At 64.9% G+C, this 55,432-nt stretch carries 57 protein-coding genes, 1 tRNA gene and 1 other RNA gene (1 of these 59 cut by a window edge); 33 read left to right on the top strand and 26 right to left on the bottom strand.

What is annotated here, in order from left to right; genetic code table 11:
* The 11 genes from AB4Y63_RS13195 to AB4Y63_RS13145 all read right to left on the bottom strand — a co-directional run.
* Positions 1 to 1,162: the 5' portion of an ABC transporter substrate-binding protein gene (locus tag AB4Y63_RS13195; RefSeq protein ID WP_441791517.1), read on the bottom strand. 50 nt of this gene lie to the left of the window's left edge; the window shows 1,162 of its 1,212 coding nt (coding positions 1–1,162); the start codon lies at positions 1,160 to 1,162; its stop codon lies off the left edge, out of view.
* Between the two features lie 53 nt (positions 1,163 to 1,215).
* Positions 1,216 to 2,325: an ABC transporter ATP-binding protein gene (locus AB4Y63_RS13190; RefSeq protein ID WP_441791516.1), complete on the bottom strand. Its 1,110-nt coding sequence runs from the start codon at positions 2,323 to 2,325 to the stop codon at positions 1,216 to 1,218.
* Between the two features lie 131 nt (positions 2,326 to 2,456).
* Entirely contained in the window at positions 2,457 to 3,599 is a 1,143-nt protein-coding gene (locus AB4Y63_RS13185; RefSeq protein ID WP_441791515.1) for a cysteine desulfurase family protein, read from the bottom strand.
* A 21-nt stretch (positions 3,600 to 3,620) separates the two neighbouring features.
* On the bottom strand, positions 3,621 to 4,505 hold the full coding sequence (gene nadC / locus AB4Y63_RS13180; protein WP_441791514.1) for a carboxylating nicotinate-nucleotide diphosphorylase: 885 nt from the start codon (positions 4,503 to 4,505) through the stop codon (positions 3,621 to 3,623).
* Positions 4,499 to 6,286 carry an L-aspartate oxidase gene (gene nadB / locus AB4Y63_RS13175; protein WP_441791513.1) on the bottom strand — a complete coding sequence of 596 codons (1,788 nt, stop codon included), beginning with the start codon at positions 6,284 to 6,286 and terminating at the stop codon, positions 4,499 to 4,501. The genes nadC and nadB overlap by 7 nt, the downstream gene beginning before the upstream one ends.
* A 3-nt stretch (positions 6,287 to 6,289) precedes the next feature.
* Positions 6,290 to 7,606: a quinolinate synthase NadA gene (gene nadA, locus AB4Y63_RS13170; protein WP_441791512.1), complete on the bottom strand. Its 1,317-nt coding sequence runs from the start codon at positions 7,604 to 7,606 to the stop codon at positions 6,290 to 6,292.
* Positions 7,607 to 7,676: 70 nt separating this feature from the next.
* Positions 7,677 to 8,342 carry an NUDIX hydrolase gene (locus tag AB4Y63_RS13165; protein ID WP_441791608.1) on the bottom strand — a complete coding sequence of 222 codons (666 nt, stop codon included), beginning with the start codon at positions 8,340 to 8,342 and terminating at the stop codon, positions 7,677 to 7,679.
* A 212-nt stretch (positions 8,343 to 8,554) separates the two neighbouring features.
* Positions 8,555 to 9,310 (bottom strand): polyprenol monophosphomannose synthase, encoded by a 756-nt coding sequence (locus tag AB4Y63_RS13160; protein ID WP_441791511.1) that lies wholly within the window; start codon positions 9,308 to 9,310, stop codon positions 8,555 to 8,557.
* 6 nt (positions 9,311 to 9,316) lie between these two features.
* Entirely contained in the window at positions 9,317 to 10,858 is a 1,542-nt protein-coding gene (locus tag AB4Y63_RS13155; protein ID WP_441791510.1) for a glycosyltransferase family 39 protein, read from the bottom strand.
* A gap of 85 nt (positions 10,859 to 10,943) precedes the next feature.
* Positions 10,944 to 12,308, bottom strand: coding sequence for an ATP-binding protein (locus AB4Y63_RS13150; protein WP_441791509.1), 1,365 nt, complete (start codon positions 12,306 to 12,308; stop codon positions 10,944 to 10,946).
* On the bottom strand, positions 12,305 to 12,979 hold the full coding sequence (locus tag AB4Y63_RS13145; protein WP_441791508.1) for a response regulator transcription factor: 675 nt from the start codon (positions 12,977 to 12,979) through the stop codon (positions 12,305 to 12,307). The genes AB4Y63_RS13150 and AB4Y63_RS13145 overlap by 4 nt, the downstream gene beginning before the upstream one ends.
* Positions 12,980 to 13,219: 240 nt before the next feature.
* Between AB4Y63_RS13145 and AB4Y63_RS13140 the strand changes: the two genes are divergently transcribed.
* A complete protein-coding gene (locus AB4Y63_RS13140) occupies positions 13,220 to 14,050 on the top strand; it encodes a carbon-nitrogen hydrolase family protein (RefSeq protein ID WP_441791507.1) in 831 nt (276 codons plus the stop codon).
* A gap of 134 nt (positions 14,051 to 14,184) precedes the next feature.
* Here AB4Y63_RS13140 and AB4Y63_RS13135 read toward each other — a convergent pair whose 3' ends face one another.
* Positions 14,185 to 15,384 (bottom strand): aminotransferase class I/II-fold pyridoxal phosphate-dependent enzyme, encoded by a 1,200-nt coding sequence (locus AB4Y63_RS13135; protein WP_441791506.1) that lies wholly within the window; start codon positions 15,382 to 15,384, stop codon positions 14,185 to 14,187.
* A 137-nt stretch (positions 15,385 to 15,521) separates the two neighbouring features.
* Between AB4Y63_RS13135 and AB4Y63_RS13130 the strand changes: the two genes are divergently transcribed.
* From AB4Y63_RS13130 to AB4Y63_RS13100, 7 genes are all read left to right on the top strand, one after another.
* Entirely contained in the window at positions 15,522 to 16,118 is a 597-nt protein-coding gene (locus AB4Y63_RS13130; RefSeq protein ID WP_441791505.1) for a hypothetical protein, read from the top strand.
* Positions 16,118 to 16,945, top strand: coding sequence for a PKD domain-containing protein (locus AB4Y63_RS13125; protein ID WP_441791504.1), 828 nt, complete (start codon positions 16,118 to 16,120; stop codon positions 16,943 to 16,945). The genes AB4Y63_RS13130 and AB4Y63_RS13125 overlap by 1 nt, the downstream gene beginning before the upstream one ends.
* A gap of 121 nt (positions 16,946 to 17,066) precedes the next feature.
* A complete protein-coding gene (locus AB4Y63_RS13120) occupies positions 17,067 to 18,944 on the top strand; it encodes a S1C family serine protease (protein WP_441791503.1) in 1,878 nt (625 codons plus the stop codon).
* 151 nt (positions 18,945 to 19,095) lie between these two features.
* A complete protein-coding gene (locus AB4Y63_RS13115; protein WP_441791502.1) occupies positions 19,096 to 20,151 on the top strand; it encodes a glycosyltransferase family 2 protein in 1,056 nt (351 codons plus the stop codon).
* A 2-nt stretch (positions 20,152 to 20,153) separates the two neighbouring features.
* Positions 20,154 to 20,966, top strand: a complete 813-nt coding sequence (locus tag AB4Y63_RS13110; protein WP_441791501.1) for a CDP-alcohol phosphatidyltransferase family protein — start codon at positions 20,154 to 20,156, stop codon at positions 20,964 to 20,966.
* Positions 20,953 to 21,861, top strand: coding sequence for a glycosyltransferase family 2 protein (locus tag AB4Y63_RS13105; RefSeq protein ID WP_441791500.1), 909 nt, complete (start codon positions 20,953 to 20,955; stop codon positions 21,859 to 21,861). The genes AB4Y63_RS13110 and AB4Y63_RS13105 overlap by 14 nt, the downstream gene beginning before the upstream one ends.
* Before the next feature lie 72 nt (positions 21,862 to 21,933).
* On the top strand, positions 21,934 to 23,211 hold the full coding sequence (locus AB4Y63_RS13100; protein WP_441791499.1) for a CDP-glycerol glycerophosphotransferase family protein: 1,278 nt from the start codon (positions 21,934 to 21,936) through the stop codon (positions 23,209 to 23,211).
* A gap of 12 nt (positions 23,212 to 23,223) precedes the next feature.
* Here AB4Y63_RS13100 and AB4Y63_RS13095 read toward each other — a convergent pair whose 3' ends face one another.
* On the bottom strand, positions 23,224 to 24,114 hold the full coding sequence (locus tag AB4Y63_RS13095) for a hypothetical protein (protein ID WP_441791498.1): 891 nt from the start codon (positions 24,112 to 24,114) through the stop codon (positions 23,224 to 23,226).
* 158 nt (positions 24,115 to 24,272) lie between these two features.
* Between AB4Y63_RS13095 and AB4Y63_RS13090 the strand changes: the two genes are divergently transcribed.
* From AB4Y63_RS13090 to AB4Y63_RS13080, 3 genes are read left to right on the top strand one after another with little or no spacing between them, the layout of a single operon-like run.
* Positions 24,273 to 24,473: a hypothetical protein gene (locus AB4Y63_RS13090; RefSeq protein ID WP_441791497.1), complete on the top strand. Its 201-nt coding sequence runs from the start codon at positions 24,273 to 24,275 to the stop codon at positions 24,471 to 24,473.
* A gap of 32 nt (positions 24,474 to 24,505) precedes the next feature.
* Complete coding sequence (locus AB4Y63_RS13085; protein ID WP_441791496.1) at positions 24,506 to 25,471, top strand: ATP-binding cassette domain-containing protein; 966 nt, start codon at positions 24,506 to 24,508, stop codon at positions 25,469 to 25,471.
* A 12-nt stretch (positions 25,472 to 25,483) separates the two neighbouring features.
* Positions 25,484 to 26,248: an ABC transporter permease gene (locus tag AB4Y63_RS13080; protein ID WP_441791495.1), complete on the top strand. Its 765-nt coding sequence runs from the start codon at positions 25,484 to 25,486 to the stop codon at positions 26,246 to 26,248.
* A gap of 47 nt (positions 26,249 to 26,295) precedes the next feature.
* Here the strand turns inward: AB4Y63_RS13080 and AB4Y63_RS13075 are convergent, their stop codons facing one another.
* Genes AB4Y63_RS13075 through AB4Y63_RS13065 form a run of 3 tightly spaced genes read right to left on the bottom strand, consistent with a single transcriptional unit; the run spans position 26,296 to position 28,576 of the window.
* Entirely contained in the window at positions 26,296 to 27,042 is a 747-nt protein-coding gene (locus AB4Y63_RS13075) for an ABC transporter ATP-binding protein (protein ID WP_441791494.1), read from the bottom strand.
* Entirely contained in the window at positions 27,042 to 27,842 is an 801-nt protein-coding gene (locus tag AB4Y63_RS13070; protein ID WP_441791493.1) for an ABC transporter permease, read from the bottom strand. Before AB4Y63_RS13070 ends, AB4Y63_RS13075 begins: the two co-directional genes overlap by 1 nt.
* Before the next feature lie 41 nt (positions 27,843 to 27,883).
* Positions 27,884 to 28,576, bottom strand: a complete 693-nt coding sequence (locus AB4Y63_RS13065) for an NTP transferase domain-containing protein (protein ID WP_441791492.1) — start codon at positions 28,574 to 28,576, stop codon at positions 27,884 to 27,886.
* A 735-nt stretch (positions 28,577 to 29,311) separates the two neighbouring features.
* Here AB4Y63_RS13065 and AB4Y63_RS13060 point away from each other — a divergent pair.
* The 3 genes from AB4Y63_RS13060 to AB4Y63_RS13050 all read left to right on the top strand — a co-directional run bounded on the left by AB4Y63_RS13060 (position 29,312) and on the right by AB4Y63_RS13050 (position 32,286).
* The gene (locus AB4Y63_RS13060) at positions 29,312 to 30,364 is read left to right on the top strand and encodes an ABC transporter ATP-binding protein (protein ID WP_441791491.1); all 1,053 of its coding nucleotides are present in this window, start codon (positions 29,312 to 29,314) and stop codon (positions 30,362 to 30,364) included.
* Positions 30,340 to 31,914, top strand: a complete 1,575-nt coding sequence (locus AB4Y63_RS13055; RefSeq protein WP_441791490.1) for a hypothetical protein — start codon at positions 30,340 to 30,342, stop codon at positions 31,912 to 31,914. The genes AB4Y63_RS13060 and AB4Y63_RS13055 overlap by 25 nt, the downstream gene beginning before the upstream one ends.
* Before the next feature lie 84 nt (positions 31,915 to 31,998).
* Positions 31,999 to 32,286: a DUF3039 domain-containing protein gene (locus AB4Y63_RS13050; RefSeq protein ID WP_441791489.1), complete on the top strand. Its 288-nt coding sequence runs from the start codon at positions 31,999 to 32,001 to the stop codon at positions 32,284 to 32,286.
* 126 nt (positions 32,287 to 32,412) lie between these two features.
* On the opposite strand, the gene AB4Y63_RS13045 is transcribed toward AB4Y63_RS13050, so the two are convergent.
* Positions 32,413 to 33,735, bottom strand: coding sequence for a nicotinate phosphoribosyltransferase (locus AB4Y63_RS13045; RefSeq protein WP_441791488.1), 1,323 nt, complete (start codon positions 33,733 to 33,735; stop codon positions 32,413 to 32,415).
* Between the two features lie 55 nt (positions 33,736 to 33,790).
* Here AB4Y63_RS13045 and murI point away from each other — a divergent pair, with 55 nt between their 5' ends.
* The 4 genes from murI (at position 33,791) to AB4Y63_RS13025 (ending at position 37,034) form a co-directional block, all read left to right on the top strand.
* Positions 33,791 to 34,660, top strand: coding sequence for a glutamate racemase (gene murI, locus AB4Y63_RS13040; protein WP_441791487.1), 870 nt, complete (start codon positions 33,791 to 33,793; stop codon positions 34,658 to 34,660).
* Positions 34,657 to 35,397 carry a ribonuclease PH gene (gene rph, locus AB4Y63_RS13035; protein ID WP_441791486.1) on the top strand — a complete coding sequence of 247 codons (741 nt, stop codon included), beginning with the start codon at positions 34,657 to 34,659 and terminating at the stop codon, positions 35,395 to 35,397. The genes murI and rph overlap by 4 nt, the downstream gene beginning before the upstream one ends.
* Entirely contained in the window at positions 35,394 to 35,987 is a 594-nt protein-coding gene (rdgB, locus tag AB4Y63_RS13030) for an RdgB/HAM1 family non-canonical purine NTP pyrophosphatase (RefSeq protein WP_441791485.1), read from the top strand. The genes rph and rdgB overlap by 4 nt, the downstream gene beginning before the upstream one ends.
* 135 nt (positions 35,988 to 36,122) lie before the next feature.
* Positions 36,123 to 37,034: a cation diffusion facilitator family transporter gene (locus tag AB4Y63_RS13025; RefSeq protein WP_441791484.1), complete on the top strand. Its 912-nt coding sequence runs from the start codon at positions 36,123 to 36,125 to the stop codon at positions 37,032 to 37,034.
* Between the two features lie 39 nt (positions 37,035 to 37,073).
* On the opposite strand, the gene AB4Y63_RS13020 is transcribed toward AB4Y63_RS13025, so the two are convergent.
* The 4 genes from AB4Y63_RS13020 to AB4Y63_RS13005 form a co-directional block, all read right to left on the bottom strand.
* Positions 37,074 to 37,805: a DedA family protein gene (locus AB4Y63_RS13020; protein ID WP_441791607.1), complete on the bottom strand. Its 732-nt coding sequence runs from the start codon at positions 37,803 to 37,805 to the stop codon at positions 37,074 to 37,076.
* Between the two features lie 99 nt (positions 37,806 to 37,904).
* Entirely contained in the window at positions 37,905 to 38,582 is a 678-nt protein-coding gene (locus AB4Y63_RS13015; RefSeq protein ID WP_441791483.1) for a DedA family protein, read from the bottom strand.
* 3 nt (positions 38,583 to 38,585) lie between these two features.
* Complete coding sequence (locus AB4Y63_RS13010) at positions 38,586 to 39,239, bottom strand: heme oxygenase (biliverdin-producing) (protein WP_441791482.1); 654 nt, start codon at positions 39,237 to 39,239, stop codon at positions 38,586 to 38,588.
* A 181-nt stretch (positions 39,240 to 39,420) separates the two neighbouring features.
* Positions 39,421 to 39,502 (bottom strand) — tRNA-Leu (locus tag AB4Y63_RS13005).
* 151 nt (positions 39,503 to 39,653) lie between these two features.
* On the opposite strand from AB4Y63_RS13005, the gene AB4Y63_RS13000 reads away from it, so the two are divergent.
* From AB4Y63_RS13000 to AB4Y63_RS12965, 8 genes are all read left to right on the top strand, one after another.
* Positions 39,654 to 40,880, top strand: coding sequence for a CpaF family protein (locus AB4Y63_RS13000; protein WP_441791481.1), 1,227 nt, complete (start codon positions 39,654 to 39,656; stop codon positions 40,878 to 40,880).
* Position 40,881: 1 nt separating this feature from the next.
* Positions 40,882 to 41,781 (top strand): type II secretion system F family protein, encoded by a 900-nt coding sequence (locus tag AB4Y63_RS12995; protein WP_441791480.1) that lies wholly within the window; start codon positions 40,882 to 40,884, stop codon positions 41,779 to 41,781.
* Positions 41,782 to 41,789: 8 nt separating this feature from the next.
* Complete coding sequence (locus tag AB4Y63_RS12990) at positions 41,790 to 42,716, top strand: type II secretion system F family protein (RefSeq protein ID WP_441791479.1); 927 nt, start codon at positions 41,790 to 41,792, stop codon at positions 42,714 to 42,716.
* A gap of 33 nt (positions 42,717 to 42,749) precedes the next feature.
* On the top strand, positions 42,750 to 42,926 hold the full coding sequence (locus AB4Y63_RS12985) for a hypothetical protein (protein WP_441791478.1): 177 nt from the start codon (positions 42,750 to 42,752) through the stop codon (positions 42,924 to 42,926).
* Between the two features lie 6 nt (positions 42,927 to 42,932).
* Entirely contained in the window at positions 42,933 to 43,355 is a 423-nt protein-coding gene (locus tag AB4Y63_RS12980) for a TadE/TadG family type IV pilus assembly protein (protein ID WP_441791477.1), read from the top strand.
* Positions 43,330 to 43,791, top strand: coding sequence for a hypothetical protein (locus AB4Y63_RS12975; RefSeq protein WP_441791476.1), 462 nt, complete (start codon positions 43,330 to 43,332; stop codon positions 43,789 to 43,791). Before AB4Y63_RS12980 ends, AB4Y63_RS12975 begins: the two co-directional genes overlap by 26 nt.
* Positions 43,788 to 44,306, top strand: coding sequence for a pilus assembly protein TadG-related protein (locus tag AB4Y63_RS12970; protein WP_441791475.1), 519 nt, complete (start codon positions 43,788 to 43,790; stop codon positions 44,304 to 44,306). The genes AB4Y63_RS12975 and AB4Y63_RS12970 overlap by 4 nt, the downstream gene beginning before the upstream one ends.
* Before the next feature lie 169 nt (positions 44,307 to 44,475).
* Positions 44,476 to 45,360 carry an EamA family transporter gene (locus AB4Y63_RS12965; protein WP_441791474.1) on the top strand — a complete coding sequence of 295 codons (885 nt, stop codon included), beginning with the start codon at positions 44,476 to 44,478 and terminating at the stop codon, positions 45,358 to 45,360.
* Positions 45,361 to 45,396: 36 nt separating this feature from the next.
* Here the strand turns inward: AB4Y63_RS12965 and AB4Y63_RS12960 are convergent, their stop codons facing one another.
* Genes AB4Y63_RS12960 through AB4Y63_RS12950 form a run of 3 tightly spaced genes read right to left on the bottom strand, consistent with a single transcriptional unit; the run spans position 45,397 to position 47,801 of the window.
* A complete protein-coding gene (locus AB4Y63_RS12960; protein ID WP_441791473.1) occupies positions 45,397 to 46,053 on the bottom strand; it encodes a pentapeptide repeat-containing protein in 657 nt (218 codons plus the stop codon).
* On the bottom strand, positions 46,050 to 46,499 hold the full coding sequence (locus AB4Y63_RS12955; protein WP_441791472.1) for a nitroreductase family deazaflavin-dependent oxidoreductase: 450 nt from the start codon (positions 46,497 to 46,499) through the stop codon (positions 46,050 to 46,052). Before AB4Y63_RS12955 ends, AB4Y63_RS12960 begins: the two co-directional genes overlap by 4 nt.
* A 24-nt stretch (positions 46,500 to 46,523) precedes the next feature.
* On the bottom strand, positions 46,524 to 47,801 hold the full coding sequence (locus AB4Y63_RS12950; RefSeq protein ID WP_441791471.1) for an MFS transporter: 1,278 nt from the start codon (positions 47,799 to 47,801) through the stop codon (positions 46,524 to 46,526).
* 62 nt (positions 47,802 to 47,863) lie between these two features.
* Between AB4Y63_RS12950 and prfB the strand changes: the two genes are divergently transcribed.
* From prfB to ftsX, 3 genes are all read left to right on the top strand, one after another.
* On the top strand, positions 47,864 to 48,976 hold the full coding sequence (prfB, locus tag AB4Y63_RS12945; protein ID WP_441791470.1) for a peptide chain release factor 2: 1,113 nt from the start codon (positions 47,864 to 47,866) through the stop codon (positions 48,974 to 48,976).
* A gap of 95 nt (positions 48,977 to 49,071) precedes the next feature.
* Positions 49,072 to 50,409 (top strand): cell division ATP-binding protein FtsE, encoded by a 1,338-nt coding sequence (gene ftsE, locus AB4Y63_RS12940; protein WP_441791469.1) that lies wholly within the window; start codon positions 49,072 to 49,074, stop codon positions 50,407 to 50,409.
* Positions 50,406 to 51,320: a permease-like cell division protein FtsX gene (gene ftsX, locus AB4Y63_RS12935; protein ID WP_441791468.1), complete on the top strand. Its 915-nt coding sequence runs from the start codon at positions 50,406 to 50,408 to the stop codon at positions 51,318 to 51,320. The genes ftsE and ftsX overlap by 4 nt, the downstream gene beginning before the upstream one ends.
* Before the next feature lie 87 nt (positions 51,321 to 51,407).
* Here ftsX and AB4Y63_RS12930 read toward each other — a convergent pair whose 3' ends face one another.
* Positions 51,408 to 51,806, bottom strand: coding sequence for an SHOCT domain-containing protein (locus tag AB4Y63_RS12930; protein WP_441791467.1), 399 nt, complete (start codon positions 51,804 to 51,806; stop codon positions 51,408 to 51,410).
* 189 nt (positions 51,807 to 51,995) lie between these two features.
* Here AB4Y63_RS12930 and smpB point away from each other — a divergent pair, with 189 nt between their 5' ends.
* The 4 genes from smpB (at position 51,996) to AB4Y63_RS12910 (ending at position 54,255) form a co-directional block, all read left to right on the top strand.
* A complete protein-coding gene (smpB, locus tag AB4Y63_RS12925) occupies positions 51,996 to 52,472 on the top strand; it encodes an SsrA-binding protein SmpB (RefSeq protein ID WP_441791466.1) in 477 nt (158 codons plus the stop codon).
* 29 nt (positions 52,473 to 52,501) lie between these two features.
* The gene (locus tag AB4Y63_RS12920) at positions 52,502 to 53,239 is read left to right on the top strand and encodes a tyrosine-protein phosphatase (RefSeq protein WP_441791465.1); all 738 of its coding nucleotides are present in this window, start codon (positions 52,502 to 52,504) and stop codon (positions 53,237 to 53,239) included.
* A gap of 129 nt (positions 53,240 to 53,368) precedes the next feature.
* Positions 53,369 to 53,744, top strand: a transfer-messenger RNA (tmRNA) gene (gene ssrA, locus AB4Y63_RS12915).
* A gap of 106 nt (positions 53,745 to 53,850) precedes the next feature.
* Positions 53,851 to 54,255 (top strand): cupin domain-containing protein, encoded by a 405-nt coding sequence (locus tag AB4Y63_RS12910; protein WP_441791464.1) that lies wholly within the window; start codon positions 53,851 to 53,853, stop codon positions 54,253 to 54,255.
* A gap of 157 nt (positions 54,256 to 54,412) precedes the next feature.
* Here the strand turns inward: AB4Y63_RS12910 and AB4Y63_RS12905 are convergent.
* Positions 54,413 to 55,432 (bottom strand): DUF222 domain-containing protein (locus tag AB4Y63_RS12905; RefSeq protein ID WP_441791463.1); only part of this gene is annotated, 1,020 nt, incomplete at its 5' end.

Raw genomic sequence — 55,432 nt, 5'->3', positions numbered from 1 at the left:
AGTTATCACCACTGCCGTCGAGGCACTGCGTGGTCGGCGTCGTCCAATAGTAGATTTTCGCCGCATAGTCAGCATCGGTGGCGTGGTAGGTCGTGCAGAAGTCGGGATCGCTCGTCTCCGTGCAGGCGAGCGTCTGGGCGGGGGCTTCACCGAACCACTCAGCGACCTGGGCGTTCACCGTGGGCGAGGTGATGTAATTCATCCACTCGTACATGCAGTTCGGGTGCTTGGCCTTGGTGGACACCATCCAGGTGTCCGACCAACCGGTCACGCCCTCCTTCGGCACGACGGTCTCGACCTTGACCTTGGCGTCGGCGTTGATCAGATTCGCGATGACTTGCCAGGTCGTGCCGACCACTGAGCTGCCGGACTCGAACGCCTGAACTTCTTTCGTGAAGTCTGACCAGTACTCACCGACGTTCGCGCTCTGCTTCTTCAACAGAGTGACCGCGGCGGCGAGCTGCTTGTCCGTCAGCGAGTAGGGGTCGGTGATGCCGAGATCCGGCTGAGTCGCCTTCAAGTAGAGAGCGGCGTCCGCGATATAGATGGGGGAATCGTAGGCGGTGACTTTGCCCTTGTAGGCGTCAGAGTCGGTGAAAACCGCCGACCAGGATGTCGGTGCCGGCGATACAGCAGAGGGCGTGTACATCAGCAGATTCRCGCCCCAGCCGTGCGGGATCCCGTAGGACTGGTCGTTCACGGAGTTCCATGAGCCGTTCTTGAGGAACGACGAGATCGTTTTGTAGTTGGGCACCAGTTTCGTGTTGACGGGAGCGACATCGCCGGCGTAGATCAGCCGAAGTGTTGCGTCGCCCGATGCTGAAACCCCGTCGTACTGGCCGGTGCGCATGAGCTGGATCATGTCGTCAGAGGTCGCGCCATAGGTGGTGTGTACTTTGCAGCCGGTCTGCGCCTCGAAGGGATGCACCCAGTCGACAGAAGGGTCGTTCGAGCCGTCCTCGGCGTAGCCTGCCCAGGCGATCAGGTTGAGCTGTCCCTCGCCCGCGCCGAGCGAGCTGGCCATCGGTTCTTTCGGCGGCTCCGCCCTCGTGCTTCCGGAGGAGCTGTTGGGGGTGCCGCCCGACGAACACCCGGACAGGAGCATCGCGGCCGCCACAATGACGGCCGCACCCGTCGTTGCCAGGCGAAACATCCTTTTCATGAGGGGAGCCTCTCTTCTTGTGACTGTCTTCGGTGCTCCGGGTGACAGCCCGGTCAGTCTGAGATTCTGCGGAAGGCCTCTTCCGGCCAACGAAGGGTGACCTCGGCACCGCGTCGGATACCCGTGTCGAGGCCGCCTTCGGCATTCAGCACGGTGGCGCTGAGGGTGAGCCCGACTGGCCCGTCGACGACGATGCGCGTGACCGAACCCGCATAAACAACGTCGCGAACGATCCCATCGATATGGGGCATATCCGTCGGCGTGGGTTCACCCCGTGGCACGATCGCGACCTTCTCCGGGCGCACCGCGAACGACCCGGTCTTACCGAAAAGTGCACGGGCGGAATCCGCCCCGATGAAATTCGACGAGCCGACGAAGGCCGCGACGAATGCGGTCGCCGGATACTCATACACCTCGTGCGCCGGGCCGAGCTGCTCGATCTGCCCATTGTTGAAGACGGCCAGACGGTCGCAGAGCGTCAACGCCTCGTCCTGGTCATGGGTCACGAAGACGAACGTGATGCCGACCTCCCGCTGGATGGCCTTGAGCTCAAGCTGCATCTGCTCGCGCAGCTTGAGGTCGAGCGCGCCGAGCGGCTCGTCGAGCAGCAGCACTTTGGGCCGCTTCACCAGGGCGCGAGCGAGCGCCACACGTTGGCGCTGGCCGCCGGAGAGTTGCGTCGGCCGACGGCTGTCGTATCCACCGAGACGCACCATCTCGAGCGCTTCACCAACCCGCCGGATGCGTTCGGCCTTCGGGACCTTGTCGACGAGGAGACCGTATTCGATGTTCTTCGCGACGGTCATGTGCGGAAAGAGCGCATAGTCCTGAAAAACCGTATTGACGTCGCGTCGGTACGAAGGAATCGCGGTCGCGTCGGTTCCGCCGAGAAAGACCGAACCGGAGGTCGGAGTCTCAAAGCCCGCAATCATCCGGAGCACCGTCGTCTTTCCCGAGCCAGACGGCCCGAGCATGGCGAAGAACTCGCCATCGAAGACATCGAGATCAATTCCGTCGACGGCTGTCACCGAGCCGAACGACTTGCGCAGCGCGCGCAGTGAGATTTGCGGGGTGGGAATCCGCTTTTCGCTGCTCCCCGCGCCCGACGAATCGAAGCCGGGTTGATCACCGGTCGCAGCTTCTGTGGTGCGGGTCTCTGTCATTTCCACCCTTTCGGGCGAACGGTTTCAGGTGTCAGTTGAGTGCAATGCAACCACTCCGGAATACCGCCGTCAACCATCCCGCATGCCGGTCGTGCCGGTGCACAGGAGTAGCCAACTGCTGGGTTGTTGGCTCAGCCTCCGAGACGCGCCACGGCGTTGACGGCCGAGCGAACGGATGCCACCGTCTCGGCCACCTCATCGGCTGTCGTCGACGCCGCGAGGGTGAACCGAACGGCGGTCTGAGCGACGGTCGCCTCGATTCCGAGTGCCGTCAACACATGCGAGGCCTCATCGCTTCCGGCGGCACAGGCCGACCCGCTCGAGCAGACGATCCCGCGACGTTCGAGCTCAAGCAGCACCGCCTCCCCACTTGTGCCCGGAAACACGAAGGAGGCAGTGCCGGGCAACCGGTCGGTGCGATGGCCGGTGAGGAGGGAGCCGGGAACACCGCCGAGCACGCCGTCGATGAGGGCGTCGCGCAGAATCGTGGTCTCGGCTGCCGCCGTGAGCCGCTCAGCCTCGGCCAAGCGCAGGGCCGTGGCCAGTGCGACAGCGCCGGCGACATTCTCGGTGCCGCTGCGTTTGCCGCGCTCCTGTCCGCCGCCGTGCAGCACCGGTTCGAGTGGGTGGCGTCCGCGCACGAGGAGCGCCCCGATTCCCGCCGGCGCGCCGACCTTGTGGCCCGAGATCCCGAGGGCATCAACACCCAGCGACGTGACGTCGAGCGGCAGCCAGCCGGCTGCTTGCACCGCGTCGGTATGAAACGGAACGCCCCGGGAACGTGTCACCGCGGCCAGCTCAGCGAGAGGTTGAATCGTGCCCACCTCGTTGTTGGCATATTGCACCGAGACGAGGGTCGTGTCGTCACGTATGGCAGCGGCGAGGTGGGCGGGATCAACGAGCCCCGTCGCATCCACCGGAAGAAACGTGATCTCAAAACCGTGAACGCGAGCCAGGTAATCAGCCGATGCCAGCACGGCTTCATGCTCGATCGGGGTGGTGATGAGGTGCTTGCCCCGCGGCGCGCCGAGCGCGATCCCCTTGACCGCGAGATTCGCGGCCTCGGTGCCGCCGCTCGTGAAGACGACCTCACCGGGCCGAGCGTCGAGCACCGCCGCAACCTCGCGCCGAGCGGCGGCGAGGGCTGCGGCCGCTGCTTCGCCGCGCTGGTGGTGGCTTGACGGATTGCCGAAACCGCCGGTCAGGAACGGCCACATTGCTTCCAGGGCTTCGCGGCGCACAGGGGTGGTCGCGGCATTGTCGAGATAGATCATGAGCGTTGGATCTGTGACGGGTCAGACGATCGGCAGGTCGACAGAAGCCGGTGGGGGAGTGATCACAACGTCGAGCCCGAGATCGAGCGAGTGCACGCTGTGGGTGAGTGCGCCGACCGAAATCACATCGACGCCCGTGGCGGCGATCGAGCCGACGGTCTGCAGGTTGACCCCGCCGCTGGCCTCGACGATCGCGCGCCCCGCGACGAGAGCCACGCCGGTGCGCAAGTCAGCGGGGCTGAAATTGTCGAGCATGATCGTGTCGACACCGGCGGAGACAACCGGTTCGATCTGGTCGATCCGGTCGACCTCCACCTCCAGGTGCGTGGTGTGCGAGAGTCGCTCGCGCACCTGTCGCAGAGCGGTGGTCACATCGAGGCCGCCGGCGGTGAGAATCGCGAGGTGATTGTCTTTGGCCATGACCGCGTCGGAGAGGCTGAACCGATGATTGTGGCCGCCGCCGTCCCGAACCGCGTGGCGTTCCAGCACCCGCAGGCCCGGGGTGGTCTTGCGCGTGTCGACGATGCGAGCGCTGGTGCCTTCCGCCTCCGCGACGTAGGCAGCGGTGAGGGTGGCGATGCCGCTCATCCGCTGCACGAAGTTCAGGCCGATGCGTTCGGCTTGCAGGATGCCCCGGGCTGAGCCCGAGACAACGGCGAGTGTGTCGCCGGCGGCGAACGCGTCGCCATCGGCGACCTGCAGCGTGACCGTGATCGCGGCATTCGTCTGCCGGAACGCCGACTCGAACACCGCACTGCCGCTGAACACGCCGGGTTCGCGGGCGACCAATGCCGCCGTCGCGGTGGCGGCAGAGGGAATGAGCATCTCGCTGGTCAGGTCGCCCCAGGGCGCGTCTTCGTCGAGTGCGGCGCGAACGACGGTGTCGATGGAATGTCTGGTCAGCATGCGAAGGCCTCCTCGGCCTGGGGAACAGAGTGAACGGCGAACAACCCGGCAGCGGTCGTCGGCTCAGAATCAGTGGGGAGCAGCCAGGTGGCAGCCGTCGTCGAGTCGGGTGTCGTCAGGTCGGCACGACGCCAGGCACGCGAGAATGCGCGCTCGGGCCGGGTGAGCACGAAGTCGGCCCGGTGGTGTGCGCCGCGGGACTCCTCCCTGGCGCGGGCGGCGGCGACGGTCAGCTGGGCGAGCAGCAGCAGATTCGCGTCTTCGCGTTCGGTCATAGTCAGAGGTTCGGATGCCGGGGCACGGGTGTGCCAGCCGGCGAGCGTGGCCGTCGCCGCGTCGAGCCCTGCGCCGGAGCGGTGAACCCCCGCGCAGCGCCACATCAGGTCGGCGAGAGCGGCGCGGCTGAAAGCTTCGTTGGTTGACCTCGTCGAAACCACGTGAGTCGATCTCTGAACGCGGGCGGCATTCGAGGGCTGTCCGAATAGGGTCTCGACAAGCTCGACCACCGGGGCCGGCTCGAGCAGTCTGACGGGCGCAGCGACGGCTGGCCCGCCGAGCGCGCGCACCGCACGATCGGCGAAAACTGCGGCCTCGAGCAGCGAGTTCGAGGCGAGCCGGTTGGCGCCGTGCGCTCCGGTGCGGGCGACCTCGCCGATCGCGAAGAGGCCGGGCAGCGTGCTTCGGCCCCAGTGATCGGTGACGATGCCACCCATCCAGTAGTGCGCGGCCGGGGCGACCGGAACGGAATCGACCGCCCAATCGAGGCCGACGGCTGCACACGCGGCGGTGATCGTGGGAAAGCGGGACTCCAGCTTGCCGCGACCGATCATCGTCGCATCCAGGCGCACCGGTTCACCATCCTGCGCCTGCATTTCGGCGGCGATCGCCCGGGCCACGACGTCGCGCGGAGCGAGTTCGGCGTCGGGATGCACGGCGAGCATGAACCGTTCGCCGCGGGCGTTCCGCAGCACCGCCCCTTCGCCACGCACGGCTTCGGACACGAGAGGCGTGCCGGGTACCGCGAGAGCGGTGGGGTGGAACTGATAGAACTCCAGGTCGGCGACTGCGGCTCCGGCGCGCCAAGCGGCCGCAACACCGTCACCCGTCGCGACCGATGGGTTCGTGGTGTGACGGTACAGCGCCCCCGCGCCACCGGTGGCGAGGATGACGACATCCGCGTTGATCAAACGCGTGCTCTGGCCACCGCCTCCACGGGTGCCGGCGGCGGTCGCCCCGCCGACAGCCGCGCTGGCGAGGAGGGCACCGGTGACGACGCCACCCTCCACGACAAGGTCGGCGAGCATCGTGTGTTCCTTGATGCGCAACGAGCCGGGCCGCGTCGGCCCCGGGAGCGCACTGCGTCGGCGCACTGTTGCGATGAGGGCGGCCTCAATGGCGGCCCCGGTAGCGTCTCCACCGGCATGCAGCACACGCGAGCGCGAATGCGCGGCTTCCAGCCCACGGCGAAGGCCCGACTCGTCGTGATCGAAGTCGACGCCGAACCTGATCAGATCCCGCACCCGCGCAGGCCCTTCACCGCAGAGCACGCGCACGGCGGCAACATCGTTCAGCCCGGCGCCGGCGAGCAGGGTGTCCTGCACGTGGGCCTCAACCGAATCGCCCGGAAAGAGCGCGGCGGCGATGCCGCCCTGCGCATAGCGGGTGTTGCTTTCGGCCAGCTCTGCTTTTGTCACCAGGGTCACCGAATGGCCGGCATCGGAGGCCCGCACAGCGGCGAGCAGCCCGGCGAGGCCGCTGCCGACGATCAGCACCGAGGTCATGGGTCAGACTCCGGCAGGGGCGGCGACCGGCGGCAGGGCGGCCAGCATCCGCTCGAGGGCGAGCTTCGCGTGCGTGGCAACGTCGGCGTCGACGGCGATGCGGTTGAGCACAGCGGCGGGGCGTTCCGCGGTTCCGACCAGCGCTTCGAGCACCCAGGCCAGGTAGCCCGCGTGGATGCGGTACATGGTGGAGCACGGGCAGACCACCGGGTCGAGGCAGAAAATGGTGTGTTCGGGGTGTTCGGCAGCCAAACGCTGCACGAGGTTGATCTCAGTGCCGATGGCAAAGGTCGATCCGGCCGGGGCCGCGGCGATCGCCTTGCGGATGTAGTCGGTCGAGCCGTACTCGTCGGCCGCATCGACGACTGGCATCGGGCACTCGGGGTGCACGATCACGCGCACGTCCGGGTAGTCCTGGCGCGCCTTCTCGATCTGGTCGACGGTGAAGCGCTTGTGCACACTGCAGAAACCGTGCCAGAGAATGACCTGTGCGTCGTCGAGCTCGGTGGCAGTGTTGCCGCCGAGCGGACGGTTCGGGTTCCACATGGGCATCTTCGAAAGCGGCACCCCCATCGCCTTCGCGGTGTTGCGCCCCAGGTGCTGGTCAGGGAAGAAGAGCACCCGCTGGCCGCGCTCGAAGGCCCACTCGAGCACGGTCTCGGCGTTCGACGAGGTGCAGACGATGCCGCCGTGCTCACCACAGAAGGCCTTGAGGGCGGCCGAGGAATTCATGTAGGTGACCGGGATCACGGGAACGCGGCCATCGGCATCCGGCTCGGTGCCGTAGACCTCGCTCAGCTGCTCCCAGCATTCGGTGACCGAATCGATGTCGGCCATGTCGGCCATCGAGCAGCCGGCGGCCAGGTTCGGCAGGATCACGGCCTGGTCGGGCCCCGACAACAGGTCGGCGGTCTCGGCCATGAAGTGCACGCCGCAGAATACGATCGCCTCGGCGTCGGGGCGGCTGCGCGTCGCCTGCGCGAGTTGGAACGAGTCGCCGACGAAATCGGCGTGCCGCACGACTTCTTCACGCTGGTAGAAGTGGCCGAGCACCACGACGCGGTCGCCGAGCGTCTCTTTCGCCGCACGGATGCGCAGGTCGAGTTCGTCGGCGGATGCGGTGCGGTACTCGGCCGGCAGCTCACCCTGGCGCGGTGAACCGGTCGGAATCACGTCACCCATCGACGAGCCGGGGCCGTAGCCCGGAACACCGGAATCGAACTCCCACGGACCCTTCGCCAGGTCGGGGCTGCAGGTGCTGCCTGCCGCGCTGCCGGTGCTGATGAGTCGAATTGTCGTGTCGACGGATGCGTTGGTCATGGTGGTTCTCCCGGAGTGGGTCGTGCGGGGTGGGCCGTACGGGGTGGATTGTGGAGAGGTGAGCGAGGGGCTAGGAATTCGGGGTGGGAATCGGACGTTCCGGAATCGGTCGCTCCGGAATTTCAGAGGGGCGACGCCCCGATGGCGCCGCGCTTGCGGAGAGCAGCTCGGCGTTGTAGCGATAGAGCCGGGGCGGTCGATTGCGGGCGCCGGCGAGTCGTTCGCCGGTGTCGACGACCGACCCGGAGGCCTCCATGCTGCGCCGGAAGTTCGCCGGATCGAGTGGCTTCTGCAGGACCGCCTCGTGTACCTCCCGCAACTGGGAGAGCGTGAAAGTCTCGCCGAGAAAGGCGTGGGCGATGCGGGAATACTCCATCTTGGTGCGCAGGCGCCAGAGCGCGTATTCGACGATGCGGTTGTGGTCGAAGGCCAACTGCGGCAGGGCGTCGGCGGGAAACCACCGCACGTTGTCGCCGACGGCGACCTGCGCCGCCTCATCCGATTGCACGAGAGCCCAGTAGACGACGGAGATCACGCGTCGGCCGGGGGAGCGGTTAAGCGCGCCGAAAGTGTAGAGCTGCTCGAGGTAGGTGGGTGTGAGGCTCGTGGTTTCGCGCAGGGTGCGTGCCGCTGCGGTGGCCAGCTCTTCATCGTCGGGCAGCCAGCCGCCGGGGAGCGCCCAATGCGATTCGAATGGTTCGCGTGTGCGTCGCACCAGCGGAAGCCACAGGGTCATCAGGCCGGATGTCGCGTCTGGGCGCAGCGCGAAGATCACCGTCGACACCGCAAGGGTGGTGCCCTGGTTGTCGACACGATGCTGCTCGGCCACGGTGAGAACCCATCTAGTAAAGGTTGTAAAGACTTTAACTCAGTGGGTCCATCATATAGTCATTCTGACCAGAACTCATCCCCGAATCTCTTCGCGGAAGTGATGCGCTCTTGCGACACTCAGCCCCGGCGCGAGGTCGCCACTGTGGGAACCTCGCCGGCGCGCACCGCGCCCTGACCGGTGAGTCCCCAGATAGTGACCCGCCCCATCGCCTCGAGCACGATCTTGCCGCTCATCTTCGAGGAACCGTGCGTTCGCTCGACGAACGTGATCGGAACCTCGACCACGGTCAGACCGGCCCGCACCGCGTGAAGCAGCATGTCGATCTGAAAGCAGTAGCCGTGACTTTCGACGCTGGAGAGCCGCATCCGTTCCAGGGCATGTGCCGTGTAGATGCGGTAGCCGCCGGTCACGTCGCGTTGCTGCAGACGCAGCAGAATCCGTGAGTACGTCGATCCACCCTGTGACAGCATCCGACGGTGCCACGGCCAGTTCACGATGTGGCCTCCGGGAACCCACCGCGAGCCCATCACCACGTCGGCGCCGGCGCTCGCCGCCAGCAAACTCGGCAGTTGTTCCGGCAGATGGGACCCATCGGCATCCATCTGCACGAGGGTTTCGTAACCGCGCGAGAGTGCCCAGGTGAACCCCTCCAGGTAGGCGGCGCCCAGCCCGTTCTTGGCGGAACGATGCAAGACATGCACGCGTGGATCCTGCGCCGCCAACGTGTCGGCGAGTATCCCGGTACCATCGGGTGACGAATCGTCGACAATGAGCACCTCGGCATCGGCGACGTTCGCACGAACGCGCGAAACAATCGGTTCGAGGTTGTCAATCTCATTGAAGGTCGGAATGATGACCAGCGTCTGTGGCATGGGGGGCTACCTCGTCATTTCGATTATTGTAGTGCGATTCACAGTGGTGGTCATGGCATGGGAAAAGCCCAGGTTTTCAAGGTCTCGCACCGCGGTCCCCACGAATTCGGTGCTCCCCACGTTCTGCAGAATCCAGACGGCGTTCGTGTCTGCCAGTTCGTTGGAGACGGATGCGAGTGGCACCGTCGTATCCCACAGGCCGGCGGTCTGCTGGAACGGCATCCCGAGCGTCACATCCTTGAGCCCGCTGAACGCAGAAGGATAGAGCCGCAGAGCCAAGCGCGGCAGGCGCGACGGACGCACGCTGTCATCGAAGATTACCGCGTCACCGGGATGCGCGGCTGCCGCGATCACCGCCGCCGCCTGACGCCAATCGCTGCCGTCCTTGGCGAAACTCGTGCGCTGCGCGAGATAGATCGGCGCGACCAGCGCGAGAAGCAGGAGTACTGCGCCGGCTTGAAGCCAGCGTTGTCCGAGACCGACGATCCCGAGTGCGATGACGATCGCGAGGGCCGGCGTGCAAAACGAGAGATAGCGCTCGGAGTACATCGGCGTGATCAGCCAGGTTCCGATCAGCACCAGCGAACTCGGCACGACAATCCACGCGAGCAGCACAATGAGGCCGGGGCGCGCAGATTGCCCGAACGCCCGAAGCCGACCTCGAGAGCGAAAGACCGTGACGACCGCCAGCACCATGAGGCCCCACGCGAGAACGGCGACCGGGGTGCTGACGAACCACTGGCTGACCAGAGCAGTCAGCAGGCTGGGTTGGGGTCGGCGGCCGATGAACGAGATCTGGCCATGCTGCGCGAGGCCATAGACCAGAACGGGGGCGGCGAGCAGAATTCCGATTCCGGTGGCCACCAGCCAGCTGCGGCACAGCGTGCGTCGATTCGCTTGCGGCGCCCACAGCCAGACGGCCAGCGCGTGAATCGGAATGAGCAGCACGAGGTAGAGAAACACATAGATGCCGAAGGCGGCGAGCACGGCGTACGCGGCCCACAGCCCACGTCGCATCCGGATGCTGGTGGTCGGCAGCGCCGCTTGTCGCAGCACGTGCAGGAGAAGCACGGTCAGCCAGATTCCGCACGCTGTCGCCAACGCGGTCGACCGGGCTTCGGCGCCCATGTACGTGACCCGGGGCAGAACGGCGAAGACGAGACCGGCGACGATCGCAACATTCGCGGTGAAGAGGTGCCGCGCCAGCATCGCGGTGCCCATCGTCGCCGCCCCGATCGCCAGGGCGCTCGGGAGTCGCGTCGCGAGTTCGGAGGTGCCGAAGACTTGAATCCACGGATGCAGAAGAAGGTAGTACGTGCCGTGCACCGCATCGACATGGCCGAGCATCTGAAAAAGCGACGGCAATGAACGTTCGGCCGACATGATGCTGGCGGCTTCGTCGCCCCAATACGACGGATTCCACGAGCCGGCGAACGAGACGAGTGCGCCAATGACTCCGAGCACCGCTGCGGTGCGGGTGAACCGCGGGTTCGGCGTCAGGGCGCGCGGCGGCGCGGTCGTCGCGGTCCGTTGCACGAATGTGGTCACGTCCCCGACGCTAGGCGGCTCAGGTTAACGATTGGCTGCGTACGGAGGGCGTGCTCCTGCGAAGGCTCTCAGGTTTGAGGTCGCGTCAGCCCAGATGCCGGGGGAGCCGCGCCTCGACGGTCAAACCTGTTGCGGTGTTCGAGACCGAAATCGTGCCACCGGCCCGTTCGACGATCGCGTGAACGACCGCCAGGCCGAGCCCCGAACCACCTGAACCGCTCGCCCGGGAATCGTCGGTGCGCGAGAATCGGTCGAAGGCCAGGGGGAGAAATTCTTCGGGCATGCCGGGCCCGGTGTCGACGACCCGAGCCACGGCGACGTCGCCCTCTCTCGACAAGCTCACCGTCACGGTTCCGCGGGGGCCCAGTGCGACCAGTGAGTTCGCGATCAGGTTGTCGACGAGTTGACCCATGTTGGTGCGTGACAGTGTGTACCGTCCGTTGGGGTCGTCGCCGGAGATCTCGAACTCGACCTCGACCTCGCGAAAGTTTCTGGTCATCCGCGCTCGATCGACGGAGCCGGTCACCTCTGCGACGAGCCCGTTCCAATCGGTCTCGGGCGGAGCCTGATCACTCTCCAGTTTCGAGAGTTCGAGCAGATTCGTGGCCAGCCGGGAGAGCCGGTCGACCGTGGCCGATGCCTCATCGATGTCTCTCAGAAGCGCCGGGGCGTTGCCGGAGTCCAAATGTGCCAATTCAAGCTGGGTCTTCAAAACGGCCAGCGGCGTGCGCAACTCGTGGCTGGCATCCGACACGACCTGCCTCTCACGATCGACGCCACGGCGCAGTCGATCGATGAACGCATTGAGCGTCACGGCGAGCTGGCTGACCTCGTCGCGCCCGGCCGGCACAGGCAATCGAGCGGATGCGCCGACCTCGCTCAGGCTCTCGGCCTCCTCGCGGAGCCGGTTCACCGGGCGTAGCGCGGCGCCGGTGAGCAGCCAGGAGGCGATGCCGAAGCCGCCAATCAACACGACGGTGCCGGTGAGCAGAACGCCGGTGAGTTCGTCGAGAAGCAAGCCGAGGGCTTCCTGATTGCGTGCGGTCACGATGATCCAGGTACCGTCGGACGTCTCGACCGGGGTCGCCATCACCAGGTAGGTCGAGTGTCCAGCTTGAATCTCGCGCGGCGGTCCCTCGAGCTGGGCCAGCATTTTCGTGTGCGACGCGAGGCTGAGCGGCAAGGTCGACTCTTGAACGAGGCCGGTCGGATCCACCACAGCGACGAGCTGGCCTTCGCCGGGAACTTCGACTGTCGAGCCCGGCTCGGCGAGGAGGCCAGAGACGATGGGTGCCGCGTCGCTTTTCAGCAGGCTCGCCGTGGTCTCGGCGAGGATCGACTGCACCTCGAGGCGAAAGAAGAACGCGGCCGTGCTGAACAGCACCGCCGCGATGAAGAGACTCCCGAGGGTGATTCGTGCCCGGATGGACAGCCCGGGCAGGCGTCTCATTCCGTCAACTCCACGGTGTAGCCGGTGCCGCGAACGGTCACGATGCGGATTCCGGCCACAGACGAGTCGATCTTGCGACGCAGGTAGCTGATGTACTGGTCGACGATGTTCGGGTCGATGTGCAGGGTGCCGTCCCAGATCTCCTCGAGGATCGTGGCCCTGTCGACAACCCCGCCGGCGCGGCCGCAGAGCAGCCGAAGCAGCGCGAACTCCTTGGGGCTCATGGCGACGGTGTGACCGGCCACGCTCACCCGAAGGTCCCGAGAGTCGAGCACGAGGTTTCCGAGTTCCAGGGTGAGCTGCGCTCCCATCGACTGCCGCCGCAGAAGCGCGCGCACTCGAGCGGTGAGCTCGGCGAAGGCGAACGGTTTGGTCAAATAGTCGTCTGCGCCGCTGTCGAGGCCGAATACCCGGTCTTCGACAGTGTCACGTGCGGTGAGGAGCAGCACCGGCATGGTGTTGCCGGTCTCCCGGATGCGGCGGCACAGTTCGAATCCTGACATCTGCGGGAGCATCACATCGACGGCCGCCAGGTTGAAGTCTTCGTGGGCAACCGCGATCAACGCATCCATGCCGCTGGCGACCCGGTGGACCTCATAGCCCTCGGCGGTCAGACCGCGTTCAATCAGTGAGCCCATCTGCTCATCGTCTTCAACGACCAGGATCTTCATTGCAGCACCCTTCAGAGCTCTTCCGGCCCAATTCGCCGATCAGTCGCCGTCGCCGATTCTGAACGGAGATCGCGGCACGTGCAACTTTCTCACACGCGATCGATTGTGTCAGCCTCCTGGCGCAGCACTGCCCGGCAATGTGGTGCGTCATCGCGGGGATGCCGCCGACCGTGGGCAGTGCGTTGCGCGGGCAATCGTCGACACCGAGGCGCACGGGCAGCGCGCCGATAGGCTGGCGACATGGTCGAAACTCACACCTCGGAGGCTCCCACGCCTGTCGGTATCGCCGTCTGCCAGTTTCGGCCGGGGGCCGACGAGGCAGCAAATCTCAGTGAGATGCGTCGATTGGCTGCGCTCGCCGCTTCGCGGGGTGCTGCGCTCGCCGTGTTTCCCGAGTATTCAGCGTTCTTCGAACCAACACTCGGCCCCGCGTTCGTCACCGCTGCGCAGTCACTCGACGGCAGTTTCGTCACCGCCATGGCCGACCAGGCCCGCGACCTCGGAATCTTCGTCGTCGCCGGAATGCTCGAGACGACGAGCGACCCTGCCCGCTTCTCGAACACGCTTGTCGCCGTGTCGCCCGATGGACTCCTGGTCGCGACCTATCGCAAGCTTCACCTGTACGACGCCTTCGGCGACCGGGAGTCGAACTGGGTCGTTGCCGGTGAGATCGAGCAACCAGAGACCTTCACCGTTCAGGGTCTGACGATCGGGTTGCAGACCTGTTACGACATCCGCTTTCCCGAAGTCACCCGGCGACTGGTGGATGCCGGCGCTGATGTCGTGCTCGTTCCCGCCGAGTGGGTGCGTGGCCCGCTCAAGGAGCATCACTGGCGCACGCTCGTGACCGCGCGCGCGTTGGAGAACACGATCTATGTCGCGGCGGCCGATCACACGCCGCCGGTGGGCGTGGGCAACAGCATGATCGTCGACCCGATGGGCGTCGAGCTCGCCACCGTCGGCGAGATCACGGACATCGGCATCGCCTGGGTGTCGGCGGAGCGCATCAGCGCCGTAAGGGCGATCAACCCGGCGCTGGCCCTGCGTCGATTCACGGTGGTCCCGCGCTGACTTCGGTGGTTCGCTGACTCAAGTGCGCACGTGGGTGATCCCGTGTGGGCGTTATGTAAAGGAGGAGATTCTGCGACTCGCCGACCTGACCTGCCGGTCGTGATCGGTGTGTCGCAGAATCTCCTCCTTTGCGTTCAGCGCGCCGAGAGTGCGGCGAGCTGCCGCGCGGCCTGCTCCAAGACCTCAACCCGCTTGCAATAGGCGAAACGCACGAGCGACGCGTAGCGGTGACGGTGGTCGGGCGAGGTGAACGCACTCAGTGGTACCCCGACGACGCCGGCGAGCTCGGGCAGTGCGCGGCAGAACTCGGCGCCTTCTGCGTAGCCGAGGCTCTGGGCATCCGCCACGATGAAGTAGGAGCCTTGCGGCACGGTGATCTCAAAACCCGCGGCGCGCAGCCCGGTGGCGAGCAGATCGCGCTTGGCGGCCAGGTCTGCCGCGATGCCGGAGTAGAAGGTGTCGGGTAAATCGAGTCCGCGGGCGATCGCCGGCTGAAACGGCGCCCCATTCACATAGCTGAGGAACTGCTTGACGGCGAGAATCGCGGTCACGATGGGGGCCGGAGCGCTCAGCCAACCGATCTTCCAGCCCGTCGTGTTGAACGTCTTGCCCGCCGACGAGATGGTGATCGTGCGTTCGGCAGCACCGGGCAGAGTCGTGAGGGGGATGTGCGGCACGCCGAACGTGAGGTGTTCGTAGACCTCGTCGGTGACGATGAGCGCGTTGTGGCGGTGCGCGAGGTCGACGATGAGTGCGAGTGTCTCGGCGCTGAAGACGGTGCCCGTTGGGTTATGCGGGTTGTTGATCAGGATGAGACGGGTGCGGTCGGTGATGGCCGCCCGCAGCTCGCTCTCATCGGGCTGAAAGCTGGGGGCGTGCAGGGGCACGGTGCGGTGGATGCCGCCGCCCAACGCGATCAGGCCGCCGTAAGCGTCATAGAACGGTTCGAACGTCACGACTTCGTCGCCCGGTTCGAGCAGCGCGAGGATCGTCGCCGCCAACGCCTCGGTCGCGCCAGCGGTGACCAGGATCTCGGTAGCCGGGTCGACGGCGAGTCCGTAGAAGCGCTGCTGGTGGCGGGAGATGGCGTCAAGCAGGATCGGATCGCCGCGCCCGGGCGGGTACTGGTTCACTCCATCGGAGATAGCCTGGCGCGCGGCGTCGAGCACCTCGGCCGGTCCGTCTTCGTCAGGAAACCCCTGTCCGAGGTTGATCGACCCGGTGCGCCCGGCAAGTGCACTCATCTCGGCGAAGATGCTGGCGGTCACGCTGCCGTCGGCGGCGAGCAAACCGGCTCCGCGGGCGGTGCGCTGCCAAGCGCCGGTAATCGTCATTTCGCAACCTGCATGCCCTCAAAGCTACGACATTCCTCTGAGCTAAGGAGTGCGGACGCGGGGGAGAGGTCGACCAACCTCGCACAACCTGTGGATAGTTTGCACCTGCTAGTGCCGATCTGCCCTAACGTGTCGGCATGCGCACTGCGAGTGGGGGCCGTCACACCGCTGCTGACGCTGTGCGTGCCCGGGCCGGACTGCTCCTTGTCGCCGCGGCGTTGGTGTTGAGCGGATGCGCGTCGGCCCCGGATCCCGTTCCCTCAGAATCGCGGTCGGCTGCGGAACCGGTCTTTGCCTCTGATGAGGAGGCGCTCGCCGCGGCGACAGAGGCGTATGCCGCGTACTTGCAGATGTCAGATCAGATCTTGATGGATGGTGGATTCGATCCTGATCGAATTCGCCCACTTGTTTCACGCCCGATGGCAGAATCCGAAATCCGCGGATTCAAGGAGATTTCGGACAAGGGCTACCGGAGCTCTGGCGGAAGCGAATTTGAGAACCTGACTCTTCAATCCCGCGAGGAAGCGGACGGCGAATCGAGCGGAAGGATTGTCGTATATCTTTGCTCTGACGTTTCAGCGGTGGATGTGTGGGACTCGAATGGAGTGTCGGTCATCTCGGCGAGTCGTCCAGATCGCACGCCCTTCGAAGTAGTTTTCACCAGCAACACCTCGGATCCGCAGCACCTGATTGTTAGCTCATCAGATGTTTGGGAAGGGAATGGGGTCTGCTAATGAAGGCATTCCCATTTTCTGCAACGGCATTTGTCATCTGTCTAATCGCTGGTCTCGGTGTGCAAGGCGCCGCTGCTGAGCCGGGCGCATGTAACAGAACAGACATCCAACTTGGCAACTGCGCGGAAGCCAACGGCTCGATCAACGGCGGCGGCGTCGACGTCTCGGCCGGCATCGAGTCCGGTTCGAACGGCAGCAGCGATGAAAGCTCCGGGGCTGCGGAAGGCGTCGACGGCGACGATGCGCCCCTCGGAAATGCCGGCACAATCGGCGCGCCCGACGCCATTGATCGCGAGGACTATGTGATCAATTGCATCCCGAACTCGCCGTGCGATCCGAATTTCACGGTGAGCATCAGTGACTTGGTGAACTTCACTCCGGCCAAGACCTCCACCGGTATGGAGCCGAACGGCTGGGCGGTGGTCGGCCTCCCCGCGAACTTCATCGCTCGGGCATCGGCACACACCCAATCTGGCCTCCTCCTCGGGTTCCCGGCCGACGTTCGATTCACGCCAGTCGGCTTTCGGTGGAGTTTCGGCGATGGCACGACGGCGACCTTGGCCACCGGCGGATCGTCCTGGGACGACCAAGGATTGCCCGAGTTCTCCGACACGGTGACAAGTCATCGTTTTGCGGAATCCGGATCATTCGTCATCGTCGGAACTGTGATTTACACAGCGGAGTATCGGTTCGCCGGCCGCTCATGGAAAGGGATTGCCGGTACTCTGGCAGTGTCGGCTGATCCGTTCACAGCGGTTGCCGGACAGGCCAAGACGGTGCTCGTGAACGACGAGTGTCAGGCCGATCCACGCGGCCCCGGTTGCTGAATCGCACGACCCGGCCCGACCCCAAGCAAGGTCACGGCTTCGCCATTGAATGCTCTCAGTCCTCGCATATAAAACGTTCAGGTTCGAGGGCGAAGCTATCAACGCTTGGAAGGAGCACCCCATGACCGACAGCACCAACGAATCAGGCACCACCCCCGAAACGCAGGGCGACGCAGTTGCCCAGAGCGACGCCGGTGCCGTCGAAGTCAACACGGCCGGCGAAGCAGTCGTACCCGCTGCAGCTCAGCCCGTTGCAGCAGAACCAACCGCCCCCGAGGCGGCCCAGCCCGTAGCAGCCCAGCCCGTTGCAGCCCAGCCCGTTGCAGCTCAGCCCGCAGCGGCAGCTCCTGCTGCGGCAACCCCCGCAGCTCCTGAGACACCTGTCGTCCCAGCTGTCCCCGTCGCGCAGACCCCGGCACCGACGCCGGCACCGACCCCTGAGGTTCCCGCCGCCCAGACTGAAGCCCCCGCGGCGCAGCCTGCTGCCCCGGCCGCCTCCGTCCCCCCGGTCGCCCCGGTCACCCCGGCAGCAGCCGCGCCGCACACCGCCGCGCCTGCCGCCTACCCCGCGCACTCGGCTCACGCATCCCAGCCGGCTCAGCCAGTAGCATCCGGCCAGCCCGCAGTATCCGGCCACCCTGCCCCGACCGGAGCAACCGCCGCCTACCCGACCGACGCCTTCGGCCGCCCACTCTATGCCGGAGCACCCGACGCAAACGGCGCCCCCGCCTACGCCACGGAGAACGGCTACCCGACAGAGCCGATTCCTCCGCTGAAGAAGAAGGACCCCGCTCGCCGCAAGGGCTCCGCCACGATCATCGCCGCTCTTGCCATTGGAGCGATCCTCGGTGGCGCATCGGGTGCCGGCGTTGTTGCGCTGACCGGCAGTAACCAGAGCAACTCCGTGCCGGCGAGCCAGTCACAGGGCGCCCAGAACGTCGTCGTGAACAACACCCAGAGCGTCAACGAAGTGACGGCAGTCGCAGCAAAGGCATCGCCGAGCGTTGTCACGATCAACGTGTCGACCTCGAACGCAGGCGGCACCGGATCCGGCGTGATCCTCACCGAAGACGGCTACATTCTGACCAACACCCACGTGGTGACTCTGGATGGCGCCTCCGCCGACGGAACGATCAAGGTCACGGCCCAAGACGGCACGATCTACGACGCCAAGCTCATCGGAACCGACCCGACCACCGACCTCGCCGTGATCAAGCTGACCGATGCCTCAGGACTGACCCCGATCACCTGGGCCGACTCGAGCAAGCTCAACGTCGGTGACTCCACGGTCGCCATCGGCGCACCGCTCGGCCTGTCCGGCACCGTCACGACCGGCATCGTCAGCGCGCTGAACCGCAGCATTACCGTTGCGTCGTCGGCCGCCCCGACCTCGCCAGACACGACGACCCCCACCCCCGACAATGGCGGTGGCCCGTTCGACTACTACTTCGACAACGGCAACGGAAGCCAGCAGCCGGCCGCAGCCAGCAGCAGCATCTCGCTGCCCGTGATCCAGACGGATGCGTCGATCAACCCCGGCAACTCCGGCGGAGCCCTGCTCAACAGCAAGGGCGAGCTGATCGGCATCAACGTCGCGATCGCCAACGCGAGTTCGGGTAGTTCTGAAGCCGCCGGAAGCATCGGCGTCGGTTTCGCACTTCCGTCCGACCTCGCCAAGCGCATCTCCGAAGAGTTGATCAAGAGCGGCGCGGCAACTCACGGTCTGCTCGGAGCCAGCGTCGGCGACGCGGCAAGTGTCGAAAGCAGCACGACGGTCGGTGCCCTGGTGAGTGCCGTCACCGCTGGCGGGCCTGCCGCCTCGGCCGGACTGCAGAAGGGTGACATCATCACCAACTTCAACGGTGTGCCGATCACCGATGCCACAGACCTCACCGCTCAGGTGCGGGCCCAGGCTGCCGGATCGAAGGCCGAACTCACGTACGTGCGTGATGGCAAGGCAACGACGATCTCCGTCACGCTCGGATCCCTGTCGAGCTAGTCCAGCTCTGCGCTGATTCTCCTTCGCTTCTGCGTCGCCGGTTTTGACCGGCGGCGCAGAAGCATTTTTGGTGTGCCCGCGATGTAGGTGGATCCGGCAGCTTCAAAAGTCGTGCCTGATAGGCTCAATCGACTTTAAGACGAATGGAAATATGGCAGACCAGTTGCACCGAACCGGAGACGAACCGCTCATTGGCGTCTCCTATGTGATGCCGGTGCTCAATGAAGTGACTCACGTGCGTGCCGCAGTGAAGAGCCTTCTGAACCAGGACTACGACGGCCCGTTCGAGGTCACTCTAGCCCTCGGTCCGAGCATCGACGGCACGACCGAACTCGTCGAAGAGATGGCAGCGGTCGATCCCCGCATCCGCGTCGTCCCCAATGAGATCGGCTCGACTCCCGCCGGCCTGAACACCGCAATTCGCGCCTCCGTTTACCCGGTAGTGATTCGGGTTGACGCTCACTCGGTGCTCCCGCGCGACTACGCCCGGATTGCCGTCGAGACGCTGCAGCGTACCGGCGCCGATAACGTCGGCGGCATCATGGACGCCCGGGGCGAGCATCCCTTTCAGAAGGCGGTGGCACGCGCCTACGGCACCCGCGTCGGACTCGGTGGAACGCCGTTCCATGTCGGGGGAGCGGAAGGCAAAGCAGACACCGTCTACCTCGGCTGCTTCCGCCGGGAGAGCATTCTCACGGTCGGGCTTTTCGATGAGAGCATCAAGCGCGGCCAGGACTGGGAACTCAACCGCCGCCTGCGCGAGGCCGGCGGCACCGTCTGGTTCACCCCCGCGCTGAAAGTGCTCTATCGCCCGCGCCCCAGCCTGTCCCGGCTCGCCAGGCAAATGCTCTCGACCGGGCTCTGGCGTGGCGAACTGGCCCGCCGTTTTCCAGCCTCGAACGGCCTGCGCTACTTCGTGCCGCCGGTCATGGTCGTCGGCACAATGCTGGGTCTGCTGCTCGGAATCGCCGGAATTGTGCAGGCTGCCCTCGGCGTCACACCGTGGTTGTTGCTGGGATTCGTGATTCCAGCGGTCTACCTCGTCTTCGTGATCATTGCGACAATTCTGGTTACGCGCCCCGACGGGTTTCGTTCCTCGCTCTGGTTTCTCATAGTCTTGCCGTGCATTCATTTTTGCTGGGGCATCGGGTTCGTTCTCGGATATCTGAAGCTCACCAGCAACATCACGGCACACACGGGAAGATAACTATGCAGCCAGGTACACCGGCGGATTCCCGTCCCAGATCGCTTGCCGAACTTCGCGCCGTCACCCAGCCGCCCGAGGTGCGGATGCGTGCGAACGCCGAGCACTGGACGGCCTCGCTCTACCTGCGTGACCTCTCGCCCTATCTCACCTGGATGCTGCTGAAGACGCGCATCTCGGCGAACGGCGTGACCGGGCTGATGATCCTCGTCGGCTGGTCCACAGCCGCCGCCTTGCTCATCCCCGGGATCTGGGGTGCGGTACTGGCCTTGGTGCTCGGCCAGCTGCAGATGCTGGTCGACTGCTGCGACGGCGAAGTTGCCCGGTGGCGCAAGACCTCCTCGCCGGCCGGCGTGTTTCTCGACAAGGTCGGTCACTACACGACGGAGGCGTTGATCCCGATCGCCTTCGGCATCCGGGTCGCCGCCTACCCGTTCGAAGCGCCGGCCGATTTTCTCTGGACGACGCTCGGGCTCCTGCTCGCGCTACTGATCGTGCTGAACAAGGCACTCAACGACATGGTGCATGTGGCCAGAGCCAACGCCGGCCTGGTCAAGCTTGCCGACACCCACGGCGAGAAGGCACCGACCTCAAGCCTGCTCGCGCGGGCCCGCCGCTTCGCGCGTTTCGTGCCGTTCCACCGCCTCTACCACTCGGTCGAACTCACCATGGTGATCTTTGCTTCGGCGGTTGTCGGCCTGATCTTCGGGGAACCCCTCGTCGACCGGATCGTGCTCATCGTGCTCGTTCCGCTCGCCTTCCTGGCGCTCATCGGGCATTTCATTGCAATCATGGCGTCCAAGCGTGTCCGCTCCTAGCCTCGGCGGCCCGGCCTCCGCAGGTCAGGCACTGCCGACGGTCGGCGTCGTCGTGCTCACCCAAGGCACCCGTCCCGACGACCTCGAGCGGGGCATCCGCAGCATTCTTGCCCAGCAGGATGTCGAGCTCGACATCGTCTGCGTCGGTAACGGCTGGGAACCGACCGGGCTTCCCGACGGCGTGGCCGCGCTTGCGCTGCCGGAGAACCTCGGCATCCCGGCCGGACGCAATCGCGGAGTCGCGAAGGTCACCGGGGAGTACCTCTTCTTTCTCGATGACGACGCCAGCATTCCCGACCCGCATTTCTTGCGTGACGCGATCGTCACGCTCACGAGCGACCTCTCGATCGGATTGCTGCAGCCGCGCGTCGTCGATCCGACCGGCATCACCTCGCCGCGCCGGTGGATTCCCCGCATTCGCAAGGGTGAGGCCACGCACTCCAGCCCCGTCTTCTCGGTCTGGGAAGGCGCGGTCATCCTGCCCCGCGCGGTGTTCGACGCGACGGGCGGCTGGGCCGAGCCGTTCTTCTACGCGCACGAGGGGATCGAGCTGGCCTGGCGGGTCTGGGACCAGGGGCTGCGCGCCTGGTACGCCGGCGATCTCGAAGCGAACCACCCGGTGATTCAGCCCACGCGACACGCCGACTACTACCGCCTCAACGCGCGCAACCGAGTCTGGTTGGCCCGCCGCAATCTGCCCGCCCTGTTCGTTCCGCTCTACGTCGGCTCGTGGACCGGGATCCAGATTCTGCGCTGGGCCCGCAACCGGTCGGCACTGTCGGCCTGGTTCGGCGGATGGCGGGAGGGCTGGCGGGAAGATCCCGGAATGCGAAAGCCGATGTCGGCCCGCACCATCTGGCGGATGACCCTGGCCGGTCGGCCGCCGATCGTCTAACGATTCACTACCAGTGCCCGTGCGGGGGACATTTCGCGAAGGCGAACGAGCTGAAATCTGTAGGCTTGACGAGTGGGTATTCAAAGAGACGTCAGACTGGCAATCAAACTGGTCAAAGACGTCTCCGCGTCGCGCAAAGCGAAGGGGATCCTGACCAGCCGGCTCGCTGCGCAGGCTCCTCTTCCGGCACATCACTTCAAGATCGCCGTCTATTTCGCCGATGGCCCGGTCAACCTTTATCAGATGCGCCAGTGGTACAAGCCGCTCGCCAAGCTCGCTGAGACCTGGCCGGTCGTGATTTTGAGTCGCACCGGCGGGGGCACGCTGAAACTGATCGCCGAATCGCCGGTCCCCGTTGCGTTCGTGCGCAAGGTCACCGACCTTGAACAGGTTCTTGCCGACCAAGACATCCGCATCGTGTTCTACGTCAACCAGAACGCCAAGAATTTTCAGATGATGCGCTACGGGCGCCGCTGGCACGTTTTCATCAACCACGGTGAGAGCGACAAGATGTACATGACTACCAATCAGTTCAAGGCATACGACTATGCCTTTGTCGCTGGCGAGGCGGCGCTCAGCCGCCTCGACAAGGTGCTCTGGGACTACGACTTCGACAAGCGAGCACTGAAAATCGGCCGCCCACAGGCCGATTACTACAGCGGCGTGTTGCCGTACACGCCCGACGACCGCGAGGTCGTGCTCTATGCGCCGACCTGGGAGGGGGACCGGGCCGCGGCGGCTTACGGCTCCATTGCCACGCACGGTGTCGCGCTGGTGACTGCTCTGCTGAAGACCGGCCGCCACCGCGTCATCTATCGACCGCACCCACGCAGCGGCGTCGTCGACCACGAGTATGGCGTAGCGAACAAGCGCATCATCCAGGCGATCGCGGCGGCGAACGCGCGGGACTCCACGGCTCAGCACATTTACGACACCGGGGCAGATCTCGGGTGGCAGCTCTCGGCAGCGGATGTCGCAATCGTCGACATCTCAGCGATGGTCTACGACCGTCTCGCCGCCGGAAAGCCACTGATGATCACCCGGCCGGTGAACCCTGAGGCGCAGATCGACACCGGGGGATACCTGTCCGACTGCGAATGGCTGCTCGCCGGCGACGCGTCGAACGTCGTCGATGCGCTGGAAAAACTCACCCACGATGAGACGGCAGAGGCCAGACTCGCGATGTGGGTCGAACGCTACTTCGGCGATCCGACGCCGGGCGCTGCAACAGCGCGGTTCCATGATGCCGTGCAACACCTGATGGGCGAGTGGGATCGCTTCGCTGCGATTCACGCGGCCGACGGTGTGATCGACGAGCTCGAGCAGGAACCAGACGGCGAACCCGTCTAGCCGCACAGTCGGTCAGGCGGATTCAGCGGGATCCTGTGGCGCGGGTGCGCCGCGCGGTCCCCGGCGTAGCGTGGGCGGCACCATCCGTGGCAGCACGGCTCGAGCTCCGCTGCTGATCCGCACGATGCGCAGGGTCGCGGCGTTCCGCACGGTGACGGTGCGTACGAGTGGTTCGAGTTCGGGCCGGAAATAGGGCGGAACCTGCCCGAACGCGAGTCGGGAGGAATGCAGCACTCGTTTGCCCAGAATGTGATTGCCGGCGCCGCCGATGACCGCACCGACGCCGAACGGCACTGCCTTGCCGATGAAGCTCGCGCTGCCGCGCGCGGCGAACTGGCGAATGAACGAGCTCTTCAGCTTGTCGGTCAAGGGGCCCATGATCGCCCGGGGGATGCTGGTGGCCACGAGCTCGCCCCAGTAGGCATTGAGACCGATGCCCCGGCCCGTCGCTTGTCCGGCCAGTTGCCGCACCAGGTCTGATCCTTCGCGGCCGAGCATCATCGTCATCACCAGTGCGCGGGCCCGGTCGGGGTCCTCCACCGCGATACCGTGCACCTCACTCACCGATTGGGCGAAGAGGGCGGTGGCCTCAAGAAAACCGGCGGTCTCTACACCGGACAGGATCAGGGTGACGCCGGTGCCGACGCCGGGAATGATCGCGCTCGCGCCGACAGCCGCGCCACCGGTGGTGACGGCGGCGAGGTAGCGACGCTCAAGGATGCGGAGGAGTTGCGCGGGACTCGCCTCGGGGTTGCGGCGCCGGATGCTGCGGATGTGCGCGAGCACCACGGGCCGGTGAATCGCCATCACCCGGTCAATGCCCGTGACGACGCGCGGGGGCAGCTGCCCGCCCTGCGGGGTGCCGCCGGTCGGGGAGACGATCGGCTTCGGTTTCCTGGCCATGGTTCGAGCTTAGATGCTCGGCGAACCTCCTGCCTGGGACTGTGGGGCGTCGACGTGAGTCCATCACAGTGAACGTCTGGGGTATCGCACCGCGAGTACCGAAGCTAGCCTTGTGCCGTCGGAGCAGTCAGACGAATCGCGTTCAGGCGGAGGATCAGATGACAACGGATGGCCGGACACGGACGATCGTGCGGGAAGGGCCGTGGGGCTTCTTCTTCCTCTTGGCGTATATCGGGGCCGCGATCTATTTCATTTCGATTTCGGACGGATCCTTCTGGGCCGTTGTCCTCGGTTTGCTTCAAGCCGTGGTCTGGCCGGTCTATGTGATGTACCACGTACTGCTGCTGATCGGCGCCTGAACGGGACACTACCGGTGAAGTTGGAGCGACGGATGATTCACGCCAGAGGACTTGCCCGAACATTCGATACCCGCCGCGGTCGAGAACGCATCTCGGTGACGGCGGTCGCCGGCGTTGACCTCGACGTCGAAGAAGGCGAGATCGTGGGTTTTCTCGGCCCCAATGGCGCCGGAAAGACAACAACGCTGCGCATGCTCAACACTCTGTTGAAACCCACGGCCGGAACCGCGACGGTGGCCGGTTTTGATGTGGCCCGCGACCCGGTCGCGGTGCGTCGCAGCATCGGCTACGTCTCGCAGAGTGGGTCGACCGGAAGCGAGGCGCGGGCCGGCGAAGAGATCGTCGACCATGGTCTCCTCTACGGGATCCCGCGTGACCAGGCGACCGAACGAGGCAAGGAGCTGTTCGAGCAGCTCGATCTGGGTGGTATGTGGACACGGCAACCCAAAACCTTGTCGGGCGGTCAGCGCCGACGTCTCGACATCGCGATGGGTCTCGTGCACGATCCGAAACTGATCTTTCTCGACGAGCCGACTACCGGGCTCGACCCGCAGGCACGCGCGAATCTGTGGGAACACATCTCGGCCCTCCGGACCCAGCAGGGGAGCACGATCTTTCTGACGACCCACTATCTCGATGAGGCCGATGCACTGTGCGACCGGGTGCTGGTGATCGATCGCGGGGTCATCGTGGCCAGTGACACGCCGGATGCGCTCAAGCGCCAGATCTCGGGCGATCTGATCGAATTGGTGCTCAGCAACCCGGCCCATGCGGTTGTCGCCGCCGAGCGGCTTGGTCGAGTTGTCGGCGACGCGGTCGTCACCAGCGAGGGCAACATCGTCAGTCGACGTGTTCCGAGCGCCGGAGCCGAACTACCCGGACTGCTGCGTGAGCTGGATGCGGCCGGCGTTGCGTTGGAATCCATCGAAGTGCGTCGCCCGACCCTCGACGACGTCTTCCTCACCGTGACCGGGCGCTCCCTGCGCGAAGACGCCTGAACGGAGCCCGCCATGCTCTTCGCCACCGAAACCGGGATCATCTTTCGCCGTCAGATGCGTCTCAACCTACGAAATCCGGCCTGGGTGATCATCGGGCTCGCCCAACCAGTGCTCTACCTCGCACTCTTCGGGCCGCTGCTGACCCCGCTCGCGCAACAGATCGGCGTCGCGAACGCGTACACATTCTTCGTGCCCGGCCTGCTCGTGCAATTGGGACTGTTCGGAGCACTGTTCGCTGGGTTCGGCCTCATCGCCGAGTGGCGTGAGGGAGTGATCGAAGCTGAGCGCGTGACCCCGGCGAGCCGCACTGCGTTGCTCCTCGGTCGAGTGCTGCGCGACGTCGTGCTTCTGTTCGTGCAGGGCGTCGTGCTGATCGCCCTCGCCTTCCTGTTCGGTCTGACCGGGTCGACCGCTGGAATGGTGCTCGGCTTGGCGCTCACGATGCTGCTCGGCGGAGCCTGCTCGGCGGCGTCGAATGCGTTGGCTCTCACCACCAAGAGTGAGGACGTGCTCGCGCCCATTCTGAATAGCATCGCGCTTCCGGTGCTGCTGCTCTCGGGCATCCTGTTGCCGATCAGCACCGAGACCGGTGCTCCGCAGTGGCTGGTAACGCTGAGCGACTTCATGCCGACCAAGTACATCGTGAATGCGATCCGCGAACTGTTCACGGGGGAGTTCTGGAACATCACCGTGTTCTGGGGAGTCTTCTGGACCCTCGTACTTTTCGCGGCAGGACTCTTTGTTGGAACCCGTACATTCCGCAAAGAGAATGCTTGATCGCAACCAGTCGTCACAGCAACCGGTCGTCAGATCAGCCCGCAGGGTCAGCGCGCTGTGACTCCATATTCCAGGTTGTAGCGCGCGAGGACGTCGTCGATCGGGCCGTCGAGCACGAGGGCGCCCTTGTCGAGGTACAACCCGCGCTTGCAGAATCGGCGCAGGTCGCGTTCGTTGTGGGAAACGATGAACAGGGTGCGCCCGCCGGCCAGGAGTTCTTCAATGCGGCGGTAGCACTTCTCGCGAAATGCCTTGTCGCCGACAGCCAACACTTCGTCGACGAGGATGATCGGCTCCTCGAGCCGGGAGATCACGGCGAAGGCGATACGCACCTTCATACCGCTCGAGAGGTGCTTGTAGGGCGTGTCGATGAAGTCGCGGATCTCCGCGAACTCGATGATCTCGTCGAAACGGTCGGCAATCTGCTTGCGGGTCATCCCGTGCAGACCGGCGGTCAGATAGACGTTGTCGCGCACGCTGAGGTCATCGACGAAGCCGCCGGTGATCTCGATCAGGGGTGCGACTCCCTCCTTCACCTTGACGCTTCCCTCATCGGGGAGAACGACGCCGGTGACGAGCTTGAGCAACGTCGACTTGCCCTGGCCGTTTCGACCGACGACACCGATCGCTTCGCCCGGTTGCACGCTGAAGGAGACTCCGCGCAAAGCCCAGAACTCGCCGGGACGGCTGCGACGTTTGCGGCTCGCGAAGAGATCTTTGAACGTGCGACGACTGCGTCGATTGCGGCGGAACCGGATGCCGACATCCGTCAGATCGATGACAGGCGAGGTCACTAGATCTCCTTCAGAACGGCACGCTCGGTGCGTGTGAAGACAAAGACTCCAAGCGCCAGCAATGCGACGGAGACTGCGGCGCCGACGCCGACGGTGAACCAATCGAGCTGTTCGGGGAAGAACGCAGAACGGTAGAGGCTGAAAATGCCGCTGAGCGGGTTGAACGCTGCCCAGAAGTGCAGCTCCGGTGGCAAATCGGAGGTGGCGTAGATGATGGGGGAGGCGTAGAACAGAAACCGCAGCACCAGCTTCACCGCGCGCTCAAGGTCCCGGAAGAACACGACGAGCGGGGCGACGATCAAGCCGACTCCGGCCGTCAGAATGGCCTGGATGATGATGGCAAGCGGAAAGAAGATCGCGTTGATAGAGAGCGGCGTCTGATAGATCAACGCGAAAAGGGCAAGCACCGGCAGCGAGGCCAGAAACTCGATGCCCTTCGAGAGCACGAGGCGGTTGACCCAGATGGTGCGCGGGATGCGGGTCGAACGGATGAGTTTCGCGTCACGCAGGAAGGCGCGAGTGGAGTCTGAAACGGCCCCGTTGAACCACATCCAGGGGAGGAGCGCAGTAAGCAGGAAGATGATGTACGGATCTTCACCGACTGGCCGCTTAAAAACCTGCGTGAAGACGAACCAGTAGATCCCCGCCATCACCAGCGGGTCGAGAATCGACCAGAAATACCCGAGCAGCGACGTTGAGTACCGCACGCGCAGGTCGCGCTGGGTCAGCAGCCACAGTGAATGGCGGTACCGCGCGAACGGTGTGCGCTGCTCGGGGCGCACGTCGGCGTAGGTGGTCACACCGTCAATCGTAGAGCGCGCTTCGAAGGTCGACGTGCAACCTAGACGAAGAGGTTGGCGCGTTCGAGGTCTTCGGCGAAGTCGACCTCGACGGCGTAGAGGTCGGAGATGTCGACCGGCTCGACGAGAAGACGGTTCTTCTCGATCGCGAGTTCGATGCCACGCTCGAAGTAGTCCTGGTCGCCGACCTTCGCGAGGTGGTGAAGCAGGATCGCCTTGTCGGCGCTCGAGATGTAGTTGATGCCAACGGCCTCGCCGAGTCCGCCCTTGACGGTCTTGGAGAGCTCCTTGATGTAGCCCTCTGCGCTGGTCGTGTACTTGACTTCTTCGTCAGAGACCTTCGAGGTGTTCACCGTCACGAACGACTGGTCGCGAGCCATCATTGCTGCGGCGCGGTCGAGGATGGTCGGGTCGAAGACAACGTCGCCGTTCATCCAGAGCACGCCGCCGGGGCCCGACGCCTGCAAGGCGCGCATCAGACTCTTCGACGTGTTGGTCTGGTCGTACTGCTCGTTGTACACGAAGGATGCCTGGGGGAACGCTTCGATGATGTGCTCGAGCTTGTAGCCGACAACGATGGTGACCTTGGCGTTGTTGCCGAAGGCGTGAGCAATGTTGTCGAACTGCTGGCCCATGATCGTGCGGCCGTCGCTAAGTTCAGTGAGCGGCTTCGGCAGGGAACGGCCGAGTCGGCTTCCCATGCCTGCTGCAAGAATGACTACCTGGGTGGTCACGATTATCTCCTCAAGAAAGGTGTGGGTGATCAACGCAGAGGCTTCAATTTCTGAAGATTTCGCTCCGGGTTCACCCAAAAGTTCAGATCAAGACACACCGTTATGCCTCCGCCAGACTATCCGCACTGCCTGAACACGCATAGTGAAAGGCCTTGACGTGTCCAATTCGTGACACTCCATGGAGGATTTTCACAGGTTACGCGGGATCGAGGCTGGGCGCCAACGGGCGTCGTCGGGGCTTGGTAGGTTTGCTTGGTGACTTCTTTGCCCCCTACTCCTGAGCCTGACAAGCCGACGAGTGGCGAGCGTGCCTCTGGCACCGCGCCAGGAGGAGGGAGTGCCGCGGCGAAACCTGCCGCGAAGAAGCCTGCAGCGAAACGGCCTCCCGTGAAGCGGCCAACATCAACACCGCCTGCTGCCGCGACGATTTCCGGTGCGGACTCCGGTGTTTCCGAGCCCGCTGCGCCGCGTGCCGCGACAAAGCCGGCCGCGACAAAGCCTTCCGCGACAAAGTCGACGGCCGGTACGCCTGCTGCGGCGAAGCCAGCCGGAGCGAAACCAGCGGCGGCGAGACCAGCAGCAAGGAAGCCGGCTGCGGCGAAGAAACCGGCAGACACGTCGGCCGCCCCTGTATCGCCGACGGCGGCACCCGCGGCGAAATCGCCGGCGGCTCGGAAGCCTGCGGCAGCGAGGAAGCCCCCTGCGACCCGTTCCACTTCCGCGAAATCTCCCACGGTGACGACCGCATCGACTCCCGCCGCCACTCCCGCGACGACGACGCCGGAGCTTGTCACCCCGGTCGGTCGCACTCTTCCCGAGTCGCACCCGCCCGCCGCTGACGGCGCCTCCGCCACCTCGGCCGCGACGAGCGGTGCCGTCGCGACGCCTCCATCGCCCGCTCCCAAGACCGCGGCGCGCTCGCGCACCGCCACCCCCCAGCGCGAAACAGCCGCGCGCACGACCGCACGCCCCGCTGCCCCGTCCACTTCGACATCCACAGGAGCATCCGCCGAGGCATCGGCGCCTGCTCCTGTCGTGCTCGCCGTCGACGGCCTCGTCAAGCGATTCGGCCAGATGACCGCCGTCTCTGGAGTCAACCTGGAGGTGCGTGCGGGGTCGTTTTACGGAATTGTCGGCCCGAACGGCGCCGGCAAGACCACGACGCTGTCAATGGTGACCGGACTCCTCCGTCCGGATGCCGGGTCGATCCGGGTTCATGGCATTGACGTGTGGTCGCAGCCGATCGAGGCGAAGCGCGTGATCGGCGTGCTCCCCGACCGGCTGAGACTCTTCGACCGGTTGACCGGCGCCCAGTTGCTCCACTACTCAGGCGTGCTGCGCGGCCTCGACGGCGACACGGTGCGCACGCGCTCCGCAGACCTCGCTGCCGCGTTCGGCCTCGAAGACGCGTTGAACCGCCTGGTCGCCGACTACTCGGCCGGTATGACGAAGAAGATCGCGTTGGCCTGCGCCATGATTCACTCGCCGCGGGTGCTCGTGCTCGACGAACCGTTCGAATCGGTCGACCCGGTCTCCGCGGTCAACGTGACCGAGATTCTTCAGAAGTACGTGGCGAGCGGTGGAACTGTGCTGCTGTCCAGCCACGGCATGGACATGATCCAGCGCGTCTGCGACCATGTCGCGATCATCGTGCAGGGTCAGGTTCTGGCATCGGGAACCGTCGACGCCGTGCGCGGTAAGAAGTCGCTGGAAGACCGGTTTGTGGAACTTGCCGGCGGGCGCAAGGTTGCGGAAGGCATGGAATGGTTGCACAGCTTCTCGGACTGAAGCTCAGGCTCCTCGCGAACATCTTTCGGCGGAGCCCGTGGCAAGTCGTCGGCGTCATCGTCGGGCTTCTCTACGGGCTCGGCTTGGCCGCGGTGTTGTTTCTCGTTTTGGTCAGCCTGCGGTTCGTCGGCGACGTCGAACTTGTTCGCGACTCGTTGATCGTGATCGGTTCGCTGGTTGTGCTCGGATCGCTGGTGGTCCCGTTGGTGTTCGGAATCGACGACACGATGGATCCGCGGTCGTTCGCGCTCTTCGGCATCCCGAACCGCACCCTGTCCTTCGGGTTGGCGGTCAGTGCGTTGATCGGTGTGCCCGCACTCGCCCTGACGATCATTCTGCTCGGAACCGTGGTGACCTGGTCGTATGGCGTGCTGGAGACCGTCCTGGCGATCATCTCCGCGGCGCTTTTGCTCGGAACCTGTGTTCTGGCGGCACGAGTAAGCACCGCGGTGGGCGCATTCGTGCTCTCAAGCCGACGTTCCCGAGAGTTCATGGGCGTCGCCGGCGTGCTGCTTCTCGTCATCCTGTCGCCCATCGTCGTTCTCCTCGTGTCGATCGACTGGGGCACCTCAGGTGCTCGCCTGGTTAGCGAGTTCGCGGGCATTCTGGGCTGGACCCCGCTCGGGGCGGCGTGGGCGGTTCCCGGCGACGCTGTGACCGAGGAGTGGGGACCCGCGCTTCTGAAGCTGGTCATTGCCGCCGGCACGCTCTGGCTGCTCTGGCGTGCCTGGGCGCACCTGGTCGAACGGATGCTGGTGACCCCCGGTCGCGAAGCCCCGGTTAAGGCCTATGGCGGGCTCGGCTGGTTCGACCGCCTGCCGGATTCCCCGGTCGGTGTCATTGCGGCGCGCAGCTTCACCTACTGGGGCAGGGATTCTCGCTACTGGGTGTCACTGATCATGATTCCGATCGTGCCGATCATCGCGCTCGTTCCGCTGTCGATCGCCACGGTTCCGACGCAATACCTCGCCTTGCTCCCGGTTCCGCTCATGTGTGTGTTCCTCGGGTGGACCATGCACAATGATGTCGCCTACGACAGCACGGCGATCTGGCTCCACGTCGTCTCCGGCACGCGCGGACTCGCCGACCGAATCGGCCGCTTGGCCCCGGCGCTCATCGTGGGCATCCCGTTGATCGGTCTCGGTTCGGCCATCAGCATCGCACTCTTCGGAGACTGGTCGGCACTGCCCTCGATGCTCGGTGTCAGCACCTGCATCCTGCTCACCGGGATCGGTCTCTCGAGCTACACCTCGGCGCGGTTCCCCTATCCGGCGACGAAGCCGGGGGACAGCCCGTTCGCGCAGCCCCAGTCCTCCGACAGCGCGTCGGCGCTCATTCAGGCGTTGACCTTCCTCGGCTCGATCGTTCTTTCGCTGCCGGCGATCATCGCGGCGATTCTCGGAATCATGGGCGACACGTCCTGGCACCGGGTTGCCTTGTTCAGCGGTATCGGCATCGGTCTGGTCGTCGTCGTGCTCGGCGTGTGGCTGGGCTCCCGAACCTTCGATCGTCGTGGTCCGGAGATCCTCTCCTCGGCACTGCGCGCCTGATCTCCGTCGTCCCCTCGCATCGCCCGGTCGCACCGCCCTGGTGTTGCGATGGTTGCTTTCAGGTCTGATCGCTAAACTTGAGACATGACTGAAGACTTCCGCGCAAGCATCGCAGACCCCGGGCAGCCTGGCGGCGGCACGTCTACCCTTGACCGCGAACTCGAAGAGCTGCTGAACCAGGAGCAGATCGAGCCGGGCGACCACGAGCGTTTTTCGCACTACGTTCCGAAGAACAAGATCATGGAATCCGCGTTGACCGGCAAGCCGGTGCGCGCGCTCTGTGGCAAGAAGTGGCTGCCGGGCCGCGACCCGGAGAAGTTTCCGGTGTGCCCGTCGTGCAAGGCGATCTACGAAAAGATGAAGGCCGAGTAGTCGGATCTGATGTCGACAAGCTCAATCATCGGGAGGAGAATTCCTCGGTGGTCGAGCTTGTCGAGACCCTCTCGGGCCGATCCGATGATTGGTGCAGGAGTGTGAGTGTGCACCGTCAATCGCGCCCTAGCGATAGACGGTCGGGATGACCGGCTCGCCACGTCCCAGCCGGAACGCATCGACCGGGAGCTCGCGCATCACCGACGCATGGTGCGCCCGCGCACGGGCGGTGCCGGAGTGGCCGAGATAACGCTCGTCGACCTGGCCATCGGCGATGAGCGGCACCAGTAGCCCGCGTTCGAGACCGTTCGTCGAGATGAACTCTGGCTCGCCGGCCGGACCGTCGCCGAGCAATACGATTTCTTCGCGGGCGGTGCCGGTGGCATCGAGGCGACGCACCGCGTCCTTGCGCCCGCCGACCGAGGCCTTCGCCGCTGACGTTTTGGCGACGGGAATCCACGCCCCCGCGTCGTTCTTGTGGGCGACGAGCTTGTAGACCATGCCGGCAGCTGGTGCGCCCGACCCGGTGACGACCGAGGTACCGACGCCGAACGAGTCGACGGGCGCTCCCGAGAGCGCCGCAATCGAGTACTCATCGAGATCGCTCGTGACGGTGATGCGGGTGTTCACCGCGCCGAGGGCGTCGAGCTGAGCCCGGGCAGCGGCCGCGACGATCGGAAGATCGCCGGAATCGATGCGGATGGCGCCGAGCTGGATGCCCGCCACCTTCACCGCCATGTCGATGCCGCTCTCGATGTCGTACGTGTCCACGAGCAGGGTGGTGTTCGCTCCGAACGCTTCGACCTGAGCGCGGAAAGCGGCCTCTTCGCTGTCATGGAGCAGAGTGAATGAGTGGGCGGCGGTGCCCATCGTGGGAATTCCCCAGGTGCGGCCGGCCTCAAGGTTGCTGGTTGCGGCGAATCCGGCGATGTAGGCGGCGCGGGCCGCTGATACGGCGCCGAATTCGCTCGTGCGGCGGGAACCCATCTCGGCGATCGGCCGGCCGAGGCTGACCGAGACCATGCGGGCCGCCGCACTGGCGACCGACGTGTCGTAGTTGAGCACGCTGAGGATGAGTGTCTCGAGAATCACCGCTTCAGCGAAGGTGCCTTCGACGACGAGGAGCGGCGAGCCCGGAAAATAGGCTTCACCTTCGCGATAGCCCCAGATGCTGCCGTTGAACGAATAGTCGGCGAGCCAGTCCAACGTGGGGGAGCGCACCACCTCGTTGTCGCGCAGCCAAGAGAGCTCGGCGTCGGTGAATCTGAACTGCTGAATCAGCTCGAGAAGGCGGCCGGTGCCGGCGACGATGCCGTAGCGGCGGCCGTCGGGAAGACGTCGGGCGAAGGCCTCGAACATGCACTCCCGGTGTGCCGTGCCGCTTTGAATTGCCGCATCCACCATGGTGAGTTCGTAGCGGTCGGTGCGAAAGGCTGAGGACTCGGTCACGCAAGAAGCCTAGCCTTTCGAGACCGGATGGCTTGCCCGACTAAGCTTGATTCTTGTGACTGACGCGCCAATTGGGATCTTTGACTCAGGGGTCGGCGGGCTGACCGTCGCTCGGGCGATCAAGGATCAGTTGCCGAACGAATCGATCCTCTATATCGGCGACACGGCGCATTCGCCGTACGGTCCGAAGAAGATCGCGGATGTGCGGGGCTACGCCTTGCAGGTTCTGGACGATCTCGTCGCACAAGACGTCAAGATGCTTGTCATCGCCTGCAACACCGCCTCGGCCGCGATGCTCAGGGACGCCAGGGAGCGCTACAGCGTTCCCGTGATCGAGGTGATTCAGCCAGCCGTGCGCCGCGCCGTCGGAACGACCAGGAACAACCGGATCGGCGTCATCGGCACGGCCGGGACCGTGAAGTCGCGCGCCTACGACGATGCGTTCGCCGCGGCCACCCAGATCACCCTGTTCAGCCAGGCCTGCCCGCGCTTTGTGGAGTTCGTCGAGGCCGGCGTCACCACCGGTGACGAGGTGCTCGCCGTGGCCGAGGCCTACTTGGCACCGCTGAAGGAGTCGAACATCGACACCCTGGTGCTCGGCTGCACGCACTACCCCTTTCTGAAGGGCGCAATCTCCTACGTCATGGGAGATTCAGTCTCGCTGGTCTCCAGCGACACCGAGACGGCCAACGACGTCTATCGCGTCCTCGTCGGCCAGGAGCTTCTCCGCACCGCCTCGTCGGCTCCGACCTACCGGTACGAGGCCACGGGGGCCAGCGCCGACGAGTTTCTCGACCTCGCCCACCGACTGATCGGTCCGGAGATTTCCCAGGTCGACCTGATCGAGACCGGTGCCCTGGCACTCGGCGACCTTCCCAATTTTGCTTCCACCACACTGCCCACCCCTCTCAAGGAGAACTCGTGACCGACATTCTGCGTGCCGATGGCCGCACCCCCGACGAGCTGCGCCCCGTCACGATCGAACGCGGCTGGAGCGCCCAGGCCGAGGGATCGGCACTGATCTCCTTCGGCCGCACCAAGGTGCTCTGCACCGCGTCATTCACCAACGGAGTCCCGCGGTGGATGGCCGGAAAGGGCAAGGGCTGGGTGACGGCCGAGTACTCGATGCTTCCGCGCTCGACGAACTCGCGCATGGACCGCGAGTCGGTCAAAGGCCGCATCGGCGGCCGTACGCACGAGATCAGCCGGTTGATCGGTCGCAGCCTGCGCGCCGTCGTCGACATGAAGGCACTGGGCGAGAACACCATCGTCATCGACTGCGATGTCTTGCAGGCCGATGGTGGAACCCGCACCGCTGCGATCACCGGCGCATATGTTGCCCTGGCTGACGCTTTGGAATGGGGCCGGAGCAAGAAGTTCATCGGTCAGAAGGCCCAGCCGCTGATCGACAGCCTGGCTGCCGTCTCCGTCGGCATCATCGACGGGGTACCCATGCTCGATCTGGAATACACCGAGGATTCACGCGCTGAAACCGACATGAACGTGGTCGTCACCGGTCGCGGGCTGTTCGTCGAAGTGCAGGGCACCGCAGAAGGCGCTCCCTTCGACCGCCGCGAACTCGATTCCCTGCTCGACCTCGCCCTGGCCGGTGGAATCACCCTGACCGAGTTCCAGAAGAAGGCGCTGGCGGTCTCGGCATGACCCAGATCGTTCTCGCGACTCACAACCAGCACAAGGTGGAGGAGCTGAGGCGCATTCTCGCCGTCCAGCTGCCGGGCGTCGAGGTGCTCGCCTACGAGGGCCCTGAGCCGGTCGAAAACGGCGCCACCTTCGCCGAGAACGCGCTGATCAAGGCGCGTGCGGCGGCGGCGCACACCGGTCTTCCGGCGATCGCCGACGACTCGGGAATCTGCGTCGACGTGCTCGGCGGATCACCCGGCATTTTCTCTGCGCGCTGGGCCGGACCGGCCAAGCACCCGGTCGAGAACCTGGAGCTGCTGCTCTGGCAGATCAGCGACATGCCCGACGAGCACCGTGCCGCCCACTTCACCTGTGTCGCGGCCGTTGCGCTGCCCGACGGCACCGAATCGCACGTGACCGGCGAGTGGCCGGGACGCATCCTGCACACCCCAGCCGGCGGCGGGGGATTCGGCTACGACCCGATCTTCCAGCCGGATGGGCACGGGGTGTCGGCTGCCGAGTTGCCTCAGCAGGTCAAGGATTCCGAGAGCCACCGCGCCCTCGCCTTCGTCGAATTGGTCCCGGTTCTTGTGTCGCTGCTGGGAAGCTGATTCGAACCTTTTCACGACGGGGCGGCAACTCGAGATTCTCTCGGTTGCCGCCCCATTTTCGTTGCTGAGAACAACACTCATTCCCAACTAGCGCCTGGGCTGGAGATTGGGCGGAACGGCTCGTACGGTTGAATCATGGCCCACGAACATTCACATTCCACGAGCACGAATCGCACGCGCCTGTCTCTGGCGATCGGCATCGTGTCGGTGGTGCTCGTGGTGGAGATCGCCGGGGCCTGGATCTCGGGATCGTTGGCGTTGCTCGCCGATGCCGGCCACATGTTCTCTGACCTCGCCGGTCTCATCATCGCGCTCACCGCGACGGTGGTCGCAGCCCGTCCGGCCACTGACCGGCAGACCTTCGGCTATCAGCGCGCCGAGGTCTTCGGTGCCTTGCTCAACGGCCTGATCTTGCTTGCCGTCGCCGCCTTCGTCGTCGTCGGCGCGATCACCCGGCTGGTCTCTCCGACCGAGCCAGACGTTCACGGCACTCCGATGCTTATCGTGGCGGTGATCGGCCTGGTCGCGAACTGTGTGGCGTTGCTGCTGCTGCGACCGGCGGCGAAGTCCTCGATCAACATGCGCGGCGCCTACCTCGAAGTGCTCGGTGACGCCCTCGGATCCATCGCCGTCATCATCGCGGCCGTCGTCATCCTGACCACCGGTTTCTGGCAGGCTGACGCGATTGCCTCGTTGCTGATCTCGGCGATGATCGTGCCCCGCGCCTACTCACTCCTGCGTGATGTGGTGCGGGTGCTGAGCGAATCGGCGCCGGCCGACACCGATGTCGCCGAGATTCGCGCCCACCTGCTGGGCACAGCGGGTGTGGTCGCGGTGCACGACGTGCACGTCTGGGCAATCACCTCAGGTGCCCACGTCTTCACCGCCCACATCGTCGTGGAATCGAAGGTGCTCGATTCCGGTGGGGCCGGTGCCCTGCTCGACGAGCTCTCCGCGTGTCTGTCACACCATTTCGACGTCGAGCATTCGACATTTCAGCTCGAACCGGCCGAGCATGCGGCCCACGAGGATCACACGCACCTGTGAGCGGAGCGGCTGCGGCGGGCTACGAGCCGGTGAGGCCGTCTATGCCTCGTGCTTGCCGTCGTGGTCGATCTCAAATGCCTCCGGGGGCAAGATGAGCGACTCGGTCGGCGGCTTCGCTTCAGCCTCGGCGCTGGCGCGCTTGGCCTTGGCCGCCGATTGCAGGTAGTGAACGATCGTCGGGATCAACGTGACGACGACCGCGCCGATCAGGATGATGTCGATGTAGTCCTTCACGAAGTTCGCGACCGGCGGGATCAGGTTCAGCATGTAGCCGAAGTAGGTGAGGCCGGCGCCCCAGATCATCGCACCGATGAAGTTGTAGAGCGTGTACTTGCGGTAGTTCATATGCCCGACGCCGGCGGCCACCGGCGCGAAGGTGCGCACGATGGGTACGAAGCGGGCCAGGATGACGGCCAGGCCGCCGAACTTCTTGAAGAACATGTTGGTGCGTTCAACATTCTTGATGCTGAACAGACCTGACTCTTTGCGCTCAAAGACCCGTGGGCCGAACTTGTGGCCGATCAGGTAGCCGACCTCACCACCCAGGAAGGCGGCCAGACCGATGGCCAGGCAGACCCACCAGATGTCGATCATGATCAGGCTGCCGGTCAGGAGGCCGGTGATCACGAGCAGAGTATCGCCGGGAAGCAGGAATCCGACGAGGAGCCCGGTTTCAGCGAAGACGATCGCACACACCACAAGGAGTGCCCACGGTCCGGCAGAGTTCAAGATGACCTCTGGGTCGAGCCACGGAATCAGTGAGGTGTGAATCACGGGGATACTCCAGAATGCGTCGGTCAGATTGGCCAGGCGGCGGGAAAGTTGTGCTGGGTACAGGCTAACGCTAAAGCCTGCTTCTCCTCCCGTGGGTTAGCCCCCTGAACTGTGCTCCGGTTCAGCATCGGCCGCGGCCGCGGCGCGGGTCTCGAGCCGATCTCGCCGCCACGCACGGTAGCCGAAAATGATCGATGCGACGATGAAGAACCCGGCGATGACGTAAGCGGCATTCTTCACGCTGGGAATTGACGCGGCGTAGTACCCGATCAGGGTCATTCCGGTGCCCCAGGCGAGAGCTCCGACAAGGTTGCTGCTGAGGAACTTGTAGTAGTTCATGCGACCGACGCCGGCGATCACCGGAACGAAGACGCGGCCCCAGGGCATGAAGCGGGCGATGACCACCGACCACCAGCCGAATTTTCGGTAGAACGACTCGGTCTTGACGATTGCCGCTTGGGTGCGCCGGCCGCCGCGGCGGTCGAGGTAGCCGCGCCCGTACCGGCGACCGAGCAGAAACCCGACTTGATCGCCGAGAAAGGCTGCGATCCCGGTGCCGATCGCGAGAATGGCGATGTTCACATTCGGGCTGGATGCCGCGACCAGGCCGGCACCGAAGAGCAACGAGTCGCCAGTGACGAACGGGATGAACACGCCAAGGAACAGGGCGGTTCCGGCGAAAACGAGTCCCCAAATCACCAGGTAGAAGAGAATGGCTCCGCTATGCCCGAGAAAGTCGCCCAGCTGATCGTCGAGCGCTGAAGCGTAGAGCACTGTCTAGTCCAGCAGGGCGTCGAAGAGCGAGCCGTTGAACGTGAAGGAGGCATCCACTTCGCGCACCAGCAGGTCGATGTCGTCGGAGCTCAGCGCGAGGGCGTTCATGCCTTCACGGTAGCCACGCTTGTACGTGACGACGCTGTCGATGGATTCGAAACGGTAGAAGCTCAACTGTTCCGGGGTTGCAGCGTAGTGACGCGCGACGAGAGCGGAAATCGCCTGGCCGCCCGAAAGGTCGCCGAGGTAGCGGGTGTAGTGGTGGGCGAGCACACGCACGCCGTCTGCCTCACCGAGTGACTTCAGGTGTTCGGCGTACGCAACAGTCGCGGCGAGCGGCGTGTGAGATTCACGCCAGTCGGCAGCGCCGAGTGCAACAAGGTCGCTTTCGATCGAGGCCATCCGGGCCAGCTTCGGGTCGAACAACGCTGAGAGGCCAGGAACGCTGTCGAGGTTGACGCGCAGTACTGCTTCTTCGAGCACCTCGTAGAGCCAGCCGTACTGGGCCAGGTAGCGGGTGTAGTCCGCGAGTGAGAGCTTGCCGCCCATGAGGTCGGTGATGAACGAACGCTGTTCCGTTCCGCGGTGCTGCTCGCTGGAGCTGGCGCGGATGAAGGCCGCAAGATCGAAGTCGGCCTCGGTCAGTGTCGAAGTCATGGTCGCCCGTTCTCGATAGAAAGTTTGGTAAGGCGATCCTAACCTATGGAACTGGGAGGTGGCCAGCAGCGCGCTGCGGCCCGGCTCGATGGCGGCTGAATGCGGTGCGGGCTCTGCGCGCAGAGGCGGCTGAACACAGAAGGCCCGAGCGCATTGAGATGCGATCGGGCCAGACGCGCTGTGCGGGAGAGGGGACTTGAACCCCCACGCTCGAAAGCACAGGAACCTAAATCCTGCGTGTCTGCCAATTTCACCACTCCCGCGAGTGCCGTACTAGTGTACTGGGCCTGCAGCCCCTGCCCGGTTCGTCCGTGCCGGGGGAAACGGTTCGCGCCGGGGGAGGTGTGCAGACCTGAGGCGTCGGCCTGTGGATAAGTTCTGCCTGATGTGGCGGCACAAGGGCATCATTCAGGGATGAGCGAAGCGGCGCGCATCATCACTGAGCAGGTTCGGGTGCGGCTGCGTCATGAGGGTGTCGATCTCGCGGCCGACGGGGCGCTCGCTGACCACTACGTGCGTGACGAGGTGCAGCGGTACAGCGAGCTGGCACTCGGCGGGGCGCATCCGCTCATCGCTGACGAAGGCCAGACGACCAGGGAGGCCGTTGCAGCGCTGACCGGCTACGGGGTGCTTCAGCCCCTTCTGGACGACCCGAGCATCGAAGAGATTTGGATCAACGCGCCGACCCGGGTGTTCGTGGCGAGGAATGGGCGGGCCGAGCTCACCCCGTTGGTGCTGACCGACCAGATCGTGCGCGACCTTGTTGAACGCATGCTTCAGGCCTCGGGGAGACGGGTCGACCTGTCGTCGCCTTTCGTTGATGCGTCGTTGCCCGACGGTTCTCGGTTGCATGTCGTCATTCCGGATGTGACACGTGCGCACTGGTCTGTGAACATCCGCAAATTCACGAAACGGATCAGAACCCTGACCCAGCTAGTGGAGAGTGGCTCGCTCACGGCACAGGCGGCAGAGTTCTTGCGGATGTGCGTGCTGGCCGGTCAGAACATTCTGGTGTCGGGTGCGACACAGGCCGGAAAGACAACGCTGCTCAACACCCTGCTGTCCTGCATCAGGGCCAACGAGAGGGTCGTCACGGTCGAAGAGACATTTGAGCTTGACCTGGCCGCACGCGACGTGGTCGCCCTGCAGTGCCGACAGGCGAGTCTGGAGGGCACCGGCGAGATCACTCTGCGACGGTTGATCAAGGAATCACTGAGGATGCGTCCGGATCGGCTGGTCGTCGGTGAGGTGCGCGAGGCCGAGAGTTTCGACCTGCTGATCGCTTTGAATAGCGGCTTGCCGGGGATGTGCTCGATCCACGCGAATAGTGCGCGAGACGCCCTGGCGAAATTGTGCACACTCCCGCTCTTGGCCGGAAATAATATCGACTCGGCTTTCGTACTCCCGACTGTGGCGGGGTGCATCGACATCGTCGTGCATTGCGAACTCAATCGGCACGGTCACCGGCGGGTGACCGAGATCATTGCGCCGAGCGGTCAACTCTCCGGGTCGATGATCGAGGCGAGCCCGCTCTTCCTGATCCAAGACGGTGTACTCCAGCCGACGGGCGGGCATCCGACGAAGCTTGTGAAGTTTCAGGCCGCCGGTCTCGATCCGGCGATGGTGCTCGGAGGGCGGTGACATGAGCGTGCTGCTGGGACTACTGCTCGGGGCTGGCGTGTTGCTCGTCGCGTCACCATTCTTGTGGCCGACGGGCGCGGGGCTGCCGGCGGGTGGGACCCTGACCGGTGAGCCTGTGACGACGGACCGCGGGCCGAGCCTGGGCACGTGGGGTCGGGCGCGGCTCGCCCAGGCCGGGTTCGCCCGCGTGACACCGGGTGCCGTCATCGTCGTTTCGCTCCTCCTCGGTATCGCCTGCGCCGCGCTCGCCGAAGCCATCCTCGGTGTTCGGGCCCTGTCCATCGCCGTCGGCCTCGGCGCGGTGGCGCTTCCTTCTCTGGTCGTGTTGCGGCGAGCGCGAGCGCGTCGCCGGGCCAACCGCACAGTCTGGCCGGATGTCGTCGATCACTTGATCTCGGGGGTGCGCTCCGGGCTGGCCCTGCCCGACAGCGTGAGCAGTCTGGCGCACTCGGGACCGCCGGCGACCAGGGAGGCCTTCGCCGGATTCGAACGAGAGTATCGGGTGACCGGTAACTTCGCCCATTGCGTCGATCAACTGAAGGAAGCCCTGGCCGACCCGATCGCCGACCGAATTCTGGAGACACTTCGAATGGCGCGTGAGGTCGGCGGCAGCGACTTGACGCTTGTCTTGCGGAGTCTGGCCGGGTGGCTGCGTCAGGATGCGGCGACCCGGCTTGAGGTCGAGTCGCGGCAGTCGTGGATTCTGAACGCCGCGCGGCTCGGGGCGGCCGCGCCGTGGATCATCATGATTCTGCTGACCACGCGGCCCGAAGCCGCTTTCGCCTACAACACTCCCGCCGGCACAGCCGTGATCGTCGGTGGCCTGATCGTGTCGGTGGTGGCGTACCGCATTATGATTGCGGTCGGTCGGCTGCCCGAGGAACGGCGCTGGTTTCGATGAATGCTCCGGTGGCGTGGGGCGTGTTTCTCGGCATACTGCTCGGAGTTGGTCTGTGGTCGTTGGTGAGTCTCGTGCCGCGGTTCGGTCGACCGCGTCTGGCCCAACGGGTTGCGCCGTACATCCTTGACGTCTCAGCTGAAGCCCGTGCCTACCATGGGCGCACGACGCTGAACCCACTGCCGGTGTTCGGCTCGCTCTTCTCACCGATGATCAGGCGACTGACGACGGTTCTCGGTTACATTCTTGGCGGTGCGGACACCCTCGGTCGGCAGCTGCGGCAGGCTGGGTCGCGACAGGGTGTCGACGAGTTTCGAACCGTCCAGGTTCTCTGGGCGCTGACCGGCAGTGCGCTCGGCCTGGGGCTCGTGCTGGTCAGTCCAGCCGCACAGTCGCTGCCTCTCGTCGCGCGGGTATTGCTGGTCGTGACGACCGGGATGGCCGGTGCGTTGCTTCGAGGGTGGCTGCTCCAACGCGCCGCCCGGGCACGGCTGGCCCGCATGAGCAGTGAGCTTCCGACCATTCTGGAATTTCTGACCCTGTCGTTGTCGGCGGGTGAGGGCATCCTCGATGCGTTGCGGCGGGTGGCGGCGACGAGTTCGGGGGAGCTGTCCCGGGAGTTGGCCGGCGTTGTCGCTGACGTGCACACCGGCATGCCGCTTGCCGCGTCATTGACCGCACTTGCCCGTCGCATCCAGCTGCCGGCTCTCACCCGGTTCGTTGATCAGGTGACTGGTGCGTTGGACCGCGGTACCCCGCTCGCCGAGGTCTTGCGGGCTCAGGCTCAGGATGCGCGGGACGAGGCGAAGCGAGACCTGCTCGAAGCGGCGGGCCGCAAAGAGATCTCGATGATGATTCCGCTGGTCTTTCTGATCCTCCCGCTCTCAATCCTGTTCGCGATATTTCCCGGTCTGTTCGTCTTGCAGGCCGGATTCTGATTCCATCTACGTTTCTACAGAAAGGACCACATCATGTCCGTGTTGTCGCGTCGATTCCACAGCGGGGTAGCCGACGAACGAGGGGATGTCCCCGGCTGGGTTCTGATCACCCTCATGACCGCGGCATTGGTGATGCTGATCTGGGGGTTGGCCGGTCCGGCGCTCGCCGGAATCTTCCAACAAGCGATCGATCGCGTCTCTGGCATGTGAGTCATCATGACCGTGCGCACGCGGCGGCGACGGGGGATGCGGCGGGCCGACCCGCCCGCCGACTCCGGGTCGGCAGTCGTCGAGTTCGTTCTCGTCGGGTCTCTCTTGACCGTGTTGACCCTGTCGGTACTGCAACTGGCGTTGGCGCTGCATGTGCGCACGACGCTGCTGGATGCCGCCGCCGAGGGAGCACGGTACGCCGCGCTCGCCGACAGCGGGTTGGCAGAAGGAGCGGAGCGCACGAAAGACTTGATCACGACAGCGGTGGGGTCGACCTATGCGACCGGGGTGGCGGCGGCCTATGCACAGAGCGCCGGGCACCTCACCGTCGAGGTGCAGGTGACGGCGCCGCTCCCGCTTCTCGGCATGCTCGGTTTCGACCGAGGGTTGAGGGTGGTGGGGCATGCGGTTGTCGAGACACTGGAGTAGAGACGACGGGTCGGCGTCGCTCGAGTTCATCACCGTCGGAATGATCCTGCTGGTACCGCTCGTCTACCTGGTGCTCGCGCTGTCGGCAGTCCAAAGCGGGGCGCTCGCCGCCGAGGGTGCGGCGCGGCAGGCGGCACGGGTGTTCGTGCTCGCGCCCGACGAAGCCGCGGCTCGGGATCGTGCCGAGCGCGCCGTCGCGGTGGGGCTCGACGACTACGGAATCAAGGCGGACACCGCCCAGATCGGGATTGCGTGCAGTGCCGCGCCGCTGACCTGCCTGACTCGCCAGGAGTCCGTGACGGTCACCGTGCGCATCCGCGTCGCATTGCCCCTGGTGCCCGACGTGCTCGCTCTGCGGAACGTGGCGTCGATTCCGCTCGAAGCACGGGCGACCCAGACGGTCTCCCGGTTCTGGGGTGCGGGAGCGACCGAATGACCAGCAGAAGACAGGTGCCCCGCCCGCGTCGACCAGCCGCCCGGTTGAACTACTGGCTGGTCCACCGGCTGCGCAGCGGGCACGCGCCCGCGGATGCCGATGCCGGGTCCACCCTGCTGCTGACGATCTTCTACGGCTTTCTGGCGACGGTGCTGATTCTGACCTGTGTCGCGGCCACCTCGCTCTACCTCGAGCGCAAACGACTCTTCACCCTCGCAGATGGTGCGGCGCTCGCCGGAGCGGAAGCCTTCGATCTTGACGATGTCACGGTCGAGGCGGGGGAGCTGCGGGCGCGCCTCGAATCGTCCCGGGTCGAGCAAGCGGCGGAGGAATTCCTGACCGCGACTCCGCAGGCCGGATTCGACGACTTGACGATGGTCAGCGCGGCGAGTCCCGACGGCCGAAGCGCGACCGTGTCGCTGCGGTCCACCTGGCGACCGCCGGTGCTGGCTCTCCTCCTACCGGCCGGCATCCCGCTCGAGGTCACGGCGGTCGCCCGGTCGGTGTTCTGGTAACGCCGGGTTCTGGTAACGCCGGGTGCTGGCAACGCCGGCCAGACGCACGACCGCACGACACGCCCGCCAGCACTTTCGTGCCTGCTGGTAACAGGCGGGTACAGGCATCCGGGGTATGACAGGCGGGTACCCTCGGAGGGCGCCGAAACTGGCGTCGGCAAGGAGAATTGTGACGACCAGGCGAGACCGGGCGATCGGTGCGGGAGCACAGGTTGCCACCGAAGTCAGCATCAACTTCGGCTCGGCGCTGGCGGGGCTCGTTATTCCGGTGGTGGGTGCGCCCGTCGTCGTCGCGGCCCGACAGATCGTGATGGTCTGCGCGGTGCTGCCGTTCTACCGGCCCCGGCGCGAGACCTTTGTTTGGCACCGGCTCTGGCCGGCCCTGGCACTCGGACTCGTGCTCGCGGTGATGAACGTGGCCTTCTATGAGGCGGTCGACCTGCTGGGTCTCGGGATCGCCGCCACCATCGAGTTCCTGGGACCGTTCGCGTTGGCCTTGGCCAGCTCCCGGCGCCTGCTCGACGTGATCTGCGCGGCCTGTGCGGGTGGCGGTGTGCTGCTGCTCACCTGGACCGACGGTGAGCTGAGCCCGCTCGGCATCGGCTTCGCGCTGCTCGCCGCCGCAGCCTGGGCTGCCTACATCCTGCTCACCCGCCGGGTCGCCATCGACCTACCGGGCCTCGAAGGAATCTCAATCGCGGGCCTGGTGAGTCTCGCCCTGGTGCTTCCGTACGCGCTGGTCACCATCGATTGGTCGGCACTGAACTGGGGAGTGATCGGGCTGCTCTTCGCCGTCGGCGTGCTCTCGAGCGCCTTTCCGTACACCGTCGACACCTTCATCCTCCGACGCATCACCCCACGGCTCTACGCGATCATCACGAGCTGTGGCCCGGCGATCGCTGCCGGGTTCGGCGTGCTGGTGCTGGGGGAGTCGTTCGAACCGCACCAGGTCGTCGCGATTGTCATCGTCTGCGCGGCGGCGGCCGCTGCCATCGCCACGCAGCGAGACGTGCCGAAGTCCGACCTCGAACGCACCGCGAACGCGCTGACGTAGCTCGACACGCGAGCCAGAGAGCGACGCGACAGGGAACTATTCGACCCGGATGCCGAGATGCGCTGCAAGAACCGGCGCGAGGAGGGCGAGCTGAGCGTCATCGATGGTGGCACCCCGCAAACCTTCAAGACCGTGGATGGCGCTGAAGTCGGTCGAACGCAGGTCGACATCCTTGAGCTTGGCGCCCGTCACATCGAGAGTGCCGACGCGGCAGTTGCGCAATTCAAGACGCTGAATGGTGGCGCTGCCGAGATCGAGTTCTTCGATGATGCAGTCCGAAAGCAGAACATCGGTGAGGTTCGCATTGCGCAGATTGACGAAATCGAGCTTGGAGCCGTCGATCTGCACCGATCGCATCGTGGCTTCGTAGGCCTCGACCGAGCCGAGCCGTGAGCGCTCGATGCGCACGTCGCGCCAGGTCGACCGGGGCACGCTGAAAATGGGAGCCTGCAGGTCTGAAGCCACGCACTCAGTGAAGCGGGCTCCACGCAACTTGGTTTCATTGAGCGAGAGGATGCGAAACTCGCACTCGCTGAAGCTTGTTCCGGTCAAGTCGCGCCCTGCGAGTTCTGCCCCGGAGAAACGCTCGCCCTCACGGCTGTCGCCGCTGAGGAGGTCGCTGACGTCGGCATCCACCAGGTTGTCCAACACGATCGGGTCGAGGACGGGCGGCTTCGTTGCCTGACGCTTCATTTTGCTGCCGTTTCAACGGGTTCGAGCACGAAGAGAGGAATCTCACGGTCGGTTTTGGTCTGGTAGTTCGCGTAGTCGGGGTACGCGGCGACGGCGCGCTCCCACCAGAGCGCCTTCTCGTCACCGGAGACCTCGCGAGCGACCGCGTCGAATTTGTGCGGGCCATCCTGCACCTCGACGGACGGGTGCGCGAGAACGTTCGCGTACCAGGTGGGGTTCTTCGCGGCGCCGCCCAGCGAGGCGACCGCGGCGTAGACGCCATCGTGCTCGACCCGCATCAGCGGAACCTTGCGCACGGCTCCGGATGTCTTGCCGAGGGTCGACAGCACAATGACCGGCATTCCCCGCAGCGTCGTGCCCTTCGTGCCACCCGAACTTTCGTAGAGGTCGACCTGGTCTCTGACCCACTTCGACGGACTGGGCTTGTATTCTCCGGTGAGGGGCATCCCTCTATTGAATCGCACTTTTCTTCAGGAATGTGGCCGGGGTGCCGCCGGGCGTCTCGGCGCATAGCGGGGGAGATAACGACCGAGCAATGCCGCGCCGATGAGGCCGACGATTCCCATCACCCCGCTGGCCACGCCGAGCGATGCCGCCGCAATCATCGCGGCGACGGCGAGAGGCGCAGTCGCGCTCCCCAGATCGCCGGTGAAACGCCAGGCGCCGAGAAACGGGGCCGGATTGTCGGGCGGCGCGAGATCGGCGCCGACGGTCATCAGGAGTCCGCTGCCGATGCCGTTGGCCAGCGCGAGAAACATCGCCACCCCGATGAACCAGCCGACATTGTTCGGCAGGTTGTGCGTGAAGGCGAGAACGAGAAAGCCGAGCCCCATCCCGATCATCGAGGGGAGTGCCGTCCACATTCGGCCGAAGCGATCCATGATCTGGCCGCTGGCGTAGAAGAGGGCGAAGTCGAGCCCACCGGCAATCCCGATGATCAGGGCGATGGCGGGGGCGTCGATGCCGATACTGACCGCCCAGAGCGGCAGAATCACCGTGCGGCTTGCGCGCAGTGCACCGACCAGGCCGGCGCCGGTGCCGAGCCTCAACAACACCGCGCGGTGCATCCAAATCGAGCGAAAGAGCCCGTGCGACTCTTCGGCCACGAACTCGGCGCCGGCATGCTTCACCGTGCCGTCGGGTGCGGCGGCGAGCTCGGGGGCGCCGAACAGACGGTCGGGGTCGGGCAGCAGCAGCAAGACGGCCGCCGCACCGAGGCAGCAGGCGATGAACACCCAAAAGACGGCCTGGGTGCCGCCGGTCAGGCTGATCAAGCCGGCGGCGATAAACGGCCCGACGAACCAGCCGGCCCGAAAGATGCCGCCCAGCGTTGACAATGCTCGCGCCCGGTAGGCCAGCGGCACGTAGCTGGTCATGAACGCGTGACGGGCCAGTGCGAACACGGCCGTCGCGATGCCGACCACAAAGATTCCGATGCCGAGCACGAGCGGGTTGGGCGCGACGATGCAGACGAGCACGGCGAGGATGGTGAGAAACGAGGCGCCGATCATCGAGTTGCGTTCCCCGATGCGCGAGACAAGCCAACCGCTCGGGATGTCGCCGATCAGCTCGCCGAGCATGACCATCGCCGCGATGAACCCGGCAATCGCCAGGCTGGCGCCCAGGTCGTGAGCGACCAGCGGGATCAACGGAATGATCGAGCCTTCGCCGATCGAGAAGAGCAACGTCGGCAGAAAAGCTGCCACAGCAACCCCGCGCAGGCTGAAGGAGCGATCGGCAGTTGTCATAGCGGTGTCGATGCTACGCCAGGGCCGTGTTACCGCGTCTGCCCGGTAGGCTGGACCACGACATGATTGAGCTGGATTTCTCGGAGCAGATCGCCGCGTTGCGGGCCACGTTTGGCGACATCCGGTCGGTGATCGACATTGATCGACTCCGCGCCGACATCGCTGACCTCAGCGAGCAGGCCGGAGTGCCTGACCTCTGGGACGACACGGAGCGCGCCCAGAAGGTGACGAGTGCGCTCAGCCATCGTCAATCCGAGCTGGCTCGCATCGAAAGCATCGAGCGTCGCCTCGACGACCTCGAGATTCTGGTCGAGATGGCCAACGAGGGCCAGGGTGACCAGGATTCCGCCGACGAGGCGACGGCTGAGCTGAAGAGCATCCAGAAGATCCTCGGTGAACTCGAAGTGCAGACGCTGCTGAACGGCGAGTTCGACCCGCGCCCGGCCGTCATCACGATTCGTGCCGGCGCCGGTGGCGTCGACGCCGCCGACTTCGCCGAAATGCTCATGCGCATGTACCTGCGCTGGGCCGAACAGCACAAGTACCCGACGAGCGTGCTCGATGTGAGCTACGCCGAAGAGGCCGGCATCAAGTCGACGACCTTCGAGGTGGATGCCCCCTACGCGTTCGGCACGCTGAGCGTCGAAGCCGGCACCCACCGCCTGGTGCGGATGAGCCCCTTCAACTCCGCCGGCAAGCGCCAGACCTCCTTCGCCGCGGTCGAGGTGGTGCCTCTGATCGAGCAGACCGAGTCGGTCGAGATTCCCGACAACGACATCCGGGTCGACGTCTTCCGGTCGAGCGGCCCCGGCGGCCAGTCCGTGAACACCACCGACTCCGCCGTGCGCATCACCCACCTTCCGACCGGCATCGTCGTCAGCTGTCAGAACGAGAAGAGCCAGATTCAGAACCGTGCGGCCGCGATGCGCGTGCTGCAGTCACGGTTGCTGCTGGTGCAGCGTGAGCAGGAAGCCGCGACCAAGAAAGAGTTCGCCGGCAACATCACGGCCAGCTGGGGCGACCAGATGCGCAGCTACGTTCTCGCGCCCTATCAAATGGTCAAAGACCTGCGCACCGACTACGAGGTCAACAACCCCAGCAATGTGTTCGACGGTGACCTCGACGGATTCATCGCCGCCGGCATCCGTTGGCGCAAGCAGAGCCCGAAAGACTAATCCGGCACGGTTCTGCCGACTTCGACGGGTGAGCTTGTGACGACACGGTATGTCGCAGTGGTAAAAACCGCCAGGATGCTTAGGCTCGATAAGCCATGATCCGTTTTGATCACATCACTAAGCAATATCCCGGGACGAACCGACCGGCACTGAACTCCATCGACGTTGAAATTCTGCGCGGCGAGTTTGTGTTCCTGGTCGGCGCCTCCGGGTCCGGAAAATCGAGCTGTCTTCGACTGATGTTGAAGGAGGAGAAGCCGACAAGCGGCAGCATTCATGTGCTGGGCCAGGACTTGCGGTCGATCTCCAACCGCAAGGTGCCGTATTTTCGGCGCAACCTCGGCGTCGTCTTTCAGGACTTCCGCCTGCTGCCGAACAAGACCGTCTACGACAATGTCGCGTTCAGCCTGCAGGTGATCGGAAAGTCGCGCGGCTTCATTCAAGAAGCGGTGCCCGACACCCTGCAGATGGTCGGCCTGTCTGAGAAGTCGCGTCGATTCCCGCACGAGCTCTCCGGCGGTGAGCAGCAGCGCGTTGCGATCGCGCGTGCCATCGTCAACAAGCCGCAGATTCTGCTGGCCGATGAGCCGACCGGAAACCTCGACCCCACCACGAGCGCCGGCATCATGGCTCTTCTGGCGAGCATCAACGAGGCGGGGACCACCGTCGTGATGGCCACCCACGAGGCGGGCATCGTCGACAAGATGAAACGCCGTGTGATCGAGCTCTCCGGCGGTCAGATCGTGCGCGATGAGCGCCAGGGCGGCTACACCACGACCGCGATCCAGACGATTGTTACCGCCCCGAGCACGCCGGCACCCGCTCCGGTAACGCCGACGGCGGATGACTCAGGTTTCGTTCGACCCGTCGTCGCGGCTCCGGTCGCTGCCGCAGTTGCATCGCCCGTCGCGGCGCCACGGGCCGCTCCGGTCGATGCGGCACCAGTGGCACCAGCAGCGGCACCCGTTGCTGCGCCGTCAAATCCTGTCGACTCCGAGGCGCGGAGCGCGGCTCAACCGCCGCTCACGCACCCCTCTGCGATGCCGATTGTTCAGTCGATGCCACCGGCCGCCCCGGTTGCGGCACCGATGGACCGGCCCGCTGCCGAGCAGATCTTCCACCCGCCGGCCCGACCGGTCGCCCAGCCGATCACCGGGCCGTTGGTGACGCCGCCGCCCGCGCCGCAACCACGTGTCACAGCGTCGACCGAGCCGGTGTCCGCCCCGCTCGCCGAGCCGACAACTGAAGCATCGGCGCCGATCGTCGGCGACCAGCTTCCGGCAGACACCGGGCGCATCATGACGCGACCCGGCCTGCCGGTGACCCAGCACGAGATTCCTGAACAGCTCACTCTCGCCGAAAAACTGGGCCTGCGGGCTCCGGGCGAAAAGCCTGACCAATCAGGGGAACAGATTGTAGGACCCACCCGATGAGACTCGGACTTGTTCTTTCCGAGGCGTCAAGCGGCCTGCGCCGCAACGTCTCGATGGTCATCTCGGTGGTGCTCGTCACCTTCATCTCACTGACCTTTGTCGGTGCGGCGATTCTCATTCAGATGCAGATCGGCCAGATGAAGACCTACTGGTACGACAAGGCCCAGGTCGGCATCTACATGTGCACCTCGTATTCGACAGGGGAGACCTGTGTCGGCGGCGAGGCAAACGATGAGCAGCTCGCGGCGGTCGAAGCACAACTGCAGGGCCCGACCCTGTCGCCCTTCATCGAAAAGTACTTCTTCGAGAATCACGAGGAGGCGTTCAAGAACTTCCAGAAGCAGTTCGCCGGCAACCCTGTCGCCGACTATGCGACTCCCGACCAGTTGAACCAAACCTTCTGGGTCAACCTCAAGGACCCCTCGCAATCAGATGTGCTCAGCGAGAGCCTGTCGGGGATGCCGGGGGTGGAGAACGTGCAGGATCAGCGTAAGTATCTCGACCAGATCTTCTCGGTGCTCAACGTGGCCAGCTACACGGCGATCGGCATCGCAGCCCTCATGCTCGTTGCCGCCGTGCTTCTGATCGCGACGACGATCAGACTGTCGGCGTTCTCGCGTCGCAAGGAGCTCGGCATCATGCGACTCGTCGGGGCGTCGAACCGGTTCATTCAGACCCCCTTCATTCTGGAAGGTGTGTTCGCCGCACTCCTCGGATCGATCCTGGCCGGAGGGGCCATCGTCGCTCTGGTGCACTGGTTTGTGCAGGGCTATCTCAGTCAGCGCCTGCTCGGGTTTGCGCTTGTCGGTCTCGACGATGCGCTGTTGGTGGTGCCGATGCTGGTGGTGCTCGGCGCGGTACTCGCCGCCCTGTCGGCCAACTTCGCGATCTCGCGCTATCTGAAGGTCTAACGACCTCACGCTCCAATGCAGAACGGCCAGGCGACATCCGCCTGGCCGTTCTGTCTGTCTGTGCTGTTGCTGTGCTGTCGCTCCCGACTATGCGGTCTGGTGCTCGAGAGCGCGTGCCTTGAGCGTCGCGAACTCTTCTGCGGTGATGGTGCCCGAATCGAGCAGGGCCTTCGCCTTGGCAATCTCGTCGGCGGCGCTGGACCCGGCAACGGTCTTGATGTACGTCTCGGTCTCCTGCTGCGCCTGCTGAGCAACGCGCACCTGACGTTCGGCCATGCCCCTGCCGCGCGCGATGAGGTAGACGAGAACCGTGATGAACGGCAGGAAGATCATGAAGATGATCCAGAGTGCCTTCCACCAGCCGTTGAGCTTGTGGTCACGGAACAGGTCGCCGATCACCGCGAAGAGGGCGAACAGGTAGGCGATGAAGGCGAAGCTCCAGAAGAAGAGCCAAATGACATTCCACACATCACTCCAAAAACTCATGACTGCCTGCCTCCCTCACAACAGAGCACCATGCTCCGTGGCTAAGAACCTAGTGGGTCGGCTCCGCATTCGTACAGAGTGACGCGCTTTGAGGGCCCGATCGACCGATAGACTGATGGGCTCTGTGGCGCTCGGTCGCGGAGCATCGGTGCGATCCAGAGCATCACCCAGACATTCAAGGAGCAACTCGTGCCCAGGGAAAAAGGCGAAAAGGTCGTAGCGACCAATCGCAAGGCCCGCCACGACTATCACATCGAAGACACCTACGAGGCCGGAATGGTCTTGAGTGGAACCGAGGTGAAGTCGTTGCGTGCCGGACGGGCCTCCCTTGTCGACGGGTACGCCTTCATCGAAGGCGGCGAGGCCTGGCTCGACGCTGTGCACATTCCGGAGTACTCGGCCGGAACCTGGACCAACCACCCGCCGCGGCGCAAGCGCAAGCTGCTTCTTCACAAGCAGGAGATCGTCAAGATCAGCCACAAGACCAAAGAGGGCGGCTACACCCTCATTCCGTTGAAGATTTACTTCTCCGACGGTCGCGCCAAGGTCGAGATCGCCGTGGCGAAGGGTAAGAAGGAATACGACAAGCGCCAGACGCTTCGTGAGCGTCAAGACAAGCGTGAGTCTGATCGGGCGATTTCGGCTCGAAAGCACCTCGGCGACTAGCCGAAGATTCACCGACAGAGCGGGTGGGCATGGACAGCACGGTTCGCATTCCAGTTGACGGAACATTCAATCTGCGGGAGCCTGCCGGCTACCGAGCGGCCCACGGCGTCACACGCACTGGTGTGCTCTACCGATCAGATGGGCTGAAGAGCCTGACTGATCGAGGGCGCGAACAACTGGTCGAACTCGGGGTTCGCACTGTCATCGACCTGCGTGACGATTTCGAACGCGAGATGCAGCCTGACGCACTCGACGGTCTCGATATCGAAACCGCGCACATCCCGGTGTATGAGGGAAGTGCAGCGGCGAACAGCGGTCCGGGAATCACGCTGCCGTCGATGTACGAAAGCATCGTCGTCGAGCACGGTGAAGTCGTGGTGAGCGCGCTGCGCCTGATCGCTTCGCCCGAGTCCGGGCCGGTACTCGTGCATTGCACGGCAGGCAAGGACCGCACGGGAATTGTGGTCGCGTTGGCCTTGCGCGCGGTCGGGGTGGCCCCGGATGTCGTGATTGCCGACTACGCGCGCTCCGAGTCGAACCTGGCGGGGGAGTGGCTGGAGGCGATGATTGCCCTCACCTCGCGTTTCGGTATCGCTGATACCCCACGACTGCGCGGCATCATGGGATCGACGCCGGCGTCGGTGATGGAAGGTCTACTTGCACACATCGATGAGAAGTACGGATCGGTCACCGATTACCTGCTGGCGCAGGGCTTCAGCACTGACGAGCTGCAGCAGCTCGACGCGAAGCTGGTACGGCCGGCATAGAACCTCACTGTCGAGTGTTGTACAGTGAGGAGTTGCAGAGCGCGAGGGTTGACCTCGTCTGCTGCATTTGGAAATTCAACAGTGTGTGACAGTAACCCACTTCAACGCCATTCGGCGCGAAGTGTGCATGGGGATGATCGGTTTCGACACTGCCTGCGCAATTATGAGAAGCGGGTCGAGGATGCAGGGTTATCTCGTAAACGATCTCTGCAAAACAATAAGTGCCAATTCAAAGCGCACTGACTTCGCCCTCGCTGCCTAAGCGAGCGCACTAAAGAAGTCCGTCAGACCGGGAATGCTCTCTACCCGGACCCTGGCGCAATTTAGAGAGATTGCTTCTACATTGAGCCGCGGGGTGTAGAGGGACTCAAACGAAGGCTGGGCTTGTCGGATTAGGTGCCAGTGGCAAATTCCGGAGCCGAGTAGAACGATTTCACTGGATACACCCGTAGAAGGCATATGACCACAGCAGTGGACCGGGGTTCAATTCCCCGCATCTCCACCATCGGTTACTGTCACACACTCTTGAGCACCTGCTCTGAACAAGAACAAGGCCGCCCTTCCGGGCGGCCTTGTTCTGTCTGGGGCTCAACAAAACGAAGGAAAATCGGATGTCAACGATGTCACCGGAAAGTGTTCCCGCCGCTGTTCCTGCGAGTGTTTCCGCCGTTCTCGTTTCTGGTGCCGCCGGCATCCCGCTTGGGGAACGCCAGCCGAAACCGACTTCGACGACACCGGGTCAGACCGAGGCCGCTGTGACGTCGTGGAGCGCCGACGGCTTGGAGACGGGGATCTGGGAAGCCGGGCCCGGCGAGTTCGCGGCTACCCGAGTCGGCTATCACGAGGTCTGCCAGATTCTGAGTGGGCGGGCCACGATCACCGAGGAGAACGGCACGGTGCTTGAGCTCGCCGCCGGCGACCTCTTTGTAACGCCCGCTGGTTGGCGCGGCACCTGGCTGGTGCACGAAACGCTGCGCAAGGTCTACGTCATCCAGTCGCTGCCGCCGACGCAGTAGCTCGGTGACCGACACCTCGACTGTATGTAGGCGACGTTGCGTGGTGAGATCGGTTCGCGGGAGCTCGAGCCCTTGCTCCCAAGCTCGCGCGCTTCTCGATCAACGAGACGGGGTCGACCAGCGCAGGAACAGCGCGTTCAATACGGGACGAGCTCGATTAGAACGGCGCGAGCTCGCTGTTGGGATGCACATCTGGGGGCGGCGTGCTGGGCCCGATCCGGTGTTCGGGTTCGGTCGTGTACCGGTGCCCGGTCGGGGAGGTCCAGGTGATCGTGCCGGTGTCGTCTTGCACGTAGGACCAGCCGATTTCGTGTTTGTCGCGGTGGTTCTTCGGGCAGAGTGAGGCCAGGTTGGTCAGGTTCGTTTCGCCACGGTGACCGTTCTCCCAAAACGGGATGCTGTGGTCAATGTCGCAATCTGCCGCGGCCCGGCTGCAGCCCGGCGACCGACAGGTCGCATCCCGGAGCCGCAGTGCCGCCCGCAGGTCGGCCGGTGGGGCATAGCGGTCCCGGCCAACGGAGAGGAACGCCCCGGTTTCGGGGTTGGTGAGCACCCGCAGCCAGCCGGGTGCGCTGCCGGCGAGTTCCCGGGCGGTGTCGAGGTCGATCGGCCCGTACCCTTCAAGCACCGGCGGCTCGTCGCTGCGGCCGAGCAGAGTTAACGCCGGGACCAGGATCACGACGTCCGCCTTGATCCCGCGGCGGCGCTTCCGGCGGGTCCGGCCGGTGCCCGTCGCCGCCGCGTCGTCGCCGTCGGTTTCGTCCGCGTCATCGCCATCGTCGGCCTCGTCGCGGTCGAGGATCAGGTCGGCGAGCACATCCGCTTTCAACTGGGTCAGGGTGCGCGGTTCGTCGGCCCGCTGCAACCCACGGGCCGTGTTCGTCAGCCGGGTGCAGATCGCCTGCGCCTGCCCGGCGGGCAGGAACGCGCTGAGGTACGCCATGCCGTCGGCGGCGGGTTCGAAGAACACCGCCCGGTCCGCGACACTTTTCTGATGCCGGGCCGTGATCGATTCCGGGTCCAACCGCTCCCGGGCTTTGCGGGTCTTCTGCGCGAACCGGGACACGATCAGGTTCCCGGCGCCGGGCAGCACCGCCTTCTCGAGCGCGGCCCGGTCCTCCGGGGTGAGCGTGAACGTCTGGTCGGCGAGCACGGTGGCGTGCCGGTAGCTGATCTG

Source organism: Leifsonia sp. YAF41, assembly GCF_052113185.1.
GTDB lineage: Bacteria > Actinomycetota > Actinomycetes > Actinomycetales > Microbacteriaceae > Cryobacterium.
Note: the sequence above shows the minus strand (reverse complement) of the source record. Positions and strands in the feature narration are given on the sequence as shown.

Excerpts from the sequence above, each read along its gene's own strand:
- AB4Y63_RS13190 (WP_441791516.1), bottom strand. The coding sequence starts at position 2,325 with ATGACAGAGACCCGCACCACAGAAGCTGCGACCGGTGATCAACCCGGC.
- AB4Y63_RS13185 (WP_441791515.1), bottom strand. The coding sequence starts at position 3,599 with ATGATCTATCTCGACAATGCCGCGACCACCCCTGTGCGCCGCGAAGCC.
- nadC (WP_441791514.1), bottom strand. The coding sequence starts at position 4,505 with ATGCTGACCAGACATTCCATCGACACCGTCGTTCGCGCCGCACTCGAC.
- nadB (WP_441791513.1), bottom strand. The coding sequence starts at position 6,286 with ATGACCTCGGTGCTGATCGTCGGCAGCGGCCTCGCCGGGCTGCTCGCC.
- nadA (WP_441791512.1), bottom strand. The coding sequence starts at position 7,606 with ATGACCAACGCATCCGTCGACACGACAATTCGACTCATCAGCACCGGC.
- AB4Y63_RS13165 (WP_441791608.1), bottom strand. The coding sequence starts at position 8,342 with ATGACCCTGTGGCTTCCGCTGGTGCGACGCACACGCGAACCATTCGAA.
- AB4Y63_RS13160 (WP_441791511.1), bottom strand. The coding sequence starts at position 9,310 with ATGCCACAGACGCTGGTCATCATTCCGACCTTCAATGAGATTGACAAC.
- AB4Y63_RS13150 (WP_441791509.1), bottom strand. The coding sequence starts at position 12,308 with ATGAGACGCCTGCCCGGGCTGTCCATCCGGGCACGAATCACCCTCGGG.
- AB4Y63_RS13145 (WP_441791508.1), bottom strand. The coding sequence starts at position 12,979 with ATGAAGATCCTGGTCGTTGAAGACGATGAGCAGATGGGCTCACTGATT.
- AB4Y63_RS13140 (WP_441791507.1), top strand. The coding sequence starts at position 13,220 with ATGGTCGAAACTCACACCTCGGAGGCTCCCACGCCTGTCGGTATCGCC.
- AB4Y63_RS13135 (WP_441791506.1), bottom strand. The coding sequence starts at position 15,384 with ATGACGATTACCGGCGCTTGGCAGCGCACCGCCCGCGGAGCCGGTTTG.
- AB4Y63_RS13130 (WP_441791505.1), top strand. The coding sequence starts at position 15,522 with ATGCGCACTGCGAGTGGGGGCCGTCACACCGCTGCTGACGCTGTGCGT.
- AB4Y63_RS13125 (WP_441791504.1), top strand. The coding sequence starts at position 16,118 with ATGAAGGCATTCCCATTTTCTGCAACGGCATTTGTCATCTGTCTAATC.
- AB4Y63_RS13120 (WP_441791503.1), top strand. The coding sequence starts at position 17,067 with ATGACCGACAGCACCAACGAATCAGGCACCACCCCCGAAACGCAGGGC.
- AB4Y63_RS13115 (WP_441791502.1), top strand. The coding sequence starts at position 19,096 with ATGGCAGACCAGTTGCACCGAACCGGAGACGAACCGCTCATTGGCGTC.
- AB4Y63_RS13110 (WP_441791501.1), top strand. The coding sequence starts at position 20,154 with ATGCAGCCAGGTACACCGGCGGATTCCCGTCCCAGATCGCTTGCCGAA.
- AB4Y63_RS13095 (WP_441791498.1), bottom strand. The coding sequence starts at position 24,114 with ATGGCCAGGAAACCGAAGCCGATCGTCTCCCCGACCGGCGGCACCCCG.
- AB4Y63_RS13090 (WP_441791497.1), top strand. The coding sequence starts at position 24,273 with ATGACAACGGATGGCCGGACACGGACGATCGTGCGGGAAGGGCCGTGG.
- AB4Y63_RS13085 (WP_441791496.1), top strand. The coding sequence starts at position 24,506 with ATGATTCACGCCAGAGGACTTGCCCGAACATTCGATACCCGCCGCGGT.
- AB4Y63_RS13080 (WP_441791495.1), top strand. The coding sequence starts at position 25,484 with ATGCTCTTCGCCACCGAAACCGGGATCATCTTTCGCCGTCAGATGCGT.
- AB4Y63_RS13055 (WP_441791490.1), top strand. The coding sequence starts at position 30,340 with ATGGTTGCACAGCTTCTCGGACTGAAGCTCAGGCTCCTCGCGAACATC.
- AB4Y63_RS13050 (WP_441791489.1), top strand. The coding sequence starts at position 31,999 with ATGACTGAAGACTTCCGCGCAAGCATCGCAGACCCCGGGCAGCCTGGC.
- rdgB (WP_441791485.1), top strand. The coding sequence starts at position 35,394 with ATGACCCAGATCGTTCTCGCGACTCACAACCAGCACAAGGTGGAGGAG.
- AB4Y63_RS13025 (WP_441791484.1), top strand. The coding sequence starts at position 36,123 with ATGGCCCACGAACATTCACATTCCACGAGCACGAATCGCACGCGCCTG.
- AB4Y63_RS13010 (WP_441791482.1), bottom strand. The coding sequence starts at position 39,239 with ATGACTTCGACACTGACCGAGGCCGACTTCGATCTTGCGGCCTTCATC.
- AB4Y63_RS13000 (WP_441791481.1), top strand. The coding sequence starts at position 39,654 with ATGAGCGAAGCGGCGCGCATCATCACTGAGCAGGTTCGGGTGCGGCTG.
- AB4Y63_RS12995 (WP_441791480.1), top strand. The coding sequence starts at position 40,882 with ATGAGCGTGCTGCTGGGACTACTGCTCGGGGCTGGCGTGTTGCTCGTC.
- AB4Y63_RS12985 (WP_441791478.1), top strand. The coding sequence starts at position 42,750 with ATGTCCGTGTTGTCGCGTCGATTCCACAGCGGGGTAGCCGACGAACGA.
- AB4Y63_RS12980 (WP_441791477.1), top strand. The coding sequence starts at position 42,933 with ATGACCGTGCGCACGCGGCGGCGACGGGGGATGCGGCGGGCCGACCCG.
- AB4Y63_RS12975 (WP_441791476.1), top strand. The coding sequence starts at position 43,330 with ATGCGGTTGTCGAGACACTGGAGTAGAGACGACGGGTCGGCGTCGCTC.
- AB4Y63_RS12970 (WP_441791475.1), top strand. The coding sequence starts at position 43,788 with ATGACCAGCAGAAGACAGGTGCCCCGCCCGCGTCGACCAGCCGCCCGG.
- AB4Y63_RS12960 (WP_441791473.1), bottom strand. The coding sequence starts at position 46,053 with ATGAAGCGTCAGGCAACGAAGCCGCCCGTCCTCGACCCGATCGTGTTG.
- AB4Y63_RS12955 (WP_441791472.1), bottom strand. The coding sequence starts at position 46,499 with ATGCCCCTCACCGGAGAATACAAGCCCAGTCCGTCGAAGTGGGTCAGA.
- AB4Y63_RS12950 (WP_441791471.1), bottom strand. The coding sequence starts at position 47,801 with ATGACAACTGCCGATCGCTCCTTCAGCCTGCGCGGGGTTGCTGTGGCA.
- prfB (WP_441791470.1), top strand. The coding sequence starts at position 47,864 with ATGATTGAGCTGGATTTCTCGGAGCAGATCGCCGCGTTGCGGGCCACG.
- ftsE (WP_441791469.1), top strand. The coding sequence starts at position 49,072 with ATGATCCGTTTTGATCACATCACTAAGCAATATCCCGGGACGAACCGA.
- ftsX (WP_441791468.1), top strand. The coding sequence starts at position 50,406 with ATGAGACTCGGACTTGTTCTTTCCGAGGCGTCAAGCGGCCTGCGCCGC.
- AB4Y63_RS12930 (WP_441791467.1), bottom strand. The coding sequence starts at position 51,806 with ATGAGTTTTTGGAGTGATGTGTGGAATGTCATTTGGCTCTTCTTCTGG.
- AB4Y63_RS12920 (WP_441791465.1), top strand. The coding sequence starts at position 52,502 with ATGGACAGCACGGTTCGCATTCCAGTTGACGGAACATTCAATCTGCGG.
- AB4Y63_RS12910 (WP_441791464.1), top strand. The coding sequence starts at position 53,851 with ATGTCAACGATGTCACCGGAAAGTGTTCCCGCCGCTGTTCCTGCGAGT.